Below are 55,941 nucleotides of genomic sequence, written 5' to 3'. Positions count from 1 at the left end.
GATCGACGATGACGAGGCCCGCATCCTTCTCGCTGAGGACATGGCCGATCTCCTCGATCTTGCCGCTACCGAGCAAGGTGCCGGGCTTCGGCTGCGCCACGGGTACGATCGTGCCGTGAACAACATCGAGGTCGATGGCGAGCGCAAGGCCTGTCGCCTCTTCCAACCGGCTTTCATCGGAACGGGTCGTCGACGGTGTTTCCCCCGCGCCCTTTCCCGACTTCTTCAGGACAGGAACGATGACAACCGCGCGCGTGTCGTCGCGGAGCCGTTCCAACTCCGGGATAATCGACGAAGATTTTGACTCACGCTTGGTAATGTTCCTCACGTCCCGTCAGGATGCGGCTTCCTCATTCTCGAACATCTGCAGCGGTTGACCCGGCATGATTGTCGAGATCGCATGCTTATAAACGAGTTGAGAATGGCCGTCACGGCGCAAGAGGACACAGAAATTGTCAAAAGAGGTTACAACGCCCGTCAGCTTCACGCCATTGATAAGGAAAATCGTCAACGAAATCTTTTGCTTGCGGACCGTATTAAGAAAGAGATCCTGCAAATTCTGAGAACGTTCCGCCATCGCGCCGCTTCTTTCTTATTTGCCGGCTCGGCGCCGGTGCATTTTTGTCGAATTCTGCAATTCGAGGCATCACAGTAGTCTTCCCCGACACCTCTGCAAGTTTGGTATCAAATCAACGTCTTTTCCGCAACGTCGAAAAAGGCCTCACGTATATTCTGTGCTATGCTTCCCGGGTGGCCGTTGCCAATGACCTTTCCGTCGATTGAAACGACCGGGAAGCAAATGCTGGTGGCAGCGGTGACGAAAACCTCTCGGGCCGCGAGCATTTCTGCGACGGAGAACGCCCTCTCCTCGACCTTCAAGCCCAGCGACCGTGCGACGTCCATCAAAGTCGTCCGGGTGATGCCCCGCAAAATTCCGTGTTCCGCCGGCCGCGTACGCAATACTCCGTCCTCATCGACGATCCAGACATTCGTCGCTGCGCCCTCTTTGACGATGCCTTGCGCATCGATGAAGATCGCCTCCTGGGCGCCCTCCTCCTTCGCCTTCTGCCGGGCGAGCACGTTCGGAAGAAGGCCGATGGTCTTGATGTCGACGCGGTCCCAGCGGTTTTCAGGAACGGTTATCGCGGAAATGCCTTCAGCATTCTTCCGGGAGATAGCGGTCGCATCGGTGCGCTTGGCGGTGACGACGATGGACGGCGGGGTGTCGCCCGCGGGGAAAACATGGTCCCGGCGTGCAACGCCTCGCGTCACCTGGAGATAAAAGAGCCCATTCTTCACCCGGTTACGGCGCAGCACCTCGCGGATGACCTGCATCATTGCCGCGCGGCTCATCGGCCAGCCTATCCTGAGCTCGCGCAGGGAGCGATCCAGGCGGTCCAGATGACGGCCGAGATCGACGATGTAGCCGTGACGCACCTCGCAGACCTCGTAGACGCCGTCGGCAAATTGGTATCCGCGATCCTCCACATGGACCGCAGCTTCAAAATGGCGCACGTAGGCACCGTTTACATAGGCGATTCTCGGCATTTGCGACTACTCAGAAGTACTGGATGCTCACACGGAAAAGTTGCTCGACGTCGCGCACCGCGCTTGCGGCGGCAAGCAGGACAACCCGGTCCTTAGCCTTGATGCGGGTGCTTCCGTCCGGGAGGATGAAAGTCTTGTCGCGGTATAGCCCGCCGATGCGGATGCCCTCGGGCAGGTTAAGTTCGCGCAGCGCCCGCCCGACCAGCGGCGAGGTCTCGAGCGCCTCCGCCTCGATCACTTCCGCCATACCGTTCTGCACGGCATAAACGGAGCGGATGCGGCCTTTCCTGACGTGCTGCAGGACACGGGAAATCGTCACTGCGCGCGGATTGATATGCGCGTCGACGCCGGCGGTGCTGGCAAATCCCTGATAGGCGGGCTCGTTGATCAGCACGAGCGTCGACTTCGCCCCGAGCCGCTTGGCCATCATGCTTCCGAGAATATTGATCTGATCGCTGTTGGTCAGCGCCACCACCAGGTCGGCATCCTGGACATCGGCCTGCATCAGGATGCGCTGATCCATCGCCGAACCCTGCAGGACGACCGTATTGTTCAGCTTGTCGGAAATGAACACGGCTCGATTGCGATCGCTCTCGATAAGCTTGACCCGCATGCGCGGCTGCTGCTTCTCGATCATGCGGGCGACGAAGTGGCCGATATTGCCGCCGCCGAAGATGATGATGCGCCGCGCCTCCTGCTCTTCGTGTCCGAATAGCGCAAGAGTTCGGCGGGTATGGTCGCGATCGCAAACGACATAGGCGAGGTCGCCCGTCTGCAACTGATCGGTCGAATGCGGGACGATCAATCGGCCCTTGCGGAAGATGCCGGTGACGGTGGCCCTGAGATCGGGGAAAAGCTGGCTCAGTTGGTGCAATGGCGTGTCGACGACCGGGCAATCCTCCATGCACTCGATCGCAATCATCGTGATGCGATCCTCGGCAAAGCGAACCACATCCGTGGCACCGGGAAAGGAGATGCGGCGAAGCACAAGTTGACCGACCTCGATTTCAGGCGAAATCGTCACGTCGATCGGCACGTTCTCGCGCGAAAAGAGATCCGAATATTCTGGCGCCAGATAGCTCTGGGCGCGAATGCGGGCGACCTTCGTCGGCACATTGAAGATCGCATGCGCCACCTCGCAGGCAACGATATTGACCTCGTCGTGGAGCGTGACGGCGATGATCATGTCGGCCTGGTCGGCCCCGGCCCTCGCCAGCACGTCCGGATGTGAGCCATGTCCGACATAGCCGCGCACGTCCAGGGTCTCGGTGATATGGGCGATGAGGTCAGGCGCCGTATCGATTACCGAGACGTCGTTATCCTCTTGCGACAGCCGCTCAGCGATACCGAAGCCGACCTGCCCCGCTCCGCATATGAGTACTTTCATGCTTTTTCCTTCGTCCGAGCGCTACTGCATGTCTTTGTCCTTATACCGACTTCGATTTAAGGAAAAAGACATGGAACAACCAAAGTGCTACCGCCACCATTGCGCGTTCGATAAGGACGCGCGGCTCTGTCGAGCCGGCGGCAGATCGCGTCCCGCAAGACGCGCTCCGGAATACCGCTTCGTCCACCCTTAGATCACGATGATTTCAGGCCAAATCATAAATACAACCGGTTGAGGTTGGCGCGACGCGGTCGGAGCGCCGCGCAGATTTTTCCTCATCCGGCTAATCAGACCCCCAATGATTTCAGCTTGCGATGAAGCGCCGAGCGCTCCATGCCGACAAACTCGGCGGTGCGTGAGATGTTTCCGCCGAATCGGTTGATTTGGGCCATCAGATAGTCGCGCTCGAACATTTCCCGTGCCTCACGCAACGGCAAGGTCATGATGTGCTGATCGCCCTTGGCGGCAATCTTCGGAAGCGTGTCGCCCACCTCGTTCGGCAGCATGTCCGCCGAGATCGGCGTATCGGGGCCATCGCTGCGGGCGAGAATCATCAAGCGTTCGATGTTGTTGCGCAATTGCCGGATGTTGCCCGGCCAGCCATGCGCCTGCAGCACGGCAAGCGCATCCTCCCCGATCTTGCGCGGGCGAATGCCGGCATGCTCGCTGACCTGGCGCATGAACATGTCGACGAGGAAGGGAATGTCTTCGCGCCGCTCGGCCAGAGCCGGAACGCGCACTGGAATGACGGCGAGCCGATGATAAAGGTCCTCGCGGAAGAGGCCTTCGGAGATCATGTTCTCGAGATTGTAGGCGGTGGACGAGATGATGCGGACATCCACCTTGACGCGCTTCGAGCCGCCGACCCGCTCGAACTGCTGGTCAACCAGGACGCGCAGGATCTTGTTCTGCGTCTCCCGCGGCATTTCGCCGACCTCGTCCAGATAAAGAATGCCGCCATGCGCTTCCTCGAGCGCACCGGTCCGGCGTGGCTGGCCGGCGGTGCCTTCGGTTCCGAAAAGGGCGACCTCCATTCGTTCGGGCGTGATCGCAGCGGCGTTCAACGCGACGAAAGGGCCGGCGGCACGCGTGGACTTTCGATGGATCATCCGCGCCACCAGTTCCTTGCCGGAGCCGGAGGGGCCGAGAATCATAATGCGGCTGTTGGTCGGCGCCACCTTGTCGATCGTCTGGCGCAGTTGCGACACCGCGACCGAGGTGCCGATGAGTTCCACGGGATCGCCGGACCGTTTCTTCAGTTCCGTGACTTCGCGCTTGAGCTTGGAATTCTCGAGCGCGCGCTCGGCAATCAGGATCAGCCGATCCGCCTTGAAGGGCTTTTCGATAAAGTCATAGGCACCGCGCTTGATGGCAGAAACCGCGGTCTCGATATTGCCGTGGCCGGAAATCATGATCACCGGAAGATCCGGATGGCGGCTCTTGATTTCGTCGAGAAGCGCCAACCCGTCGAGCCGGCTGCCCTGCATCCAGATGTCCAGGAAGACGAGCCGCGGCACCCGATCGTTGATCGCCGCGAGCGCACTGTCGCTGTCGAAGGCCGTCCTCGTCTCATGGCCCTCGTCCGACAGAATGCCAGAGACGATCTCACGGATGTCTTCCTCATCGTCCACAACCAGAATATCAGCCGCCATTAGTATTGCCCTTGTCCTTAGAAGTATCGCCGCCCCCGGTTTCACCGACAGGTGGCAGGATCACGCGGATCATTGCCCCGACGCCCGCGTCGAAATCGGGAGGTGCGTCGTGCAACTCCAGTTGTCCGCCATGGTCCTCGATGATTTTCTTGACGATCGCGAGGCCTAGCCCCGTACCTTTCTCGCGCATCGTCATATACGGTTCCAGAATTCGGTGCCGGTTTTCGGTCGGAAGCCCTTTGCCATTGTCGATGACATCGACTACGTAGCGGCCGCTCGCATCGTCCCGGCGTGAGCGGATCATGATCTTCGGCGCACCGCGGACCACCTCGGCCGGCACCGCCTCGATCGCCTCGACGGCGTTCTTGACGATATTGCCGAAAGCCTGGCCGAGCATGCGGCCATCGAACTGGCCCTCGAGCGCTTCGTCTCCGAAATCGCGGACGAAGGTGATGTGGCTGTTGCCCATCTCGCGTAGGAATACGGCGTCCTTCAGAATGGCGCGGAGATCCGAGTACTCCTTGGTCGGCTTCGGCATCCGCGCAAAGGCCGAAAACTCGTCGACCATCCGCCCGATGTCCTCCACCTGGCGCACGATCGTATCGGTGCACTGGTCGAAAACCGCCTTGTCTTCCTGATCGATCTGCTTGCCATAGCGGCGCTTCAGGCGCTCGGCCGAGAGCTGGATCGGCGTCAACGGGTTCTTGATCTCATGGGCAATACGCCGCGCGACATCCGCCCAGGCGGTCGAGCGCTGCGCGATCACCAGGTCCGTGATGTCGTCGATGGTGATGACATAGGAACCGTGCGACCCGTCTCCCTCCTCGCGCGTCACCTGGACGTTCAGCGTGCGCTCGGTGCCGCCACGCATGATGTTGATCTGCTTGCGATAGTCGTTGCGATAGCGGCTCTCTGCATCGATGAGCACGGCCTCGATTTCCGGCGCCACATCGCTGAGGCTTGCACCGACGAGGCCCGAAGCGGCGTTCCTCAAGATACCTTCCGATGAGGGATTGACGATGGTGATGCGGTGATCCTTGCCGACGCCGATCACCGCTGCGGTGACGCCCGAAAGTACGGCCTCGATAAAGCGGCGGCGCTGGTCCACCTCGTCCTTCGCCTCCAGGATCTGCTCCTGTTGCGTGCGGATCTCGCTCACCATCTTGTTGAAGGTGCGCGAGAGATTGCCGACGTCGCCGTCGACGGCGCGCACGGGCACGACCACGTCGAGGTTGCCGGAGGCGACGCTGTCGGCTGCACCGATCAGCTGCCGGATCGGCCGGACGATACGGTCGGCGACGGCAATCGCGGTCCAAATAGCCGCGAGCAGCACGATCAAGGCGAAACCGATGTAGAGAACGCCGAAGGCGATCTGCAGCGAGGTCCGACCCGCCTCCAGCGCCTTGTACTCGGCAGTATTCTCCTCCATCAGCCGCATGGACCGCATGACTTCCGGGTCGACGTTTCGGACAGTGTAGAGATAGGTGCCGGGTATATTGTCGAGCGGCATCACGGCGCCGACGAGGTTGGTCACACCCGGCGGAATGAGCGTCGGCTGGCCTTCGACCGAGCTTTTCAGAGCGTCCTGCGGAATGGCCGGCAACGGCCGGTCGGTCGCGATGTTGGCCTGGAGGATCGGGCTGCCATCGGCACGGACCAGGAATGCGCCGAGCATGCCGCGCCCCCTTGCCTGCCGCGTCATCAACTCGATGAAGCCGGTGCGATCGAGGCTGTAGAGCTGGCGATTGCGCTCGAGGTCATTGGCCATCGAGACTGTCTGCCCCTGGAGGTAACTGGCGTTCTCCAGAACATAGGCCTGCGCGACATTGAGCGAGGAGCGGACGATCGCCTGCGTCCGCAGCGAGAACCAGCGGTCGAGCCCGACCTCGAGGGTGATGCTGGCGAATATTGCGACGAGGATAGCGGGGGTGATGGCAACTATCGAGAACAAGGCGACGATCCGCACGTGCAGCCGCGCCGCCGCCCTTCCCTTGCTGCGCGCCCTGAGCAGCCTCAATATCTCGCGGGCGATGAGATAGATCAGTCCAACGACGAAAACGCCGTTGATGCCGGCGCAGGCGATGACGATGTTGCGCTCCGGGCGGACCGGGGTCAGCCCGAGAAGGACGAGCAGGGACAAGGTGGCGCAGACCAGCGCACCAGTGGCAAGCATCAACCCCGGAAATGCGAAGGAGGCCCGCCTATCCTGGGCAGCCGCGACACCGTCCTCCGTGCCCAATGGCAAGGCCATTCCATCCACCATGAAAAAGCATCCCCCAAACCGGCGCCCGACGACACCGGCACACGCCCTTGTACTGGCCAAAGATTGCGTCCTCGGGCCGGTACGGCGCTAATGAGTCGTTTCAGCGGCAAAGACGCCGGCGAATCGACGCGCGGCGAAGTTTCAAACGACGCATTGTGGCGAAAATGCAACGGTGTTGCATCTCAGTCAAGCGCTGCGCGTGCTGCGGTAGACCGAAACGCCGAGCTCGCGGATTTTCTTGCGCAGCGTATTGCGGTTGAGCCCAAGCAGGTCGGCGGCCTTGATCTGGTTGCCGCGCGTCGCCGTCAGAGCCGCAAGGATCAAGGGATATTCCATTTCCGCCAACACGCGGTCGTAGAGCCCCGTGGGCGGCAGGCCGTCTCCGAAGCTCGCAAAATACTGCCGCATGTTTTCCTCGACCGCCTGCGAGATCGACATCGAGCCATTGCGCGTTACAGCCTTCTCGATCGGGCTGTCAGGCACTTCCGAACGCAGCTCGTTTTCGATGATCTCCCGCGTGATCACATCCTGTGGATAAAGTGCGGTCAGACGCCGCACGAGGTTCTCGAGCTCGCGCACGTTACCTGGCCAGGGATGCGCCTTCATCAGTTCCAGCGCTTCCTGGTCGAAGCGCTTGGCATCGAGCCCTTCCTTTTCCGCCTGCTGCACGAAATGGCGCACGAGGTCGGGAATGTCCTCGGCGCGATCCCTGAGCGGCGGCAGGCGCAGGGGCACGACGTTCAGGCGATAATAGAGATCTTCGCGAAAGAGCCCCTGATTGATCGATTGCTTCAGGTCCTTGTTGGTGGCCGCGACAATGCGGACGTCCGAACGGATCGGCGTGCGCCCGCCGACCGTCGTGTATTCGCCCTGCTGCAGTACTCGAAGGAGCCGCGTCTGCGCGTCCATCGGCATGTCGCCGATCTCGTCGAGGAAGAGCGTTCCGCCTTCGGCCTGCTCGAAGCGGCCGGTGGAGCGCGTCTGCGCACCGGTGAAGGCGCCCTTTTCATGACCGAACAATTCCGACTCGATCAAATCGCGCGGGATCGCCGCCATGTTGATGGCCACGAACGGGCCGTTCCGGCGCTTGCCGTAATCGTGCAGCGCGCGGGCGACCAGTTCCTTGCCGGTCCCCGATTCGCCGGTGATCATCAGCGTCAGGTCGGTCAGCATCAGCCGCGCGAGCACGCGGTAGATTTCCTGCATCGCGGCGGAGCGGCCGACGAGCGGCATGCCGTCCTGGGAATCGTCTTCGAGTTTCGAAGGGCGCCGTTTCGGTTCGGCCAGCGCCCGACCGATAATGCCGATCAGTTCGGTCAGGTCGAATGGCTTTGGAAGGTAGTCATAGGCGCCCTTTTCCGAAGCTTTGATGGCCGTCATGAAGGTGTTCTGCGCGCTCATTACCAGGACGGGGAGATCGGGCCGCGCCTTCTTGATCCGCGGAAGGAGATCGAAGGCGTTCTCATCCGGCATGACCACGTCGGTCACCACCAGGTCGCCGTCGCCGGCGGCGATCCAGCGCCAGAGCGTCGCCGCATTCGAAGTGATGCGCACGTCGTATCCGGCACGACTCAGCGCCTGGTTGAGCACTGTGCGAATGGCAGCGTCGTCATCCGCGACGAGGATCGTTGCGCCGGTCATGCATGGGTTCCTTTTGTCATCGGAGTTACTTCATCCGTCGCCTGCCCCTTGGACGCCGGCATCAGGACACGGAACGTCGTGCGGCTGTGCTGGCTGTCGCATTCGACGATGCCGCCGTGCCCGCCGATGATCTTGGCGACAAGCGCCAGCCCGAGGCCGGACCCGTTCGTCTTGGTCGTGATGAACGGGTCGAAGAGATGCGGCAAAAGGTCCGGCGGCACGCCCGGCCCGTTGTCATGCACGCAGAATTCGAGCGGCAGCGAAATCTTCTCGCGCGTTCCGGCAACGGAGAGGCGGATGCCCGGACGATAGGCCGTTGTCAGGAGAATCTCGCCGTCCGGGCGATCCCCGATCGCTTCGGCGGCGTTCTTCACCAGATTGAGGAACACCTGAACGAGCTGGTCGCGATTGGCGTAGACCGGCGGCAGCGACGGGTCGTAGTTCTCGGAGATCTTGATGCCCCGAGCGAAACCCGCTTTGGCGATTGCCTTCACACGGTCCAGAACGGAATGGATATTGATCGCCATCCGATCGACCGGCCGCTCGTCGGAAAACACTTCCATGCGGTCGACGAGCGAGACGATACGATCGGTCTCGTCGCAGATCAGCCGCGTCAAGGCCCGGTCTTCGTCGGTGACCGACATTTCCAGGAGCTGTGCAGCACCCCTGATGCCCGAGAGCGGGTTCTTGATCTCGTGGGCGAGCATCGAGGCAAGGCCGGTCACCGATCGCGCGGCGGCGCGATGGGTCAGCTGGCGGTCGATCTTGTCGGCCATCGACCGCTCCTGCAAGACGATCACCACGGAACCCGGCTGCGACAGCACCGGCGCGACGTAAAGGTCCACGAGCTTGTCCGCGCCAAGACGCGGCGAGCTCAAATCGACGCGATACTCGTTGACCGGCGCGCGCCGCTCGCGCACCTGCTCGATCAGGGTGAGGAGCGGACTGCCGAACGGTATGAATGCATCGATCGTGTGGCGGGCGAGATGATTGGCGCTCGCGCCGAAAAACGACTCCGCCTCCCAGTTCGCGAAAGCGACGTGACTGTTCTCGTCGACGAGGATCACCGGGTTCTGGATGGCGTTCAACACGGCCATGGAGAGGTCGTTCGAGCCTTCCGCCGGCTCCGGCACCCTTACCTTTTCGGTCATGCCGCGATTTCCTCCCTGACCGTGTCCCTGCCGGAGCAAGCGATGGCGGACGCCACGCATTCGCTCACCAGTTTCGTGTCCCTCGACGTCAGGATCGCCGCCTTTTCCGCCGGAGCGAGATCGGGTGCGAAACGGAGATACCAGCCGACATGCTTGCGGGCGGCGCGAAGCCCCACTTCCACCCCGTAGAATTCCAGCATCATCGTGTAGTGCTCTTCGAATATCGCTGCGATCTCCGCCGCATCCGGATGGGTGGCGGCACCGGCCAGCACGCCCGGATGCCAAGGCCTTCCCTGGGACGATCGTCCGACCATTACCGCGTCGGCGCCCGAGCGGCGCAGGATCTCATCAGCATCGGCCAAGGTGTCGACGTCGCCATTGGCAATCAGCGGCACCGAAACAACCTCGCGAACCGCGCGGATAGCATCCCAATCGGCCTTGCCGTTGTAAAACTGCATGCGCGTCCGGCCGTGAATGGTGATCGCCTGCACGCCCGCCTGCTCGGCGCGCCGGGCGATCAGCGGCGCATTGATCGAGTTCTCGTCCCAGCCGAGGCGCATCTTCAGCGTGACCGGAACGGCGACCGCCTTCACCGTCGCCTCGATGAGCGACAGGGCGTGATCGGGATCACGCATCAGTGCCGAACCGGAGTAGCCGCCGGTCACCTTCTTGGCGGGGCAGCCCATATTGATGTCGATGACGTCCGCCCCGTTCGCCTCGACGATTCGCGCCGCCTCGGCCATCCAGTGAGCCTCGCGTCCGGCGAGCTGGACGATGTGGGGATCGATCCCGGAGTTCCTGAGGCGCGCCCAGGATTCCGCCGCATTGCCGACCAGCTCGCGACTCGCCACCATCTCCGTCACGACGAAGCCGGCGCCGAATCGCCAGGCGAGCATGCGAAAGGGCAGATCCGTCACTCCGGACATCGGCGCGAGCGCCACCCGATTGCGAATTTCAACCTTCCCGATCCGCAGCGACGATGAAAGAGCCGATGGAGGCAAATGCATATCTTTCAGGCACATTCAATTCTTGCACTATTTTTAGACATTGTTCGTCGGCTTGCCAAGTGATTTCCACGCCCCCGCCAAAATTCCCTCGACGCATGGGTTCGGACTGTAAAAGCGAGGACGTTCGCGGTACATGACGGCGAAGAATGACGGAGCGGGACCCATACAGAAGATGCAATCGGAAGAACAGTTCTCCTGTGGCGTCGTAATCGTCGCAGCCGGGCGCGGCGAGCGCGCCGGCCAATCGGCCGAGGGCCCGAAGCAATATCGAACCATCGGCGATCGTCCCGTTATCGCCCATACGCTTGACAGTTTCGCGACATGGCTCCCGGCCGGCCCGATCGTCGTCGTCATTCATCCCGATGACGAGGACCTGTTCGCCGCCGCGCGGCTGCGACTGTCGAGCCAAGCCGAGGTCTCGGTCGTCCATGGCGGGCCCACCCGGCAACTCTCCGTACTTGCCGGCCTGGAGGCTCTGGAAGCATCGGGTGTTCAATACGTAATGATTCACGACGGCGTGCGGCCGTTTGTCGGCCACGACCTGCTCGAGCGCTGCCGTGCAGCGCTCGAGCACGGCGCCGAAGCGGTTCTTCCTGCCATTGCGGTTGCCGACACGCTGAAACGAGCAGCGGACGGCCGCACCGTCGAGGAGACGATCCCGCGCAACGGCCTTTATGCTGCGCAGACGCCGCAGTGCTTTCGCATGCAGGCAATCCTTTCCGCCCATCGCGCCGCAAACGCCAGCGGCCGGAGCAATTTCACCGACGATGCGTCCATCGCCGAATGGGCGGGCATGCCGGTCGTTCTCGTGGAAGGCGCGGCGGACAACGTGAAACTCACATTGCGGAGCGATATCTCGATGGCCGACGAAAGGCTTGCGCGCCATGCCCTTCCCGACGTGCGCACCGGCAACGGATATGACGTGCATCAGCTCGTGGAGGGCGACGGCGTCACGTTGTGCGGCGTTTTCATTCCGCATGATCGCAAGCTTTCCGGCCATTCCGACGCGGATGTCGCCTTGCATGCGCTGACCGATGCGCTGCTTGCCACCTGTGGCGCTGGCGATATCGGCGACCACTTCCCGCCCTCCGACCCGAAGTGGAAGGGTGCCCCTTCCCGCATCTTCCTCGAGCACGCGGCAAAGATCGTGCGCGAGCGCGGCGGCACGATCACCAATGCCGACATATCGCTGATCGCCGAAGCGCCGAGGGTCGGGCCGCATCGTCAACAGATGCGCGAAAATCTCGCCGCGATGCTCGGCATCGAGCTCGACCGCTGCTCGATCAAGGCGACCACCAACGAAAAGCTCGGCTTCGTTGGCCGGCGGGAGGGCATTGCGGCGATCGCCACCGCGACGGTCGTCTACAAGCCACCGGGGAAAAGCTGATGTGGCCAGCCGATATCGAGGAGAAGGCGCAGTCGATCATTGCCGACCTCACCGCCCGCGGCCAGAGGCTGGCGACGGCGGAGTCCTGTACAGGCGGTCTGATCGCCGCGGTGCTGACGGAGATTGCCGGCTCCTCCGCGGTCATGGACCGCGGCTTCGTTACCTATTCCAACGAGGCCAAGATCGATATGCTCGGCGTTAAGGCGGCCACGCTTGCCGCACGAGGCGCTGTCTCGCGCAAGACGGCGCTCGAGATGGCGCAGGGCGCCCTCTCCCACTCCAAAGCCGATTTTGCGGTCGCGGTGACGGGCATCGCCGGGCCGGGCGGCGGCTCGGCGGAAAAGCCGGTCGGCCTCGTGCACCTTGCCGCAGCGGGACGGCAAGGCCGGATGCGGCATCGCGAAATGCACTATGGTGATATCGGCCGTAACGCCGTGCGGCTGGCAACGGTTATGACAGCGCTCGAGCTCATAGAAGAGATATACCAACGGCAGTAGGCTCTGACCGATCTGATGGGACGAATCTACTGCCGTTGGTATCAGCTCAGGAACCGTAGATCACGTCAGCCCGCTTCTCGAAGGCTTCCGAAAACATGCCGAAGGCCCGATCGAACATCGAGCCCATCAGCGCACCCAAGAGGCGGCTCTTGAATTCGTAGTCGATGCAGAAATGAACGATCGACTGGCTGTCACTCACCGGCTCGAAGCGCCAGAGATTGTCGAGATATTTGAACGGCCCTTCGATGTAGTTGACGTCGATCATCAGCTCTGCCTTCTTGAGCAGCACCTGCGTGGTGAAGGTCTCGCGGATCGCCTTGTAGCCGACCGTCATGTCCGCCAGCAGCAGCACCTTGCCATCGCGCTCCCTTTGCGAGCGCACGCTCAAGCCCTCGCAGAGCGGCAGGAACTCCGGATAGCGTTCGACATCGGCGACGAGGTCGAACATTTGTTCGGCCGTATGTTTGACGACATGGTTGGTTTCGAAATGCGGCATGAATTGCAGTTAAGGGCATGCGCAAGGAAGATCAAGGAGCGCGCCAAGTTGTGTGCCGCGCTTCTTGTTCCATCCGGCCGTGGGCGATGCACCAAAAAGATATATCGAGGTCATCCTGTGCGCTAGGACACCGCCAGACCGCCGAAGACAAGCAGAACTCCGAGAAACACGACCGCAAAGACAGCGGAGATATAGAAGCCGGGCTCGCGGAAAACGCGCAGATCCTTTCGGAGGCTCATTCGTCTCCTCCTTTGCTGCTGAAACGCGCTTTGTGAAGCCGGGTTCCAGGCCCGCGGTCTCGCAGGAACAATTCACCGTCTCGGCGGTTTCCCGCGGGCTGCACCTGTATCGGGCACAAACATGCGTTTATCACTTTGCCGATGCTGCTATTTGGCAGCGGTTCTCGCTCTTTCGTCTTCGAGTTCCTTCAGCCAGCAGCAAGACGCTCGGCCGGCTGTGACCGCTCCTCCCTTTGCCATCGCGCCGGATGACGCGAATTGGACGATGCCGACCAAGGACACGGCTGCCACTCGCTACAGCGGCCTTTCAGAGATAACGACCGATAACGTGAAGGACCTCAGGGTTGCTTTCACTTTCTCGACTGGGGTCAACAAGGGTCACGAGGGCGCACCGCTTGTCGTCGGCGGGTCGATGTTCATCATCTCGCCCTACCCAAATATCGTTTATGCGCTGGATCTCACGCGGCCCGGCGCGCCCCTGAAATGGCAGTATAATCCCAAGCCCGATGCCTCGTCCCAAGGCGTTGCCTGCTGCGACGTCGTCAACCGCGGGCCGACTTATTCCGATGGCAGGCTTTTCTTCACCACGCTCGATGCTCACGTCGTCGCCCTCGACGCGGAGACCGGTCGGGAGGCCTGGAACGTCAAGCTCGGGGAAATCAACCGCGGCGAGACGATGACGATGGCGCCGCTGGTCGTAAAGGACAAGGTGATCGTCGGCATATCCGGCGGCGAATATGGCGTGCGAGGTTGGATCCAGGCGCTCGATGCTGCGGACGGCAAGTCCCTGTGGAAGGCCTACAGCACCGGGCCGGATCGTGACGTGAAGATCGGAGCGGAATTCAAGCCGTTCTACGAACAGGACCGCGGGCAGGACCTCGGGGTCGCGACATGGCCGCCCAATGCCTGGGAGATTGGCGGCGGCACCGTCTGGGGATTCACCACCTACGACCCTGAACTAGACCTCATCTTCCATGGTACGGCCAACCCCGGACCGTGGAACCCAAACCAGCGACCGGGCGATAACAAGTGGACCAACACCGTCTTCGCGCGCGATCCCGACACCGGCGAAGCGCGCTGGGCTTATCAATGGAACCCGCACGATCTACACGACTGGGATGGCATAAATGAAAACATTCTCGTCGACGTGGAGTGGCAGGGAAAGACGCGCAAGGCTTTGGTGCACCCCGACCGGAACGGACTGGTTTACCTGCTGGACCGGACCACCGGCGAAGTGCTCTCCGCCAACTTCTACCACCCCGTCAACACGCATCAGGGCGTTGACCTGAAGACCGGCCGGATCAAGATCAACGCGGGAAAATATCCGCATGAGAACGAGGTGATCCGCGACGTCTGCCCAACGGCGCCTGGAGCAAAGGACTGGAGTCCGTCCTCGTTTTCCCACCAGACCGGACTCCTCTATATTCCGCACAATAATCTCTGCATGGATTGGGAGAGCACCGAGGCGAATTACATCGCCGGCACGCCATATGTGGGCGCGGAAGTGCGGATGCATGCGGGCCCGGGCGGCCATCGCGGCGAACTCTCCGCCTGGGATGTCGTCGCCGGCAAGGAAGTCTGGACCATCAAGGAGCGTTTCCCCGTCTGGGGCGGCACGCTGGCCACTGCGGGCGGCCTCATCTTCTACGGCAACATGGAAGGCTGGTTCAAAGCGGCAGACGCGAGGACGGGCGAAGTGCTCTGGCAGTTCAAGACCTCCTCCGGCATCATCGGTCAGCCGACGACCTATCGCGGGCCTGACGGTAAGCAGTATGTCGCCATATTGTCAGGCGTCGGCGGCTGGGCGGGTTCGATCGTCTCCGGCGACCTCGACCCGCGCGATGGCACCGCGGCCCTCGGATTCGTCAACGCCATGGCCGACCTCAAGGACGTCACCACCAAGGGAGGCACGCTCTATGCCTTCGCGTTGCCTTAGGACTGCAGGGGCCATGCTGTTCTGCCTCTTCGCGTCGGCGGCGGCGGCACGCGAACTGAGGGTCTGCGCCGACCCCAATAACCTGCCATTCTCCAGCAGCAGCACAAAGGGCTTCGAAAACCGAATAGCCGAACTGCTTGCGGGCGAACTCGGCGCCAGGCTCGCCTACACCTGGCGGGCGCAGCGCCGCGGCTTCTTGCGCGAGACGCTCAATGCAGGACGCTGCGATCTGGTCCTTGGCGTTCCTACGGAACTGGAAGGCGTGAGAACCACACGTCCTTACTACCGCTCGGCCTACGTCTTTGTCGCGCGCGATGGAACTCCGCCGGTCACATCCTTCGACGACCCGGCCCTGCGGCACCAGCTGATCGGCGTTCAGCTCATCGGGGACGACGGCTGGAACACACCGCCCGCGCATGCGCTGACCCGCAGGGGCATCATCGACAATGTCCGAGGCTACATGCTCTACGGCGACTACAGCGAGGCCGCTCCTGCGGCAAAAATCATCTCCGCGGTCGCGCTCGGCGAGATCGACATCGCGCTCGCCTGGGGCCCGCTCGGCGGCTACTTCGCCGCACGCGAAAGGCCGCCGTTGAGCGTGAAACTTGTCAGCCCCTTAGACGAGTCGGACCTGCCGATGGCCTGGGATATTTCCATGGCGGTGCGCAAAGGTGACACCGCCCTGCTTTCCGAGATTGACGCGGCGTTGACGAAGCTCGCACCGCGGATCGATGCGATCCTCTCCGAATACGACGTCCCGCGCCTTCCGCGCTCACCCCCGTTGCTGGGCAGCGAACCATGAAGCGCCTCCCGCCGATCGCTGCCGCTCTTGTCTTTCTCAGCGCCTGCGAGCGCGAGGACCGCGAGTTTCGCCCATCTCCAGTGGCAGGCGAAGGGGACGCCGCGATAGCCCTGTCCAGCATAGCCCCGGGTCCCGGCGGAACCGAAATGCGGGCCGACACAGGGAAAGCCTATGAAGAGAACGCCTACCATCTGAGCGAAGGCAAGCGGCTCTTCACCTGGTTCAACTGCAAAGGCTGCCACGCTAACGGCGGCGGCGGCTCCGGCCCGGCACTCATGGACGACCGATGGATCTACGGAGGCGAGTTCCAGAATATCGTGCAAAGCATTGGGGAGGGCCGCCCGAACGGCATGCCCAGCTTCCGCGGGAAAATTCCCGATGAGCTGATCATGCAGATTGCGGGATATGTCCGCTCCATGGGTCGCCACGTCCCGATGGACGCTGCGCCGGGCCGGAACGACGACCTGATGCCGAGGCCGTCCGAGCATCGCTTGCCCTCCTCGCCAGCTGTCACTGGCGGAACGGTACCGCCATCCGGCCAGGCGCCCCAGTGAGGCTGAGATGCGCTGCTGCCGCCCGGCCCTGCTCACACCTCCGCTCCTCCTCCTCACCGCTTGCTCGGGCTGGCAATCCTCGCTCGATCCCCAGGGGCCGCAGGCGGATCTCCTCGCAGGCTTGTTCTGGGTGTTCACCGCGGTGCTCTCGGCGGTCTGGCTCCTCACAATGACGGCGCTGGTCGTCGCGCTTCTCCGCCGGCACCCTGCGCGAACGGAGCCTCTCGAGCTCAACACGCGACCCGAGCGAGGCATGGCGCGAACAGTCGGTGCCGCAGCCGCGCTCACCCTTGTCGTCGTCGTCGCGCTGACGGTGGTGAGCTACGGGGCGCAGCGCGCGCTGTTTTCGGGTGGCGAGGCCCCTCTGACCCTGAAGGTAAAGGGCCATCAATGGTGGTGGGAGGTGACCTACGAGGATCCCGGGCCTTCGCGGCAGTTTACCACCGCCAACGAAATCCATGTTCCCGTCGGCCAGCCGGTGCACGTCAAGCTGGAGTCCGCAGACGTCATCCACTCGTTCTGGGTACCGAACCTCGCAGGCAAGATGGATGCCATACCCGGTCGCGAGAACCGGCTCGTCATCCAGGCGTCGAAGGAAGGCGTGTTCCGTGGTCAATGCACAGAATTTTGCGGCTGGCAGCACGCGCATATGGCCATCACGGTCGTCGCGCATAGTCTCGAGGACTTCGAACGCTGGCGCGAGAGCCAGATCAGTGCGGCCGAACCACCCGATGATCCTGTCCGTAAACGCGGAATGCAGATCTTCCTGAGCAGACCCTGCGTGATGTGTCACCAGATCCGCGGCACGCCGGCCGCGGGGAAGGTCGCGCCCGACCTGACCCACATCGGCAGCCGTCTCCACATCGCCGCCGGCACCCTGCCCAACGGCCGCGGCAACCTCGCTGCCTGGATCGTCGACCCGCAGGGCATCAAGCCCGGCGCGCACATGCCTCTCATCAAACTGAACGCCGAGGAAGTCGAGCCGCTGGCGCGCTATCTGGAGGGCCTGAAGTGAGCGAGACGGCGCTCCGACCACACGAGAACAAGGAAACGCTCGATACCGATGTCACCGACGGCGAGCTGCCGGCGCGGCTTGCCGCCACGTGGGGTACGGCCGGCGGACTCATAGGAGCTCTGTCCACCGTTGATCACAAGCTCATCGGCCGGCGTTACATCGTCACTGGTTTCTTCTTTCTTGTTCTCGGCGGGCTCGCGGCGGTCGCGATGCGTCTGCAGCTGGCGCGGCCTGAGAATTCGCTGATCGGGCCGGATCTCTACAATCAGATCTTCACCATGCACGGGACGACGATGATGTTCCTCTTCGGCGTGCCGATCGGAGAGGCAATCGCCGTCTATCTCGTGCCGCTGATGGTTGGTACGCGCAACATCGCCTTCCCGAGGCTCAACGCCTTCTCCTACTACGTCTATCTCTTCGGCGGACTGATGATCTGGATCGCTTTCGCACTCAATGTCGGTGCGGATAATGGCTGGTTCTCTTACGTCCCGCTTGCCGGCCCGGAGTTTTCCCCCGGCAAGAGAGCCGACTTCTGGGCGCAGATGGTCACCTTTACCGAGGTCGCGGCGCTCGCCGTCGCCGTCGAGATCGTCGTCACGGTGCTGAAGCTCAGGGCGCCGGGCATGACGCTCGACCGTATCCCGCTTTTTGTCTGGGCGATGTTCGTCAATGCGTTCCTTATCATTTTCGCAATGCCCGCAGTGATGCTGGCCTCGTCCCTGCTCATTCTCGATCGCCTGCTGGATACCCATTTCTTCAATCAGGCCGAAGGAGGCGATCCGCTGCTCTGGCAACACCTCTTCTGGTTTTTCGGCCACCCGGAGGTTTATATCATCTTCCTCCCGGGCACCGCATTCGTCTCCGCCATCATCGCGACCTTCGCCCGCCGTCCGGTGTTCGGCTATCCCGCGATCGTGCTCTCGCTGATCGCCACCGGCTTCCTCTCCTTCGGGCTGTGGGTGCATCACATGTTCACCACCGGCCTGCCGCAGCTCGGTGCAACTTTCTTCACCGCTTCGAGCATGATGATTGCGATCCCAACCGGCATTCAGATCTTCTGCTGGATCGCAACGCTATGGGATGGCCGGCCGGTCTATCGCACCCCGCTCCTATTCGTGCTCGGATTCTTCTTCATCTTCGTCGCGGGTGGGCTATCCGGTATCATGCTTGCCTCCGTACCGATCGACACCCAAGTCCACGATACATATTTCGTGGTCGCCCACTTTCACTATGTGCTGATCGGCGGCGCGGTTTTCCCGCTGCTGGGCGCGATCTACTACTGGTTTCCCAAGTTCACCGGCCGGATGATGAGCGAACGGCTCGGTCGCTGGCATTTCTGGTTGGCGATCATCGGCTTCAACGTCGCCTTCTTCCCGATGCACCTGGCCGGCCTCAGGGGCATGCCCCGCCGGGTCTACACCTATCCCGCCGAGATGGGCTGGGACGGTCTCAACCTTGTCTCTACCCTTGGCGCGACGCTGTTCGTCGCAAGCTTTCTCCTCTTCCTTTTCAACGTCGCCGCCAGTCTGCGCGACGGCGAAATTGCCGGCGACAATCCATGGGACGCCTCAAGCCTCGAGTGGGCCACCGCTTCGCCGCCACCACCGCACAACTTCGATCGCATTCCGTTTGTAACCAGCCGCGAACCGCTCTGGGCAGAACGCCAGGCGCTGCCCGTGGTCAGCGGGCTTGCCGTCGACAAGCGGGAAGTGGTCATCACCACCGCCACGCGGGCACTGCCCGATCTCAAGGAGAGTTCCCCCGATCCGACGATCTGGCCGTTCGTCTCCGCGATCGCCGTTGGAGCGGTCTTCATCGGCAGCATCTTCACACCATGGGCGGTCGCCTGGGGCGCCCCCCTCGCTGCTTTTGTCATCATCGCCTGGTTCTGGCCGAAGAGCATAGAGGAGGACAAGTAGATGGACCACCGCGTCGTCCGCGATCTCTCGGACCTGCCGAACTACGCATTCGGTCCGCGCATGACGATGTGGTGGGGCACGCTCGCCTTCTGCGTGCTGGAAGGCACGGGCTTCGCCCTCGCGCTCGGCGGGTATCTATATCTTGCTTTCCTCAATCGGGACTGGCCTCTCGGACCGCCTCCACCCCTGTTCTGGTCGGGCCTTTTCACACTCGTGTCACTGGCGAGCCTCGTACCCAATTACCTGGTGGAGGCTGCTGCGCGCGAAGAGAACCTGTTCAAGGTCCGCATCCTTCTCGTCATAATGAGCGGCATCGGCGTGCTGCTCGCGGGCCTGCGCTTCATGGAGTTCGCCGTGCTCCCCGTGCGCTGGGACTTCAATGCCTATGGCTCGCTGCTCTGGACCATTCTCGGCCTTCACGCGGTCCATCTCGTCACCGATGTCGTCGACACCGTCGTGGTGACGGTGCTGATGTTCACCCGACACGGCTTCGGCAGGCGCTTCAGCGATGTCGAGGACAATGCCTTCTACTGGTATTTCGTCGTCATCTCCTGGTTGCCGACCTATGTCGTCCTTTATTGGGTGTCACAGCTATGATCGCAAGATTCATCGATCATGGACTTCCCTCCGCCGGTCTTTACGTCAGCCCAGCCGCCTGGCTGCTCAGCACTCAACTCAACTACATGCTGCCGGGGCTCACCTGCAGCACCGGCCTGCCCCTGGTGCTGATAGCCGGACTTCTGCTGGCACTCGTCAGCGCCCTCTCCGGAGCGCTGTCCTGGCGGGCCTGGTCGGCGCGTGGCCGGCCGGAGCTGTTCGGGCAAGTCGAAAACCGACCGCACGGCTTCCTGGCGCTGATCGGGAGCGCGACTTCGGCGCTCTTCACGACCGCGATCCTGCTGCATGCGACAGCCAATCTCTTCCTCACCGGGTGCGAGCGATGAGGATCACCCTCACCGCCGTGTTCACGATCGTCGCCTACGACGCTGAGGCGCACGACCCGGCCCTAGGGTCCGAGGTCTCCTGGGCCTTCTTCTTTGCGGCGCTGCCACTAGCCCTGGCGGCCCTGGCCTATGGCCTTGGTATGTCTCGACTCTGGGCGGCATCCGGACTGGGTCGAACCATCCATCTGGGACGGGCCGCGTGCTTTGCTGCCGGTTGGCTTTCCTTGGCGGTCGCAATGGTCTCGCCGCTGGAAAGGCTCGCGACGGAACTGTTCATCGCCCACATGATCGAACACCAAATCCTAATCGTGGTCGCTGCGCCGCTCCTCGTCCTGTCGCGACCGCTCGCACCCCTCCTATGGGCGCTGCCCCACAGGGCTCGGCTGACCGCCGGCAAGGCGCTAAGGAGCAGCATCGTTCTGACGCCCTTCCGCAAGGCTGCCAGCCCGTTTTCCGCGACTGTGCTCCATGCAATAGCCCTGTGGCTCTGGCACGCGCCGGGCTTGTACGAGGCTGCATTGCTCGAGCAACCGGTGCATTGGTTACAGCACCTCAGCTTCCTTTTTACCGCGCTCCTGTTCTGGTGGGCACTGCTCTTCGGGGTCGGACGGGAGGCCTACGGCGTGTCCATCTTCTGTCTTTTTGCGACCACGCTTCATTCCGGCTTCCTCGGCATCCTGCTTTCCCTCTCGCGCACGCCGCTCTATCCCGCGCAGGGCCATGCCGCGGCAGAATGGGGCCTGTCGCCGCTTGAGGATCAACAACTTGCCGGCCTGATCATGTGGGTGCCGGGCGGCATGATCTATCTTGTGGCAGCCCTTGCCCTTGCCGCCCTCTGGATCGGTGGATCCAGCGCCTCCCTCGACGAGAAAGATCGCCATGGCTTCCCTACCCGCTGATGGCCGCACACGCAGGCTGCTATTCGTGTCGCGACAGCGATACTGGCAAGTCTCATCTATGGCGGCTACCGCTGGAAGGCTGTTTTGGAACGCCGATCAGCGGCGATTGCTCTCACCGGCGGCGATCCGGCGCAGGCCCCTCCACTGCTGACGCGTTACGGCTGCCGTGGCTGCCATATCGTTCCCGGCGTACCAGGGGCCGACAGGCGCGTCGGCCCTCCGCTCGGCGGTATCGGCGATCGCGTCTACATCGCTGGCGTTCTCCCCAACTCACCCGAAAACCTCATCCGCTGGATAGAGCACCCACACGATGTCGATCCGCAAACGGCTATGCCGGAGACCGGCATTTCCGCAGCCGAAGCCCGCCACGTCGCCGCTTACCTCTATTCGTTAGAGTGAACTTTGAGCCACCGCTGCCGGTAACTCGACCATCAAGGTACCGGCCTTCGCAAGCGAACGTGGAGAAACATCGGCACCACACGCGTGTCTGCCACCGCAGGATGGCGTCGAGCCGTCTCCGGCGATGCCATCGGCTCGCGGAGTTCCTCTATTTGGAAATCGGTGCCAATGATCATCGACATCCAGGTGCTGAGCGTCCGATGAAACCGCGGGACGCGAAACGGAGCGACATTCTCTCGCTCGTCGGCCGGTATCGACGAAAACAGCCATGTCTCGACGCGCCCATCGGTCTCGTCGAAATAATTCGCGACTTCAACGGCCCGGCAATCCCCTTTCTCGTCCCGAATGGTCTTGCGGTGCGGCGGCACGAAACAAGGGTGGAGAATGGAGAACTGAAAGAAACCGCCTTCGCGGAGCACACGGCGCACCCCCTTTAGGACACGATCCTGGTCGGGCATGTCCATCAATGACATGAAAGCGGTCACGAAATCGAACTCACCGTCATCGAATGGCAAATCTCCTCCATCGCCAAGCAGATAATCGATCCCACGAGGATCATTCGCCTCCTGTTCCCGAGCATGGCGGATGAAGGTCGGCGCGATATCAATAGCGCTCATCCGCGCCCCGAGGTCGGCCAGACGACGGGTGTTGGTCCCTTCGCCGCAGCCGAGATCGAGCCCGCGCAAGCCGCTGATCGGCGGAAGCATATCGAGAAAAGCGGGGGTATTCAGCGCGTCGCGATAGATGTCGTAGCCAGCGCGCGAGAACCTCGTCCAATTCTCGGCATTCGCTTCCCAGCAGGCACCAACCTCGGCAGGTTGCATCGAAGCCTCCCTCGAGTGATCACATCCGAAGGTTGCGGTTTACAATCTTATACTTGATGCAGCAAGCGACCAGCCGTCGTAGCCGCCAAATTACTCCGCCGCCGCCAGCCTCTTCTCCCGCGCCTCTTTCAGCCGGGCGAAATCCTCGCCGGCGTGGTGCGACGAGCGGGTGAGCGGGCTCGACGAGACCATCAGGAAGCCCTTGGTATAGGCAACGGTCTCGTAGGACTTGAACTCGTCCGGGGTGACGAATTTCTCGACCTTATGGTGCTTGCGGGTCGGCTGGAGGTATTGGCCGATCGTGAGGAAATCGACGTCGGCGGTGCGCAGATCATCCATCAGTTGCAAGACCTCGTTCCGCTCCTCGCCGAGGCCGACCATGATCCCGGATTTGGTGAACATCGACGGGTCGAGTTCCTTCACCCGCTGCAGGAGCCGGATCGAATGGAAGTAGCGCGCACCCGGCCGTACGGTCAGATAGTTGGAGGCGACGGTTTCGAGATTGTGGTTGAAGACATCCGGCTTGGCGGCAACGACCCGCTCCAACGCGCCAGGCTTTCTCAGGAAGTCGGGCGTCAGGATTTCGATCGTCGTCGTGGGCGACGCCTCGCGGATTGCGAAGATCACCTTCTCGAAATGCTCGGCGCCACCGTCATCGAGATCGTCGCGATCGACCGAGGTGATGACGACATGGCTCAGGCCCATCTGCTTGACCGCTTTTCCGACATTGGCCGGTTCATCCGGATCGAGCGCGTTCGGCTTGCCGGTCGCGACATTGCAGAAGGCGCAGGCGCGCGTACAGATCTCGCCCATGATCATGAAGGTGGCGTGCTTCTTGTCCCAGCATTCGCCGATGTTCGGGCAGCCGGCTTCTTCGCAGACGGTGACGAGCTTGTTGCCCTTCACGATCGAACGCGTCTCCATATAGCCCTTCGAGGTCGGCGCTTTGACGCGGATCCAGTCCGGTTTGCGGAGCACCTCCGTGTCCGGCCTGTGCGCCTTTTCCGGATGCCGAACCCGCTCAGCCCGATCCGAGACCGCATCGAAAACCGTTACCATCTGTCTTCCTTTATCGTGTCCCGCAAGCGCCTGGCCGTTCGCACGTGGCCGCCTTTATAGCGAGCTGAACGTAAAAAGTCAGGCCACCATTTGCATGGCAGCCTGACCGCAAGTGAATGGCGACTGACTTGCTAACCTCTGACGGCGCGCCCCGCCGCGATCAACAAGCAGGCGCCGATGAAGCCGATGATCAAATAGGCAACCCATCCGGTATAGGCCATACCGAAGGCGGCCAGGATGAAGTTCAGCACCAGGGCGCCGATGATGCCGAGGACGATATTCGCGATCAGCCCCATCCGGCTGTGCATGAATTGCTCGGCCAGCCAGCCGGCAAGTCCGCCGATGATGATTGCGGCCAGAAGGCCCACTCCGTTCAGGCTCATGACGACCTCCACGCATTGGCGATGTCTCGCAAGCAATGCGTGAGGAGATGGAAAGTTCCGGCCGCGGGCTCGACATCAGGCGTTCAACACCTTGCCATAGGCGTCGAGCACGCTCTCCTTCATCATTTCGGAAAGCGTCGGATGCGGGAACACCGTGTGCATCAGTTCCTCTTCCGTCGTCTCCAGATTCATGGCGACCACGAAGCCCTGGATGAGCTCGGTTACTTCCGCGCCGACCATATGGGCGCCCAGGAGCTCGCCGGTCTTCTTGTCGAAGATGGTCTTGATCAGGCCCTGGTCCTCGCCCAGCGCGATCGCCTTGCCATTTGCGCCGAAGCTGTAGCGGCCGACGCGGATGTCGCGGCCGAGTTCCTTGGCCTTCGCCTCGGTGAGACCGACGGAGGCGACCTGCGGGTCGCAATAGGTGCAGCCCGGGATCTTGCCCTTGTCGAGCGCATGGACGCCCGGAACACCGGCGATCTTCTCGACGCAGATGACGCCCTCGTGCTCGGCCTTGTGCGCCAGCATCGGCGGTCCGGCGACATCGCCGATCGCATAGATGCCGGCGACAGTGGTCTTGCCGTAGCCATCGGTGACGATGCAGCCGCGGCTGGTCTCGACCCCCAGCGCCTCGAGCCCGAGGTTTTCGATATTGCCCTGGACGCCGATGGCGGAAATCAGGCGGTCCGCCTTGATCTCAGTCACCTTGCCGTCCTTCGTCTCAACATGGGCGGTGACGTCGTTGGCACCCTTTTCGACCTTAGTGACCTTGGCGTCGGTAAAGATCTTCAGCCCACGCTTCTCGAGCTGCTTGCGGGCAAGGGCGGAGATCTCCGCGTCCTCGACCGGCATGATCTGCGGCAGGAGCTCGATGACGGTAACGTCGACGCCCATCGAACGGTAGAAGCTTGCAAACTCGATGCCGATCGCGCCGGAGCCCATGACGACCATCGTCTTCGGCATTTCTTCCGGCTTCATCGCCTCGAAATAGGTCCAGATCAGCTTGCCATCCGGCTCGATGCCGGGCAGCGCCCGCGGCCGGGCGCCGGTCGCGATGATAATGTGCTTGGCCGTGTAGGTGCCCTCGCCCTTGACGCCCTTCGGAACCGGGTTCTGTGGCTGAACCGCCGGTTTCGACGGCGCTGCGACGACGACTTCGCCGGGCTTTGAAAGCTTTGCCTCGCCCCAGATAACGTCGATCTTGTTCTTCTTCATGAGGAAGGCAACGCCGCCATTCAGCCGGGCGGATACCGCTCGCGAGCGGGCGACAACGTCCTTGACATTGGCGGTTATCCTGCCCTCGAGCGTCAGCCCGTAATTCTTGGCGTGGTTGGCATGGTCGAGAATTTCGGCCGAGCGCAGCAACGCCTTGGTCGGGATACAGCCCCAGTTGAGGCAGATGCCGCCGAGGTGCTCGCGCTCGACGATCGCCGTCTTCAAGCCCAGTTGCGCCGAGCGGATGGCGGTGACGTAGCCCCCCGGGCCCGAACCGATAACGATGACGTCGTAATTCTCAGCCATGTGTTTCCTACCTTTGTTTCAAGCGACCTTACGGGTGAACAGCACCCAGTCATGTTTTCTCATGTCCTCGAAAAGCGGAACGGCTTCTGCACGCGCCACCTCCTCGAAGCCATTCATCCTGTAGAGTGCCTGGGCCTTGTCATTATGGCTTTCGGTAATCAGGCTGACCGGCGCCGAGCCGGCGCGACCAAATTCATGTTCCAACAAAGCGCGACCGATCCCCTTGCCGCGATGGGGCCTGTAGACGCCGAGGCTGTCGATGTACCAGTGACCGACAAGCTCCCTCTGCAGCAAAAGCAAGGGCACGAGCACTGGATGCTTCGCTTCCAGATCGCGGATCGATGCATCGAGCCGGTACGACACCGAAACGCCGACGATCTCGCCCTCGACGACGGCGACCACCGAGTCTCGCCACGTCCCCAGTCCGGTATCCTGCCGCAATCGATCGCGGCCGTGCTCGAAGGCGGTTTCCGCCGACTTGCTCAACACACCTCCGTACCAGAGCCAGGAGGCAAAACCATGCGAAGCGATATCGATCAGGATCGCAAGCTCCGCCGCCTCGCTTTTCGCCGCAGGTCTCAGGATCGCTGGAGCCGCCATCTTCAGAGCCCGAGCATCATCCGCACGACCGGCTCCAGCCCACGGCCGATCGCCCGGGTGTTGTCGGCGTCGAGATGGACGCCGTCGAGCGGCGTCGTCCGGGCGACGGAACCCGCGTCGAAGAAACCGCAATCGAGCTCGTCGGCAAGGTCGCGATATAGCGAAGCCAGCATCGCCGATTCCTCGACGCCGCCGGCAAACATCGCGGCAAAGTCGCTGTCGGCCGTTTCGCAAAGCGGCGGCGGCGAGACGATCAGGATTTCCGGTCCCTCTTCCGTCTCCGTCGGCCAATCGTGATGCCGGACGAGTTTGACCAGACGCTCGATGCCTTTTGCGGCACCGAAAGCTGTACCGTGGATCACCGGCTTCATGTCGTTCGAGCCGAGCATGAAGACAACAAGATCGAGCGGTGCGTGGCTGTGGAGAACGGTCGGGAGCACGCGGGCGCCGTTACGGTCGCAATCCGCAAGATGATCGTCATAGGCGGTTGTGCGGCCGTTCAACCCTTCCGCGATAACGTTGACGTCCGGACCGAGGGCTTGCTGCAGCACGCTCGGCCAGCGATTTTCGAGCGCGTGTCGGCCGGCATCGGCTGCGTCATAGCCCCAGGTCAGACTGTCACCATAGCAAAGGACTGTCTTCATCTGCCTACTCGCTTGTCAGGGGAGAAGGACCGGCTGGACGCCGGTCCGGATCGCGTCAGACCAGCATGCCCATCGGATTTTCGATGTAGCGCTTGAAGGCGGCGAGCAGTTCGGCGCCGAGCGCGCCATCGACGCAGCGATGGTCGGTGGAAAGCGTCACGGTCATCATGTTGGCGATGACCATCTCCTTGTTCCTGACGACGACGCGCTCCTCGCCGGCGCCGACGGCGAGAATCGTCGCGTGCGGCGGGTTGACGACGGCGGCGAAGTTCTTGACGCCCATCATGCCCATGTTGGAAACCGCCGTGGTACCGCCCTGGTACTCTTCCGGCTTCAGCTTGCGCTCCTTGGCGCGCTTGCCGAAATCCTTCATCTCGTTGGAGATGGCAGACAGGCTCTTCAACTCCGCCCTGCGGATGATCGGCGTGATCAGGCCGCCCGGGATCGAAACGGCAACGCCGACATCGGCATGCTTGTGCTTGACCATGTTCGCATCGGTCCAGGAGACGTTCGCGTCCGGAACGTCTCGAAGCGCCAGCGCCAGGGCCTTGATCACCATGTCGTTGACCGAGAGCTTGTAGACGGGCTTGCCGTCCTTCTCAGGGGCAGCGGCATTGAGCTGAGCGCGAAGTGCCAGCAATGCATCCAGCTCGCAATCGACCGAAACATAAAAATGCGGGATCGTCTGCTTCGATTCCTGCAGGCGCTTGGCGATCGTCTTGCGCATGCCGTCATGCGGAACGAGCTCGTAGGAGCCCGGTTCGAAGAGCTTGAGGACGGCGTCCTCCGACATGCCCTTGGCAAGCGCCGGGGCCGGTGCCGCGGCTGGAGCAGGGGCAGCAGGCTTTGCGACACCTCCGGCAGCGGCAGCCTCGACGTCCTTCTTGACGACGCGGCCGTAGGGGCCGGATCCGGCGATCGCAGTGAGATCGATGCCTGCTTCCCTTGCGAGACGGCGGGCGAGCGGCGAGGAGAAGATGCGCTTCCCATCAGTGGCCGCCGTCCGTGCCGGTGCTGCGGCCGGCGCCGGTGCAGCCGCCTTGGACGCAGGTGCTGCTGCAGGCGCGGGCGCATTGGCGCTCGTGGCGGGAGCCGCTTCCGCCTTGGCGGCGGATGCCGGGGCGGCGGCACCGTTGCCGCCCTTGGCGGCGGTGGAGACATCCTCGCCCTCTTCTGCGAGGACGGCGATCAGCGCGTTGACCTTGACGCCCTCGGTACCGGCCGGAACGACGATCTTGGCAACCGTGCCCTCATCGACGGCTTCGACTTCCATCGTCGCCTTATCGGTCTCGATCTCGGCGATGACGTCGCCGGACTTGACCTTGTCGCCTTCCTTGACCAGCCACTTGGCGAGATTGCCTTCTTCCATCGTTGGAGACAGGGCCGGCATGGTGATGTTGATTGGCATCGAACGACCCCCTCTTATTTGTAGCAGACGGCTTTCACCGCCTCGACGATTTCGGCGACGTTCGGCAAGGCGAGCTTCTCGAGATTGGCCGCATAGGGCATCGGCACATCCTTTCCGGCGATCGTCAGCACCGGCGCATCGAGATAGTCGAAGGCCTGCTGCATGACGCGGGTGGCGATCTCGGTACCGACGGAAGACTGCGGATAGCCTTCCTCGACCGTAACCAGTCGGCCGGTTTTCTTGACGGATTCGATGACCGTCGGAAGGTCCATCGGACGGATGGTGCGAAGGTCGATGAGTTCGACGTCGATGCCCTGTGCCTCGAGCTCGGCGGCCGCCTTCACCGCATAGGTCATGCCGATCCCGAAGGAGACGATGGTCGCATCCTTGCCGACGCGGTGGATGCGGGCCTTGCCAATCGGCAACACGAAATCGTCGAGCTTCGGCACTTCGAAGGACTGGCCGTAGAGGATCTCGTTCTCGAGGAAGATCACCGGGTTCGGGTCGCGGATGGCTGCCTTGAGGAGGCCCTTGGCGTCGGCCGCCGTATAGGGCATGACCACCTTTAGGCCCGGAATTTGGCTGTACCAGGCGGCATAGCACTGCGAGTGTTGCGCGGCGACGCGCGCGGCGGCGCCGTTCGGGCCGCGGAAGACGATCGGCGCGCCCATCTGGCCGCCGGACATATAGAGCGTCTTGGCGGCGGAGTTGATGATCTGGTCGATCGCCTGCATGGCGAAGTTGAAGGTCATGAACTCGACGATCGGGCGCAGCCCGGTCATCGCCGCACCCACGCCGACGCCGGCGAAACCATGCTCGGTGATCGGCGTATCGACGACGCGGCGCGGTCCGAATTCCTGCAGCAGGCCCTGCGTGACCTTGTAGGCGCCCTGGTATTCGGCAACTTCCTCGCCCATGACGAAGACGTCGTCATTGGCGCGCATTTCTTCAGCCATCGCGTCGCGAAGCGCCTCGCGCACGGTCTGAGTGACCATTTCGGTTCCGGCAGGAATTGCCGGATCGGCGGGAATTTCCGCCTTCGGCTGCGCCGCGACGGGCGTCGGCGCCGCAGGCGTTTCGGCAGGAGCGGGCTTCGGCGCTTCCGCTTTCGGCGCCTCGGCCTTGGCCGTAGCAATGTCACCGGCACCCTCGCCGTCCTGCAGCAGCACGGCGATCGGTGTATTGACCTTGACGCCCTCCGTACCGGCGGCAATCAGCAGCTTACCGATCGTGCCTTCATCGACCGCTTCGACTTCCATCGTCGCCTTGTCGGTCTCAATCTCGGCGATGACGTCGCCGGAGGACACCTTGTCCCCCTCGTTCTTCAGCCATTTCGAGAGCGTGCCTTCCTCCATGGTCGGGGAAAGCGCGGGCATAAGGATTTCTACTGGCATATTGGTCCCTCCCCGGATCAAAGCAGGATGTCGGTGTAAAGCTCGGACGGATCCGGCTCCGGATCAGACTGGGCAAAATCGGCACTGTCGGCCACGATATCGCGGACCTCCTTGTCGATCTGCTTCAGCTCATCTTCGTTCGCCCAGCCCTTCTCCATCAGGCGGGCCCTCACCTGCTCGATCGGATCATGCTCCGAACGCATCTTCTGCACTTCGTCCTTCGAGCGATACTTCGCCGGATCGGACATGGAGTGCCCGCGGTAACGATAGGTCAACATTTCGAGAATGATCGGCCCCTTGCCGGAGCGGCCATGTTCAACAGCCTCATCCGCCGCCGCCTTGACGGCACGCACGTCCATGCCGTCGACCTGATAGCCGGGAATGCCGAAAGAAGCGCCGCGCTGGGAGAAATCCGTCTGGGCCGAGGCACGCGACACGGATGTTCCCATCGCATAGCGATTGTTCTCGACGATGTAGATCACCGGCAGCTTCCAGAGCGCGGCCATGTTGAAGCTTTCGTAGACCTGGCCCTGGTTGGCGGCGCCATCGCCGAAGTAGGTGAGACTTACATTATCGTTAGCGCGGTACCTGTTGGCAAAGGCGAGTCCCGTGCCGAGAGAAACCTGGGCACCGACGATGCCGTGGCCGCCGTAAAAATGCTTCTCCTTGGAGAACATGTGCATCGAGCCGCCCTTCCCCTTGGAAAGGCCGCCACGACGCCCGGTGAGTTCCGCCATCACGCCGCGGGCGCTCATGCCGCAGGCGAGCATGTGGCCATGATCGCGGTAACCGGTAATGACCTGGTCGCCCTCTTTCAGCGCCATCTGCATGCCGACGACGACGGCCTCCTGGCCGATATAGAGGTGACAGAAGCCGCCGATGAAGCCCATGCCGTAGAGCTGGCCGGCCTTTTCCTCGAAACGCCGGATCAGCAGCATTTCGCGGTAGGCCTTTAGATCGTCTTCCTTGGAGAATTCGGCGATGGTGCCGCCGGTGAAGTCCTTCCTGGACGGCTTGCCGACGGTCTTGCGGCTGGAAACGGACGCGGATTTTCGCGGTGCCATTCGTTCCTCCCAATGGTTAGCCTTTGGCGGCTACCATAGGCAAAGAAGCGCGACACAGCAATGCCATATTTGCATGGCTCGCATTCAGCGGAAGCTGTTGATTTTATTTAGCAAATTTTAATTAACCAGTTTTAGGTTAATTGCTCGGATGATGAAAAATGACAATCTCATCGCTTCGCGACATGTTGAGCGCGAGCCGAGCCTTCTCATCCAGCATGTCCCTTTCCAGCGACCCGTCACTCATCAGTTCGACCTCCTTTTCCAGGATTTGTCGCATCCGAGTGAGCGCATCGAGCCGCTGCTGCCGTTCGGCGATCTGGCGATCAAACTCCTCCGCCGCCTTCAGACCGTAACCGCCATGGATGGAATGATATCCGAAGTAGGAAAGAAAGGCGACCGCCATCAGCGGCACTACCAGCCGCCCCAGCCTGCGCTTCTTGTGATGCCGTGTCCACATCGCTTCATGTCCTGCTACGCAATACGAAAGCAGAGAGTAACGGTGATTGATTAACCGACCGTTGACCATGAATGGCAGGAAAAAAGGGAAACCCGCCGGCCGGGAGGCAGGCGGGTTGGGAATATGGCGACAGTAATCGGCCGAGATATCTTTGATTTGCCCCTCACCCTCCGCAGCCGCTGCGGAGGACAGGCAGGCGGATGAGGGGCAGCACAGAAGCCAACTCCTCTACTCAACCCCGCAGGATCGAGCGGCCCGCATATGTTGCCTGAAGGCCGAGCTGCTCCTCGATGCGGATCAGCTGGTTGTACTTGGCGAGCCTGTCGGAGCGTGCCAGCGAGCCGGTCTTGATCTGCCCGCAATTTGTGGCAACCGCCAGATCCGCGATCGTCGCGTCCTCGGTCTCGCCGGAACGGTGCGACATCACGGCGGTGTAGCGCGCCTTGTGCGCCGTCTCCACCGCGTCGAGCGTTTCGGAAAGCGAACCGATCTGATTTACCTTGACGAGGATCGAGTTGGCGACGCCCATCTTGATGCCGTCGCGCAGGCGGGCGGAATTGGTGACGAAGAGATCGTCGCCGACGAGCTGGCACTTGTTGCCGATGAGGTCGGTCAGCGCCTTCCACCCGTCCCAATCGTCCTCGGCCATGCCGTCCTCGATCGAGATGATCGGATACTTGGCAGCAAGCTCGGCGAGATACTCCGCCATCGCGCCCGGCTCCAACGTGCGGCCTTCGCCTTCGAGCACGTATTTGCCGTCCTTGAAGAACTCCGTCGAGGCGCAGTCGAGCGCGACATACATGTCCTCGCCCGGCTTGTAGCCGGCCTTCTCGATCGACTTCATGATGAAGTCGAGAGCCGCGGGAGCAGAGGCGAGACCCGGCGCGAAGCCGCCCTCGTCGCCGACATTGGTATTGTGGCCTTCGGCAGCCAGCTGCTTCTTCAGCGTGTGGAAGACTTCCGAGCCCATACGGACCGCGTCGCGAAGCGTCTCGGCGCCGACCGGCATGATCATGAATTCCTGGAAATCGATCGGGTTGTCGGCGTGAGCGCCGCCATTGATGATGTTCATCATCGGCACCGGCAGGAGGTGCGCATTCGGGCCGCCGACATAGCGATAGAGCGGCAGGCCGGCAGATTCGGCGGCGGCCTTGGCGACGGCGAGCGAGACGCCGAGAATGGCGTTGGCGCCGAGACGCGACTTGTTCGCCGTGCCGTCGAGCTCGATCATGGTCCTGTCGATCTGGATCTGGTTCTCCGCATCGAGACCGCCGATCGCCTCGAAGATTTCGCCATTGACGGCTTCGACGGCGCGCTCGACGCCCTTGCCGAGATAGCGGGTGCCGCCGTCACGCAGTTCGACCGCTTCATGCGCCCCGGTTGAGGCACCGGAGGGAACGGCCGCCCGGCCAAAGCTGCCATCCTCGAGATGGACATCGACCTCAACGGTCGGGTTGCCGCGGCTGTCGAGAATTTCTCGGCCGATGATGTCGATGATAGCAGTCATGATCTCTTCCCTGCTTGTGGACGATGATGATAGTCGGCCTGTCTTAATCCATGGCCTCGAATTTACAATGGCGCTCAGGTCGAAGTCCGGGGCGCCGTCGCGCGTCATGAAAATTTCACGCGAACGACAGGACCTGCTCAGGCCTTGGCGATCGCGTCGAAGGCGAGCAGCTTTTCGAGAAGCCGCGGCATCTCCGCAAGGGGCACCATGTTCGGTCCGTCGGATGGCGCATTGTCCGGATCCTCATGCGTCTCGATGAAGACGCCGGCGACACCAACGGCGACGGCCGCCCGCGCCAACGTCTCGACGAATTCGCGCTGACCGCCAGAGGAGCCGCCCTGGCCGCCCGGCTGCTGCACCGAATGCGTGGCATCGAAGACGACCGGCGCGCCCAGGCCCGCCATGATCGGCAACGAGCGCATGTCCGAGACGAGCGTATTATACCCGAAAGACGCGCCGCGCTCGCATAGAAGGACGTTCGGGTTGCCGCTCATCGTGAATTTGGCAAGCACGTTCTTCATGTCCCAAGGGGCGAGGAACTGGCCCTTCTTGACGTTGATCGCACGCCCGGTCTTCGCTGCCGCAACGAGCAGGTCGGTCTGGCGGCACAGGAAGGCGGGGATCTGCAGGATGTCGACGGTCTCAGCGACCACCGCGCACTGCTCTTCCGTATGGATGTCGGTCAAGACCGGAAAACCGAATTCCTGCTTGAGATCGGCGAAGACTTCCATCGCCTTATCGAGGCCAATGCCGCGCCTGCCGGAAAGCGAGGTGCGGTTCGCCTTGTCGAAGGAGGACTTGTAGACGAGGCCGATACCGAGAGACTTGCAGATCTCGACAAGCCTGCCGGCGATCATGAAGGCGTGCTCGCGGCTTTCCATCTGACAGGGGCCGGCAATCAGTGTCAGCCGCTCCATCTGCGAAAACACCACCCGGCCGGCATCCTCGCCGACGACCACCCTTGCATTGGTTTCCATTATCATGCTCCAAACGCGAATATCACCCCCTGCCCCGGCGCTTCCGGGACAATGAGGCGTCCGCCCATTTCTGCAAATTCAATGTCGTTTTGCGCGAAAAGCGCACGTGTCGCTTCAAGGTCGCCAACACGGAACACCACCGCACGGCCGCGCAAGCCGCGCTCGGCACTGTTGATGGAGCGGCCGAAGAAGGCCGCCATGCCGGCCGGGTTGAGGACGTTGAGCTTGGCGTTTCCGGCCTGGATGTCCATGCCGAAGGAGTGGGCCGAGACCTCGCGCTCGTCGAGGCATTCCTGCAACAAATATTGGAAGTCCGTGGGATTCGGCTCCGACAGGATGACTTCGGCAATGCCGAGCACACCGTTCTCGTGACGGTGAAGCGTCGCACTGTCAACTGGAAGCGCGCGGATGCGCTGACAGGAGAAGAGGAAGAAATCCGGCGACCTCAGGTCCGCGGCAAAGGCAAGGCGGAAGGAGCCCAAGCCTTCGCGGCCGTCGGGCAGGCGCATCGGGCGGGAAAATTCAAGCATGTCGCCGCCGGAGATGCCGTGTGCCCGAAAGCGGATGTGGTCTTCGGCGGCATCCGGCGTGGCAAGCACGACCGCCGAAAGCCCCTCGGGGCCCTGGCGGAAGCGGAAGGCCTGGTCGCGCGCGACAAAGACATTGCCGTCCAGCGCCGCGGCCTCGCATTCCTCGCGCGATGCAACGCCCAGAGGCTCCAAATAGGTATCGTCGGAAAAGAAGACGCAAGCGTTCTCTGTGCCGAAGGGATGGCGCGCGTTTTCAGCGACGGTGAAGCCGAGATCAGTCAGGCGACGCCTGGCACGTCCAAGATCCGCGACCGGCAGCACGAGATGATCGAGCGGGCGGGCGGTTCGCTTGGATAGGCTCATGGCGGATTCCCTGATGACCGGTTAGCCGCTGTTTGCAACTTTTGCCGGATGATTGCAAGCGCAGGAATCGCCGCAGCCAAGTTCAAACGTCGGTGGTCGGTCCATGGGACCGGCCACCCGCAATCGTCGCAAGATCCAGGCGCGCGCTATACCAGCCGCGACTGTACCAGCGCCGCTTCGATGAAGCTCGCAAACAGCGGATGCGGTTCGAGCGGACGCGACTTCAACTCGGGGTGATACTGTACGCCGATGAACCACGGATGGTCCGGATACTCGATGGTTTCCGGCAGCAGGCCGTCCGGCGACATGCCGGAGAAGAGGAGACCGCAGGATTCCAGCCGCTCCTTGTAATCGACATTGACCTCGTAGCGATGGCGATGGCGCTCGGAAATGTCGGTCGATCCGTAAATCTCGGCGATCTTCGTTCCCGCTTTGAGCGCGGCGCGATAGGCGCCGAGACGCATCGTGCCGCCGAGGTCGCCGGAAGCCGAGCGCTTCTCGAGTTCGTTGCCCTTGAGCCATTCGGTCATAAGGCCGACGACCGGCTCCTTGGTCGGGCCGAATTCCGTCGAAGACGCCTTCTCGATGCCTGCGAGATTGCGCGCTGCCTCGACTACCGCCATCTGCATGCCGAAGCAGATGCCGAAATAGGGCACCTTGCGTTCACGAGCGAAGCGCGCGGCATTCATCTTCCCCTCCGAGCCGCGCTCGCCGAAGCCGCCGGGCACGAGGATGCCATGCACCTTTTCGAGATAGGGCGCCGGATCTTCCTTCTCGAAGATCTCCGATTCGATCCATTCGAGCTTGACCCTGACGCGGTTGGCGATGCCGCCGTGATACAGCGCCTCGATCAGCGACTTATAGGCATCCTTGAGGCCGGTATATTTTCCGACGATCGCGATCGTAACTTCGCCCTCGGGCGTGCGGATCCGATGGGCCACATTTTCCCAGGCGTCCATGCGCGGCTTCGGCGCCGGCTCGATGCCGAAGGCAGCGAGCACTTCATTGTCGAGGCCTTCCTTGTGATAGGCGATCGGCACGTCGTAGATCGAGGCCACATCGAGCGCCTGGATGACGGCGGACTGGCGGACATTGCAGAAGAGCGACAGCTTCCGGCGCTCCGCTTCCGGGATTTCGCGGTCGGCGCGCACGAGCAGAATGTCGGGATGAATGCCGAGGGCCTGCAATTCCTTGACCGAATGCTGGGTCGGCTTGGTCTTCAACTCGCCTGCTGCCGGGATATAGGGCATCAGGGTCAGATGGACGTAGACGGCAGTGCCGCGCGGCAGGTCGTTGCCGAGCTGGCGGATCGCTTCCATGAAGGGCATCGCCTCGATGTCGCCGACGGTGCCGCCGATTTCGCAAATGACGAAGTCGTAGTCGTCATTGCCGTCAGTGATGAAGTTCTTGATCTCGTTGGTGACGTGGGGGATCACCTGAACCGTCGCGCCGAGATAGTCGCCGCGCCGTTCCTTGTCGATGATGTTCTTATAGATCCGGCCCGTGGTGATGTTGTCGGTCTTAGTCGCCGAGCGTCCGGTGAAGCGCTCGTAATGGCCGAGATCGAGGTCGGTTTCCGCGCCGTCGTCGGTGACGAACACCTCGCCATGCTGCGTCGGGCTCATGGTGCCCGGATCGACATTGAGGTAGGGGTCGAGTTTGCGCAGCCTCACCCGGTAACCACGCGCCTGCAGCAGCGCTCCGAGAGCGGCCGCAGCAATGCCTTTTCCGAGGGAGGAAACCACGCCGCCAGTGATGAATACATATCGCGCCATGGGAGTCACCGGATACCTTTTCATAAACGATTCCGCCACCGAAAAAATTCGTCTTCCCGAATTTTTCCGTTCTTTTGTCGCGGCTGATTTCACACAAAACAAAACCGGCGGATGAAGCATCCGCCGGCGGCTTATTTCGACCTACGGCCTTATTGGCCGCTCGGAACCTGCGATCCCGTATTGCCGTTGGTGCCGGCCGCAGGTGCCGCAGGTGCTTGGGGAGCAGGAGCGGCACCGGCCGGAGCCTGCGCAGGCGCGGCCGCGCCGTCAGCGGGAACGCCGTTACCGGTCGCCGGAGCTTGGGCGCCGTCAGGAGCCGGAGCTTGGGTGCCGGCAGCAGGTGCCGTCTGACCGCCGCCAAGCGAATCGAGCACGCCACCGCTGGTTCCCGTTCCCGGAATACGCTCGAGAATGTCCGTCTCGCTGGGTTCGTAACGCGCGAGAATGCCCATCGCCAGAGCCAGGGCGAAGAAAAGGAAAGCAAGTATGGCGGTGGTGCGCGTCAAAGCGTTGGCCGTGCCGCGTGCCGACATGAAGCCGGACCCGCCGCCGATGCCGAGACCGCCACCTTCGGAACGCTGAATGAGGACGACGCCGATCAGGGCGACGACGACCATGAGATAGATGACGAGTAATACGGTCTGCATCAGCTTCCAGTCCTGCCCTCTCCGGGGCATCGAATCGAATGATCGCGGCCACGAGCGGCCGCGCGCAAATTTTGGCGCCTCTTTATACCAAGCCGCCAGCCATTCCAAGCCCCCGGGCCGACCCTACAGCGCCGCGCGTCTTATCAGACGCGCAAAGGTCGCTGTAGCACTCTGAATTGCTGCATGTCTTTGTCCTTAAACCGAGGTCGATTCAAGGAGACATGCAGTTGGGCCTTCAGGCGGTTATTCTTCATAGGCCCTGTAGATGGCGAGGAAATCCTCCGCCTTCAAGCTCGCGCCGCCGATCAGCGCCCCGTCGACATTGGCGACAGCCATCAGTTCCTTGGCGTTGGACGGCTTGACGGAGCCGCCGTAGAGGATGCGCATCTTATCTCCCTCGCTGCCAAAACGCGCGGCCAGTTCCCGGCGCATGAAAGCGTGCGCGTCTTCGACGTCGGCTGCGGTCGGGGTCAGCCCCGTGCCGATCGCCCAGACCGGCTCGTAGGCAATCACGGTATTAGCAGCGCCCGCCGCGTCCGGCAGGCTCTCGGCAAGCTGGCGCTTCAGGACATCGAGCGTCTTGCCGCTCTTCCTTTCCTCTTCCGTCTCGCCGATGCAGACGATGGCGACGAGGTCGGCAGCGTGGGCCGCTTCCGTCTTCGCCCGGACCAGCGCATCGTTCTCGGCATGATCGGTGCGCCGCTCGGAGTGGCCGACGATGACATGGGTGCCGAAGCAATCGGCGATCATCTCGGCGGAGATATCGCCCGTGTGGGCGCCCGACTGCTTCGGGTGGCAGTCCTGGGCGCCGATCTGAAGCGGGCTGTCGTCACAGAGCGCTGTCGCGACGTAAAGGAGTGTCGCCGGCGGGCAGATCAGCGTCTCCACCTTCGCCGCGAGTTCACCCTTGACCCCCTCCGCGATAGCCTTGATCTGGTCGAGCGAGGCACGCGTACCATTCATCTTCCAGTTTCCGGCAACGAGCGGGCGGATATCGGGCGTCATGAATTTTTCTCCCAAAAAAAGTGCTTCCTCTCGGGCAAGCGGCCTAGCAAATCGGTTGGACAAATGAAAGGACCCCTATTCAATAATCTGGCCGGGGTGGATACTCACTGGGGAGTCTCGTCTCCGCCTGAATATCGCAGCGAATAAAGCCGAAGCCTCGGGCGTCTCACGTCGACAGGAAGCGGCCGCGCCGCCGGCGGAATCGAGATTAAAGCGAGCGGGGCAACCCGGAATGCTGCGCAACAGCGATCATGGATTTGGAGCGATAACCATCGCCCTGCATTGGACGATTGCGGCGCTGATCCTCGGCCTCATGCTGATCGGCTTCGTCATGCGGCGCATGGAGATCGATCCGGTGCTGCAGTTCTCACTCTATCAATGGCACAAGTCCTTCGGCTTCACTGCCTTGGGGCTGGCCTTCCTTCGAACGGGATGGTGGCTCGTCGAACGCAGCCCGCAGTCGCTTCCTAGCCTCAGTGCGGTCGAGGACGATGCCGCCCGATTCACACATCTGATGCTGATCGCACTTAGCACCTTGGTGCCGCTTGCCGGCTGGGCGGTCGCATCCGCCTCGACGCTCGACATTCCGAGCTTCTATTTCAACCTCGTCGTCATCCCGCATCTGCCGTTGCCGAAGTCCGAGGTCTCGGAGGCATTCTGGGCCTTCGCTCACGCGATGCTCGCCTATGTCATGCTTGCCATCGTGGCCATCCATACGGCTGCGGCGCTTTACCACCACATTGTAAGGCGCGACTCCGCACTCAGGCGGATGCTTCGTTCCAAGGCCGGCGCGGGCGGTGCGGATATCGTTGCAAAAGGAAAATGATCCATGATCGCCGTACGCCAACTCGCTTTGAAGGTACTCCTGCCGCTCGCCCTTGCCGCAACGGCAGCACCGGCGGCTGCAAGGGCGCCAGCCCTTGCCGATGCTGCCGGCAACTACAGGATCGCCAGGTCTTCCGTCATCCGTTTCAATGTCCCGCAAGTCGGCGGCGGCGGCGGGATTGCCGGCCAGTTCACGAGATTTACCGGTGCGTTCCGGATCGATGGGCGCAATGTGCAGCGATCATCCGTTGAGTTCACGCTCTATCCAGACAGCGTGAGGGCGCGCGAGCGGCGGGTCGAAGATTTCCTGCGCTCCAGCGCCGTCTTCGATACAGCAAGCTTCCAGACGGTGACCTTCCGTTCCACTCGCGTGACGCAAACCGGACCGGATACGGCGACGATCGAAGGCGCGCTGACGGCGCGCGGCAAGACGCGCCGGGAGCGCTTCAGCGTCGCGCTCACGGATTGGAACAGGCGCACGATTTCCTTCACCATCCGCGGCAATATTCGCCGCGCACCCTATGGAATGGATGTCGGAACGCCCATTTATTCCAACGTCGTCTCATTCGACATGAACATAAGCGGGGTCAGGCGCTGACGGCTTCATACCAACGGCAGTAGATCCTGACCGATCTGATGGGACAGAATCTACTGCCGTTAGCATTACGGTTTAGCGCCAAGGGCCGTGCGCCGCCAGAAATCCGAAATCATCGCCGGATCGCGTAGCGCCTCGAGTTCCCTCCAGTTGGGGAAAGAAGCGGCGAAGATCTCCGGGCTCATGCGGAAATCCTTGGCCGGATCGACCGCCCCACCGGCCTCGACGGCGATACGGTCAAGCTCCCCCAACAGTCTTGCCGTCGCTTCGCCTTGGTTGGCAAAATCCAGCGTCAGGCTGAAGCCGGGGCGTGCAAACGAAAGAAGCCCACGGGGACCAGGTTCGCGGAAGCGTCGCAGTTTTGTCAATAACGACGCATGCCCGGCGTGGCGTGCGGCCTCCATCAGCCGCAGGGTCGTCTCGCGGGCATTCTCCGCGGGATAGACACTCTGATGCTGGCAGGGACCGCGGCTGCCGTAGAAACGGTGCCATGCAGTGATCCGATCGATCGGATGGAAATAGGATGTCCACTTTACCGTCGAGATCGTTTCGCCGGGGCTTTCCCTGCGAAAACGATACGCATTGAGCGGTCTCAAGGCGGTGGTGCTCAACACGTTGAACGAAGGAGAAAAAGGCACGGAGACCTTGATACGCTTCGGGATGTCCGGAAACTCGCTAGATGCGTCCGCGTGATCGGCCGCCCGGAGCACGCCCCTGCCCATGTGCCGTCCGCCTGAGAGTTGATCGAGCCAAGCGACGGCATATTCATGTTCGTCGCAGGCACGCTCGATGAGCTGAAGCCCCTGATCGAGATCATCGAAGCGCCACGTATGCTGCTGCACATGCGGCGACGGCACCTTCATCAGCTTGAGCTCGACCTCGAGGATCAACCCGGTCAAGCCGAGGCCGCCGATGGTGGCAGCGAAGAGTTCCGGATTTTCCTTGGCGGAGCATGTCAGGCGGCCATCCGCTCGCAGCAGCGTCAGGCGCCTGACGTGATCTCCGAAGGTTCCGCGGGCATGCTGGTTTCCGCCGTGAATGTCGGCCGCGACGGCACCGCCGACGGTCACGAGACCTGTATCCGGGGTGACCGGCAGAAAGAAACGATGCGGGATCGCCCTGACGAGGATATCGCGCAAAGCCACGCCGGCCTCGCAGACGATCACTCCCGTCCCCGGATCGAAGGAAAGGATGCGATTTTGCCGGGCACCGTCTATGAGGGTGCCGAGTTCGTTGCGGCAGATGTCGCCATAGCTCGAACGATAGCCGACCGGCAGGCATGCTTGCGGTTCGAGCGTGCCGAGACGTTCTTCGTATTCGTCGGGCGAAATCATCCGGCCAGTCCGCCGATCAGGCCAGTGCCACCTTTCAAAGACTTCCCCGCTCATCCCGCCAAAGGCTCCAGCATCGCCCGCACCTTCAGCGCTCCAACATCCAGTTCAGCGCCTCGCGCCAGTCGGTCATGCGCACCGGCGTCCCGTGCGAACCGGTCTCGAACAGCACGAAACGCGTCGGATAACCATTGGCTCTGAGTGAACGATAGAAGGCGACCTGCGCCTCCGCCGCATAGACGCTATCGCGGCTGCCGTGGCTGAAGTAGATCGGTAGCTTCGCACGATAGGCCGCGCTCTTTCTGAAATCGGGATCGACGGCCCCGCCCATGATCACCATGCCGGCGAGTGCGGATGTTGCAGAGGGATCGCGCGCAACCCCCCAGCAGATGAAACTGCCCATCGAGGCGCAGGAAAGCACCACCGGCCGCCCACCGGAGCGCATGGCGGCGAAGCGGATCAGGGCCGAAACATCGGCGACACCCGCTTTATCGAAGGACCTTACGCTCGGCGCGTAGTAGTTGCCGCCATTGGCAACCGCGAGATTCTTGAGCCGGTTGAAGTTGCCGCCAAAGGAGAAGTCGTTCGCGCCGAGCCGTCGATCGCCGCCACGCCCATGGATGAAGACGACTGTGAAGGCCACTCCCCCGTCGGGGCCGACGCGCGTGACCTCGAGCTTGCGATCGCCGAGATCGAAAGTCTCGTTCACCTGCGCCTTCGCAACGCCCAGGGACACATAGGCGCCCTTGGCGCGCCGCTCGGGTATCTGGTCGCGGCCGTTTATGTCCCTCAGTTCCTGGTAGTCGATGACGCGGAAGGCGCCGCCATCGTTCTCCTGAAGCACCGCTCCATAAGCAAACAGTTCATCCTTGAACGGCTGCAGTGGTTCCGCCGCGGCAGTGGCCGTGACGCTGAAGAACAGCGCGGCGACAACTCGGCGCAAGGAGAAGACAATTGTGGACATGGCGACCGGACGGGCTCCCTTGATGACCTCATGCCTTGCCATCCGTGCCGTCGCGACGCAACACTGGCGCCGGCAATTCGAGGCGTTTGGGGCCGTTCGTCTTGCAAAAGCATCGGAATTCGCCTTTTGTTCGCGCCTGGCGCTAGACTCAGGCAGAATTCGGGTGATTCGCGCGGTGAGGGATGGCGGCAGCGCCAAGCTCTTGCTATGGCCTTTCCGAAACGACGACAGGAGCGATCTGAACGGATCCATGGACGACAGCAGCGATCTCTTCTCCGCAATGCCCCAGCAGCCGAAGCCGTCGGACACTGCGCCGCGCAAGCCGACTGCGCCCGCCGCAGGCAATGATGCTCCGCGGCCTGCGCCGAAGCACAGCGACGGTAGCGATTACGATGCCTCGGCGATCGAAGTACTCGAAGGGCTGGAGCCGGTTCGTCGTCGGCCGGGCATGTATATCGGCGGGACCGACGAGAAGGCGCTGCATCACCTGTTCGCCGAGGTGATCGACAACTCGATGGACGAAGCCGTCGCCGGCCACGCAAATTTCATCGAGGTGAGCCTCGACGCCGACGGCTTCCTCACGGTCACCGACAACGGCCGAGGCATCCCGGTCGAGAACCACCCCAAGTTCCCGAACAAGTCGACGCTCGAAGTGGTGATGACGGTCCTGCATGCCGGCGGCAAGTTCGACGGCAAGGCCTATGAAACCTCCGGCGGCCTGCACGGCGTCGGCGTTTCCGTCGTCAACGCGCTGTCGGACTCGCTCGAGGTCGAGGTCGCGCGCAATCGCAAGCTCTATCGCCAGCGCTTTTCCCGCGGCATTCCGCAGGGCGGGCTCGAGGAGCTCGGCGACGTCCACAACAGGCGCGGCACGAAGGTCCGTTTCCACCCCGATCCGCAGATCTTCGGACCGCATGCCCGCTTCGAACCGGGGCGCCTCTTCCGCATGGCCCGCTCCAAGGCCTATCTCTTCGGCGGCGTCGAAATCCGCTGGTGCTGCGATCCCTCGCTCCTGCCGGAAGGCTCGGAGATCCCGGACAGGGCGGTGTTCCATTTCCCCGGAGGGCTCAAGGACTACCTTGCCGCAACCCTCGGCAAGGAGTTCACCGTCACCCGCGAGATCTTCGCCGGCAAATCGGAACGGCCTGGCGGACACGGTTCGCTCGAATGGGCGGTGACCTGGTACGGTGGCGACCAGCAGATCCATTCCTACTGCAACACGATCCCGACGCCCGAAGGCGGTACGCACGAGGCGGGGCTGCGCATCGCGCTCACCAAGGGGCTCAAGAATTACGCGGAACTCACGCAGAATAAGCGCGCGGCGATCATCACCACCGACGACGTGATGATCTCGGCGGCCGGCATGCTCTCCGTCTTCATCCGCGAACCGGAATTCGTGGGCCAGACAAAAGACAAGCTCGCGACCGTCGAGGCGCAGCGCATCGTCGAAAACGCGCTTCGCGATCCCTTCGATCATTACCTCGCCGACAACCCGGCGGAAGCGGCCAAGCTTCTCGATTGGGTCATCGAGCGCGCCGAGGAGCGCGTGCGCCGGCGCAAGGAAAAGGAAGTCAGCCGCAAGACGGCGGTTCGCAAGCTGCGCCTGCCCGGCAAGCTCGCCGATTGCGCACAAAATACCGCGGAAGGCGCCGAACTCTTCATCGTCGAAGGGGATTCGGCCGGCGGCTCCGCAAAGCAGGCGCGCAACCGCGCCAACCAGGCTATCCTGCCTCTGCGCGGCAAGATCCTCAACGTCGCCAGCGCCGGGCGCGAGAAGCTCGGGGCGAACCAGCAGATCTCCGACCTCGTCCAGGCGCTCGGCTGCGGCACAAGGTCCAAATATCGTGAGGAGGATCTGCGTTACGAGCGCGTCATCATCATGACCGACGCTGACGTCGACGGCGCCCACATCGCTTCGCTGCTGATCACCTTCTTCTATCAGGAGATGCCCGAACTCATTCGCAGCGGTCATCTCTATCTAGCCGTGCCGCCGCTTTACCGGATCAGCCAGGGATCGAAGACACTCTATGCCCGGGACGACGCGCATCGCGAGGAGCTGATGCGGACGGAATTCAACGGTCGGGGCAAGGTGGAAATCGGCCGCTTCAAGGGCCTCGGCGAAATGCTGCCGGCACAGCTCAAGGAAACGACGATGGACCCGGCGAACCGCACACTGCTCAAGGTCGAGATCGACGACGTCGATTTCGAGGGCACGCGCGAGGCCGTCGACAGTCTGATGGGCACGAAGGCCGACGCCCGCTTCCGGTTCATCCAGGAGCGAGCAGCCTTCGCCGATAATCTCGACATTTAAGCGGCCGGTTCAGCTTGCCCCGGGGACGACCGCTTCATACATCGCGCCCCACCCGCTTCTCCATGAACAAACTCAACGGGTCGTCCAAATAATCCCCGAAGGGCTCGCGTTCCACATAACCGGCCGCCTGATAGAGTCCGATCGCCTCCGGTTGGTAGATGCCGGTTTCGAGGCGGATCACCTGCAATCTCAATTCCTCGGCCTTCTCCTCGATTGCCGAAAGCAAGCGCTTGGCGATCTTCAATCCCCTCGCCTTCGGATCGACGAACATGCGCTTGATCTCCGCCGTTCCGTCGCCCGCGTCGACGAGCGCACAACAACCGACGACCTCGCCGTTCAGCCGCGCGACGAAGAAGGAGACCGTCGGCTTCTCCAAGGTTGAGAGATCGACGAGATGGTTGCTTTCCGCGGGGTAGAGAGAGGCGACATAGGCATCGGACAGTTCGAGCAGGCGGACGATGGCCGGCTGGCGCGGCCGCTCTTCGGCGATCGTGATTGCGTTCATCCTGTTCTCGATTGCTTCATCAGTGGTTGGCTACCGTAGCGACGAGGACGGGAGTCTCCAATACGACGAATGGCGCAGGAACGGCCGCTGCAATCTAACCGGGTGACGGTTGGAATCAATTTTTGGGCTGTAGAGGACTGATCGGGTTCACGCCGCCTGCCGTGCGGCCAGCGAGGCGTATTCTCGCGCAAGCCGCCGCTTTTCGGCAAAGGCCAAATTCTCGACGAGTTCAGCAAGAGCGCCCGCATTGCTCGATGGCGAAGACCGGCGGCGGAGGCGGTCATGGAGGCTGGCGACAATCGACGCGAATGCCCCCGCAGTCTCCCTCGCTTCCCTTTGCCAAAGCAGCACCGCTTCGGCAAAGGCTGCGCTCAAGTCGGGCCCGAGGCCTGCACTCTCGAAGAGCGCCCGGATGGGATGAACGCGTCCGCCGGAAAGGATCGCACGGACTCGCCTCTGCGTGACGCCGGAAAGTTCCACCATGGCAGCTATAAAGAACTCCGCCGCGCCACCGCAGAGCGCCTTCATGAGAAAGGCGGGGGTGAGGCGCCCCGACTCTCGCAAATGGGCGACCATCAGAGGCAGCTCTTCCGGTGGCGTGACGGCGGCCGCAGCAAGGGCGGCAGCATCGCACGCCTCCCCTCTCACGCGTTCGGCCCTGACTGCGCCGATCGTCGCCTGAATGAGCCCGCAGCCAGCGAGTGCGGTGCCAACTCTTTCCGCAAGCAATTGCCGCGCATCACCCGGCAGATCATCGCGCAGGAGGAGTTGGTCACGTATCGCCGCGACATGGCCGAGGCGGCTGACGATCGTCGTCAGCGTGCGTCGCGACAGATGCGTCCGGTCGTTTTCGAGGAGGATCAGGACCTCCTCCTCGTCGCCGATTTCCGCGAGGGCCGCGGCAACCGAGCAGGAGACGCCTTTGCGGGCCGCAATCAAGGCCCGCGTCTCTGCGGTTCCTCTCGCTGCAATGTCGACGAGGTCAGCATCTGTAAGTACAGGCGAACGCGCAATTGCGACGAAAGCAATCTCCGGCTGGTCCTCCGCCAGCGACTTCATGATCGCCCGAGGCGCTGCAGGACAGTCCGCCAAGGCTTCGACCAGGGAAAGACGGACTTTTGGCGAGGGATCGTCGAGCAGAAAGGTCATCGCCATTTCGGCGGCGTGTCGGTCGATGCCGTTCATGTCCGCCGCGGCATAGGCTCTACCGAGGGCGCTCGCGGCGCGTGCACGATCGCTCGCTTTCGCCGTTTCCACCCAGCGAAGAAATGCTTGTATGATCACCTGCGCCCCACTAGACACCGCTCAGCCCCGATGGGGGAATATTAGCGGTCAAAGGTTTAAGATTGGTTCACCATGCCCATTAACGTTCAGGCAACCATGAGACCGCTGCTTTACCTTAAGTCAGGCGAACCACTGCCGGCGCCGGAGAGTCTCGACGCCGTCCAGGCCGTGGTGGTCGACGCAACAGAAGCCGCCGCCGCGAGCCAGCTGCTTTCCGCTGCAGCCGGCAGGCCGCGCGGGACTTGTGGCTTGCTTGCGCGGATCGGACCGGATGGCGCACCAAGCGAAGCCGATCTTGGCCTGCTGCTTGCCAGCGGGATAGATGGCATCGTTCTGGCCGGATGCCGTGGGCCAGCCGACATACAAAGAACCGACGTCATATTGAAGGTTGCCGAGGCTGCGGCGCGAATAGAGCCGGGCAAGACAGCGATGCTCGTGGAATATGCCACCCGGCCGGAGAGCGTACTTTCCCCCCACGCGCTCGCCAGTGCCTCGCCGCGCCTTTCGGCATTGATATTCGATGCCTCGGCGCTCGCACAAGCATGTGGCTTGGGACGCGTCACGGAGGCGGGCGATGTCCCTGCCGTCATCAGGCTCGGACGTGCGACAGCAATTCTCCGCGCGCGGGAGGCCGGTATCGTGGCCTACGAGATGTTGCCCGACGAAGCGCTCGACGAGTGGGCCATGCGGCGCCTTTGGGCGAACAGCATGGAGAATGGCTTTTCGGCCGCGGCACTTCGTTCGGTGCAACAGATCGACCTGCTGGCGGCCGCCACCGCATCTCTCGTTGACTGACCTTGATTTGAGGACATAGACATGCAGCGATCAAAGCGCCACCGCGCTCCTTGCCGCTTCCGCTTACGACGCGCGGCGCTGCAGGCCGTCGCCCGCTTCGGGGGGACTATCGCGTCGGCCGCATCATCTCGAAGACGTCGCCACCGTCACAATAATCCATATAGCCGAGGCGCGCGAGCGGTCTGACCGTTGCCACGTCGAATCGGCCGTCCCGAATAGCTTCATCGCGAATGTGGATGCCGACGACCGCGCCGATGACGACGTAACTGTCAGAGACGTTGCCGTCGAGACCCTTGGGACGAAAGATTTCCGTCATCCGGCACTCGAGCGCGGCGAATGCCTCGCCGACGAACGGCGCCTTGACGAGGGTTCCCTCGACCGGTGTCAGACCCGCGATCGCGAACTCGCTATCTCCATGCGGCGCCGCGAGCGAGGTGAGATTGACGGCCTCGCTCAGATTGCGGCTGGCGAAGCTTGCGGTGAACTCTCCGGTCTGTTCAATGTTGCGCACCGTGTCCTTGTACCCGCTCGAGGAAAACATCACGAGCTTCGGCCGGTCGCTGATCGCGTTGAAGAAGGAATAGGGCGCGAGGTTCTGCGAGCCGTCCGCGCCCTGCGTTCCGATCCAGCCGATCGGCCTTGGGGACACGATCGCCTTGAAGGGATCGTGCGGAAGGCCGTGCTGGTTCGACGCGGTGTCATAGAACATCAGGCATCTTCCCCGACCCAGGTGACGATCTCGGCGAGTTCCGGCCGCGGGCGTTCGGTCGGGGGCACCATCGCCGTACCGATATGGATGAAGCCGGCGATCCTTTCGCCGGGGGCGACGCCCAAAAGCGGGTAGGCATTCTCGTCGAAGGCAAACCACTCGGTCAGCCAGTTGGAAGCATAGCCGAGCGCATTCGCCGCCATCAGCAGATTGAGACACACGGCGCCCGCGGACATCAGCTGCTCCCATTCGGGGATCTTGAAATGCGGTGCGGCCTTGCTGACCACTGCAACGACCACCGGGGCACGAGTAAGCCGCGTCTCCTCCACCCTAATCAATTCCTCGGAGAGATCCGGCTTAGCCGCGACAGCCATCTTCTTCAACTCGGCGCTGATCCGAGCCCGTTCTTCGCCGCGATAGACGATAAAGCGCCACGGCGCCAGCTTGCCATGGTCGGGCACACGGGAGGCGAGCCGCAGCATCTCCTCCACCTCGACCCTGCCTGGCCCGGGCTCCCCCATCTGAAAGGCCGGGATGGACCGGCGGGAAGCGAGATAATCCACAAGTTTTATTTCAGTTTTCATATCGGGCGAATTCCACTACCTTGCCGCCGGACCGACAGCCACGAAAATGCCATACCGGCGTCTCAAGTGGAGTCGAAAAGTCAGGAAGTCAACTGCTCTCATGCGCATCCGCCTTCGTATTCTTCTCGGGACAGCCTTGGCGATCACATTCGCCGGCGCCGGTGCGGAGCGGACATTCGCCGAAGACGCAACCGACGCGTTCAAGAGCTTCCCGTCCATTTCCGGCACACGGAAAATGCCGAAGCTCACGAGCTTCAATACGCTGATCACCGACCCGACGCAGGGCGGCGAACTGAAGGACGTGAAACTCGAAGCATTGCTGACGGAAAACGGCCCGTCGGTCGAGTCCGGCCTGACGTGGCGTGTCTTCAGCCCCATTCCTGATAATGACGGAAAACTTCCGCTGCTTGCCACCTCTGAAGGAGGCTCCACCGGCTTCAATCTCGTGCCAGGCGAATATTTCGTCAATGTCGCCTTTGGCCGCGCCGGCGCGACCCGCAAGATCCGCGTGCCGGAAGACGGCACGCTCGACAAGCAGGTTCTGGTGCTCGACGCCGGCGGCGTCATGCTGAATGCCGTCTCCGGCAGCGACGTGCGCATTCCGCCGAATGAACTCAGCTTCTCGATCTATTCATCCGACGTGAAGGAAGACGGCGAACGCGCGCTGATCGTCGCCGACGTCAAGCCGAAGACGGTCGTGCGTCTCAGCGCCGGTACCTATCACATCGTTTCGGACTACGGCTCGGTCAATGCGGTGATCCGCGCCGACATCCAGGTGGAGGCTGGCAAGCTGACCGAAGCGACGATTCAACACCGCGCGGCCAAGCTCACCTTGAAACTCGTCGCGGAGCCAGGCGGCGAGGCGATCGCCGATACGGCCTGGTCGATCCTGACCTCATCGGGCGACGTCGTCAGTGAGAGCGTCGGCGCCTTTCCCACCCTTGTCCTCGCCGAAGGCAGCTATAGCGCCGTCGCACGCAACAAGGACAAGATTTACCAACGCGACTTTACCGTGAGGGCCGGCGTCAACACCGACGTGGAGGTGCTGCTGCACGGCAATGAAGCGAGCAACGAGACCGCAAACGCGGAAGCCCAGGACTGATTGGGAAAATTGAGCGCAATGCGGGGTATCCATTGCTCTCAGCGTGAAAAGACGCGCGGCGCCGTAATACCCGCAACGATATGCCGTAACGTAACGTCAGCCATGCACGTTACGTTAATCAAGCGGCCGGCGCATCGATCGCCGACCGCTTCGTGAAACAAAATTCTTGAAAACGCCCGGCCCTCAGCCCCGTGCGTTCCTCTCCGCCCTGCGCTTCAAATCCGGCGCCATCGCTTCGGCCGAGAGCGAAGCGACCGCATCTTTCAGCGACATCGCCGTCTGCGCCTGGGAGCCAAGGCGCCGGATGTTGACCGAACGCTCTTCCGCCTCGCGCTTGCCGCAGACGACGATGACCGGAACCTTCGTCACGGAGTGCTCGCGGACCTTGTAATTGATCTTCTCGTTGCGGAAATCGGTCTCGACCGTAAGCCCAGCCTCACGCAGGCGCGCCGCCACTTCGCGGCCGTATTCGTCCGCTTCCGAGGTGATGGTGGCGACGACGACCTGTAGGGGAGATATCCAGAGCGGCATGTGGCCGGCAAAGTTCTCGAGCAGGATGCCGAGGAAACGCTCCATCGAACCGCAGATAGCACGGTGGATCATGACCGGCTGGCGTTTCTCCGATTCGCTGTCGATGTAGAAGGCGCCGAAGCGTTCCGGCAGGTTGAAGTCGACCTGCGTCGTTCCGCACTGCCATTCGCGGCCGATCGCATCCTTCAACGTGTATTCGAACTTCGGCCCGTAGAACGCCCCCTCGCCCGGCAGGATGCCCGTCTTGATGCGGCCTTCCGACTGCGCCTCGATCGTCTTCAAGACATCGGTCATCACCGCCTCGGCGCGGTCCCAGAGCGCGTCGGAGCCGACGCGCTTTTCCGGTCGGGTCGAAAGCTTGACGACGATCTCCTTGAAGCCGAAGTCCTCGTAGACCGAGAGGATCAGGTCGTTGATCTTAAGGCATTCGGCCGCCATCTGTTCGTCGGTGCAGAAGATGTGCGCATCATCCTGGGTGAAGCCGCGCACGCGCATCAGCCCATGCAGCGCACCGGACGGCTCGTAGCGATGCACGGCGCCGAATTCCGCAAGACGCACGGGAAGCTCGCGATAGGACTTCAGCCCGTGCTTGAAGATCTGGATATGGCCGGGGCAGTTCATCGGCTTCAGCGCGAAAACCCGGTCGTCATCGGTTTCGTCCCCGGCAACGGTCACCTTGAACATGTTGTCGCGGTACCAGCCCCAGTGACCAGATGTCTCCCAGAGCGATTTGTCGAGCACCTGCGGCGCGTTGACCTCCTGGTAGTCGCCCTCGAGCCGGCGGCGCATGTAGGCGACGAGGCTCTGGAATATGCGCCAACCCTTGCCATGCCAGAAGACGACGCCAGGTCCCTCCTCCTGGAAATGGAAGAGGTCCATCTCGCGTCCGAGGCGGCGGTGATCGCGCTTCTCGGCTTCGGCGAGCACATGCAGATACTGGTCCAGTTCCTCCTGCGTATGCCAGGCGGTGCCGTAGATACGGGTCAGCATCGGATTTTTGCTATCGCCGCGCCAATAGGCCCCGGCGACCTTCATCAGCTTGAAGGCCGTGCCGATCTGACCGGTGGAGGCCATGTGCGGGCCGCGGCAGAGGTCGAACCAGTCGCCCTGATAATAGATCTTCAGGTCCTGGTCTTCGGGGATCGCGTCGACGAGCTCGACCTTGTAGGTCTCGCCCTTGGCGGCGAAGACCTCCTTCGCCTTGTCGCGCGACCAGACCTCCTTGGTGAAAGCCTTGTTGCGCGCGATGATCTCCCTCATCTTCTTCTCGATAACCGGCAGGTCGTCGGGCGTAAAAGGTTCGTTCTTCGCGAAGTCGTAGTAAAAGCCGTTTTCGATCACCGGACCGATGGTCACCTGCGTTCCCGGCCACAACTCCTGAACGGCCTCCGCCATCACGTGCGCCGCATCGTGACGAATGAGTTCCAGCGCGCGCTTGTCCTCGCGGGTGACAATCTCGATCCTGCCTTCTTCTACCGGATCGGAGAGATCCCGCAACTCGCCGTCGAGTGCGATCGCGACGGCCTTCTTGGCAAGCGACTTCGAGATCGACTCGGCGACGTCACGGCCGGTCGTTCCGGCGGCGAATTCACGTACGGAGCCATCTGGAAATGTGAGGGAAACGGACATCGTGATCTCCTATCCAGTCCCGCCAACGAATGCGGGTGGTGTGGTTGCCGGTCGAACCGGTGAAATGACGCGGGCCTGATAAAGGTTTTTGCTCGTTGAGTAAAGGCGCGTAGGGCGGTCAACCCGCCAGCATCGCGCGCAGCCTGGTGACAGTGTTCCAGTTGCGCAACGTTCCAATGCCCAGGCGCTTCGTCGTCAAGACCTGGCTCAGCTTCGACTCGCTTGCGCGGCCGCAGAAATCCGCCCAAAGATCGCCATCGACGATTTTCACGCGTTCCCCATTCGAGCAATATCGCCGGAGCCTGTCGAGTGCATCCTGGGAGAGCGGCGCACGCATGACCCGGACGTGAACCTGCGTCGGATCCTCTTCGCTTGTGGTCGCGAACGGGTTGCCGGCGGCCAGCTTAAACCAATCGTCGGCGGAGCGAACGATGATATCGACATGCCTGCCGAAGGCCGCCGCGAAGGCTCGCTCAAGCTCCTGCTCGATTTCCCCGAGCGGCTTCTTCGGCGCGTCGAAAACCAGATTGCCGGTGGCAACGAGTGTCCGCGGCGCTCGGTACCCTAGCCGTTCCGCCATCGCACGCAAATCGGCCATCACGACGCGACGGCCTTCGCCAAGAACAATGCTGTGGAGCAAGGCGACGTAGCTTCTCATCCCTGCCCTTCTCCTAATCACGCGCGCCAGAAAGTCGACCGCGCCCTGCGGCAGCCGTGCCAGCACGCGGTCGAGCGTTGCTACGTCCACGTTCCGGCGGAGCGCGGCGGCAACGTCGGAAATCGCCGTGTCGGGAGATACGTTGTGATCCCCGCGGAGGGCCTGCACCTCGCGGGTCATGGCGAGACGACCGGCGAACGGCACCGTCGGCTCTTCGAGGTCCCAGTCGTCGACGAAAATCGCCCGCAGGACCGGCGGCAGCGCATTGGCGAACAGCAACGCGTCGGAAATCTCCAGCCGCCGTCGAAAGGTCTGAAGCACCGCCTGGACCATCGCGTACGCCTGATTGGTCGTCTGAAGCCCGGCGATATCGCGCGCGTCCAGGATAAAGCGGTCGAAATCGGCCGAGGCCTGCCGGTACTCGATCGGGATCGTCACAGCGTCACGCCTCCTTGCGATGCCGCTGCCAATAGCACCACGGCTTATACCAGCGCTGGCGCGGCGCGAGCGCTTCCGGCACGGGATCGAAACCATGCGTCCCGCCCGGACCGCAGCGCACAACGCGGAACAGCGTCAACCAGCCACCTGCCCACAGGCCATGCCGGGCGATCGCCTCATAGCCATATTCCGAACAGGTCGGCAGATGCCGGCAGGAGTTGCCGATGAAGCTCGACAGGGTCAGCTGGTAAACCCGGATCAGCCCCATGCCCACCAGGCGCCCTGGCGTCTTGCGGAACGGCCCGGACCAGTTCCGGCTCCTTCCGACGGCGCCGCCGCCGCTTGCACCAGGAATCTGCTCATGGCCGGAGTGCGCGCACATCGCTCAAACTGCGGCCGCGAGCCGCTTCGCTTCAATCTGGCCGATCGCGTCGACGACCGCGTCGAAGGTCAGCATCGTCGAGGCATGGCGGGCCTTGTAATCGCGGACCGGCATCAGAAAACGCATGTCCTCGAAACGGCCAGAAGGCCCCTCGCCCTCCGCCTTCAGCATTGCGAGCATGTCTTCACGGGCCTGGCGGACTTCGCCGGCATGCGCGCCGACGACGTAACGCGCCATGATCGAGGACGAGGCTTGCCCTAATGCACATGCCTTCACGTCGTGAGCGAAGTCCGTGATCACGTCGCCGTCCATTTTCAGCCACACCCTCACCTTGGAACCGCAAAGCTTCGAATGCGCGGCGGCCTCGGCGTCGGCATCGGTGAGCATTCCAATGCGCGGAATATTGCCGGCGAATTCGAGAATCCGGCTGTTGTAAATGTCATCGATCATTTGACGCGATCCGACTGATTTTTCGCGGTTTTGAGTGATCGGCGCATGATTTTCTCCGGTAGAGGGGAAAAAAGCACGGCGTGGTACGCCCGGCCTCTTTCATCCATGTGGCACCATACTATATGCTATGTCGTGTTGGGGCGACAGTTCCGCAAGGAGTGTCGCCTGTTGTTTGGGAAACCGTGCCGTACGGTCCAGTGCACTGCTAAGCCAGGACCGGAAAGCCCCGGAGCCCGCCAACGGAACCCAAGCCTGCAGGGTTAGGCGAATGGCCAGTGGCGAGTTGTCCGAAAGGTAAAACGTCAGCAATCCCGCATTGCCTATTAAATAGGGGCCATATGGACGCCATAGTAAAGAATTTCCCTGTGCTCGACGACGCAAGCGGTCGCCCGACACAGAAAGAAGCCGAGGAAGCCGTTCGCGTTCTCCTGCGCTGGGCGGGAGAAGATCCCACCCGGGAGGGCCTGAGGGACACGCCGGCACGCGTCGTCAAGTCCTACCGCGAGATTTTCGGAGGCTATGACCTCGACGCCGAGGATGTGCTCGGCCGAACCTTCGAGGAAGTCTCGGGGTACGACGACATCGTGCTCGAGAAGGACATTCCGTTCTATTCGCATTGCGAACACCACATGGTGCCGATCATCGGCAAGGCGCACGTCGCCTATCTGCCAAACGGGCGTGTACTCGGGCTTTCCAAGATCGCCCGCGTGGTCGACATCTATGCCCGCCGCCTGCAGACGCAGGAAGCGATGACCGCACAAATCGCCAGAGCCATCGACGAAACCCTCGCACCGCTCGGTGTAGCGGTGATGGTCGAGGCCGAGCATCTCTGCATGGCGATGCGCGGCGTCAAGAAACAGGGCGCGACGACGCTGACGACCACTTTTACCGGCGCATTCAAGACTGAGTCGGCCGAACAGGCGCGCTTCATGGCGATGCTTCGCGGGTTCAAGTAAGGCACCACGGCTGCAAGACATAAAATCCAAGTGCTGCAGCGCCGAACGTACGGTGCTGCAGAGGGACCTTTCCGATGCCGCTCTCTTTCGCGCCCCCCTCCAAAGACAAAGCCGAACTCGAAACAGGCCCCGCTTTCACGCCACGTTTCGACGAGAAGGGGCTGGTCACGGCTGTGGTGACCGACGCGCGCGACGGCGAACTGCTGATGGTCGCGCACATGAACGCCGAGGCGTTGGCGCTGACGATCGAAACGGGAGTCGCGCATTACTACAGCCGCTCGCGCAATCGTCTCTGGAAGAAGGGCGAGAGCTCGGGCAACGTGCAAACGGTCGCGGAAATCCGGACCGATTGCGACCAGGACGCGGTATGGCTGAAGGTCACGGTCGCCGGCCGCGACGCCACATGTCACACCGGGCGCCGGTCCTGCTTCTATCGCACGATCGGCGTGGAGGACGGCAGGGCAACCGTTGCGATTACTGACGATCACAGGCATTTCGATCCCGCGGACGTCTACGGCGAAAAATAGGCCTGTTGCAGACAACTGCATTTTCTAGCTTCACGTCCGTGCTATATTCACTTTTTGGCAACCAAACGGGCGCCTAATTCATTATTGATGCAAGTGGTTCCCGCAGTAACTGTCGCGGACCTAGGTGTATTGCAGGCTGTATCCAATGTTTACTGGGTCCGCCGTATGGGCGACGGGTTCGGTGTTATAAATCTCTTACGATGCCAGTCTTTCAGCGATGAATTCAGACGAGACCGGCATCGGCGCCGGCTTGGCAGGTGTCCCTAACAAGACGCGCGATTCAGGTGGTCTGTTCGGCGGTGCTGGAGGTGCCGGATGTTGAATTGGACATTTACGCGCAGCAATCAGATTGCCGACCTCTCCGGCCCGCATGGATCATCGCTGACGACAACTCCCCCCGAACCCTCGCCGCAACCCACGAAACCGAAGATTGCCATTGCGCTCGGCGGCGGCGCCGCCCGCGGTTGGGCGCATATTGGCGTGCTGAGGGCGCTTGACGAGGAAGGAATCGAGGTCGGCATGATTGCCGGGACATCGATCGGCGCCCTGGTCGGGGGCTGCTATCTTGCCGGGAAGCTCGACGAACTGGAAAACTTCGCCCGCTCGCTCACCGTGCGCCGCATTGCCGGACTGCTCGATTTCGCCATCGGAGGCGGCGGCCTGTTCGGCGGATTGCGGCTCACCAAGCGTATGCAGGAGCACCTGGAGGATTTCAGCATCGAGGACCTCGACAGGCCCTTCATCGCCGTCGCGACCGAAGTCAACAGCGGCCATGAAGTCTGGCTCGAAAAAGGTTCGCTGATCACCGCCATTCGCGCGTCCTACGCACTGCCGGGTATTTTCGAGCCGATCAACGCCAATGGTCGAACCCTGATCGACGGCGCACTGGTCAATCCCGTGCCAGTCTCGGTTTGCCGCGCCTACGAGCAGCAATTGGTCGTTGCCGTCAACCTGAACTACGACCTCTACGGTCGTTCGGCCGTCGTCAAGCACAGTGCCGGCACGGAAACCCCGGATGAGTCGGCCAAGATGAACGGTCGCTCGGCTCGCCTCGGCATGACCAGCGTCATGGTCCAGGCGTTCAATATCATCCAGGACCGCATCTCGCGCGCACGGCTCGCCGGCGATCCGCCGGACCTCGCACTCCACCCGAAGCTGAATGATATCGGGCTCTCGGAGTTTCATCGTGCGGGCGAGGCGATCGAGCGCGGCTATTTGGAAGCGAGAGCCAAGCTCGGCGAAATCATGCGCATGCAGGAAGCGCTGATCCGCTAGAACCTTTCCGGGTTAAATGGAGACATTCTGCCGGAGGTTTTCGTCAGGGCAGAGGCGTTGCCGCAGGTCGTACCCGGAGCTACGGCCGAGGCGATCGCCTTTGATCCTGGCGGAAAGATGCCCGGCCACTGCACGTCTCCTTGAAGCGATCTCGCTTCAAGGATAAAGACATGCAGCAATTCAAAGTGCTACAGCG

At 62.3% G+C, this 55,941-nt stretch carries 55 protein-coding genes and 1 pseudogene (1 of these 56 only partly in view); 19 read left to right on the top strand and 37 right to left on the bottom strand.

What is annotated here, in order from left to right:
• The 9 genes from hflX to dusB all read right to left on the bottom strand — a co-directional run.
• Positions 1-277, bottom strand: the 5' end (the start) of a protein-coding gene (gene hflX, locus J2Z31_RS21855) for a GTPase HflX (RefSeq protein ID WP_234939582.1). The gene continues 1,064 nt to the left of window position 1, outside the view; only the first 277 of its 1,341 coding nucleotides appear in the window; the start codon lies at positions 275-277; its stop codon lies beyond the left edge, outside the window.
• A gap of 57 nt (positions 278-334) precedes the next feature.
• Positions 335-577 (bottom strand): RNA chaperone Hfq, encoded by a 243-nt coding sequence (gene hfq / locus J2Z31_RS21850; protein WP_003535434.1) that lies wholly within the window; start codon positions 575-577, stop codon positions 335-337.
• Positions 578-684: 107 nt separating this feature from the next.
• Complete coding sequence (locus J2Z31_RS21845) at positions 685-1,548, bottom strand: D-amino-acid transaminase (protein ID WP_209604584.1); 864 nt, start codon at positions 1,546-1,548, stop codon at positions 685-687.
• A 10-nt stretch (positions 1,549-1,558) separates the two neighbouring features.
• Positions 1,559-2,935, bottom strand: coding sequence for a Trk system potassium transporter TrkA (gene trkA / locus J2Z31_RS21840; protein WP_209604582.1), 1,377 nt, complete (start codon positions 2,933-2,935; stop codon positions 1,559-1,561).
• A gap of 287 nt (positions 2,936-3,222) precedes the next feature.
• On the bottom strand, positions 3,223-4,587 hold the full coding sequence (ntrX, locus tag J2Z31_RS21835) for a two-component system response regulator NtrX (protein WP_209604580.1): 1,365 nt from the start codon (positions 4,585-4,587) through the stop codon (positions 3,223-3,225).
• Positions 4,577-6,850, bottom strand: coding sequence for a sensor histidine kinase NtrY-like (locus J2Z31_RS21830; RefSeq protein ID WP_209604578.1), 2,274 nt, complete (start codon positions 6,848-6,850; stop codon positions 4,577-4,579). Before J2Z31_RS21830 ends, ntrX begins: the two co-directional genes overlap by 11 nt.
• Positions 6,851-7,036: 186 nt before the next feature.
• Positions 7,037-8,491, bottom strand: coding sequence for a nitrogen regulation protein NR(I) (ntrC, locus tag J2Z31_RS21825; protein ID WP_209604576.1), 1,455 nt, complete (start codon positions 8,489-8,491; stop codon positions 7,037-7,039).
• Complete coding sequence (locus tag J2Z31_RS21820) at positions 8,488-9,642, bottom strand: two-component system sensor histidine kinase NtrB (protein WP_209604574.1); 1,155 nt, start codon at positions 9,640-9,642, stop codon at positions 8,488-8,490. The genes ntrC and J2Z31_RS21820 overlap by 4 nt, the downstream gene beginning before the upstream one ends.
• Entirely contained in the window at positions 9,639-10,664 is a 1,026-nt protein-coding gene (gene dusB / locus J2Z31_RS21815) for a tRNA dihydrouridine synthase DusB (RefSeq protein WP_209604572.1), read from the bottom strand. Before dusB ends, J2Z31_RS21820 begins: the two co-directional genes overlap by 4 nt.
• A gap of 157 nt (positions 10,665-10,821) precedes the next feature.
• Here dusB and J2Z31_RS21810 point away from each other — a divergent pair, with 157 nt between their 5' ends.
• Positions 10,822-12,036: a bifunctional 2-C-methyl-D-erythritol 4-phosphate cytidylyltransferase/2-C-methyl-D-erythritol 2,4-cyclodiphosphate synthase gene (locus J2Z31_RS21810; protein WP_209605140.1), complete on the top strand. Its 1,215-nt coding sequence runs from the start codon at positions 10,822-10,824 to the stop codon at positions 12,034-12,036.
• Positions 12,036-12,533 (top strand): CinA family protein, encoded by a 498-nt coding sequence (locus tag J2Z31_RS21805; RefSeq protein WP_209604571.1) that lies wholly within the window; start codon positions 12,036-12,038, stop codon positions 12,531-12,533. The genes J2Z31_RS21810 and J2Z31_RS21805 overlap by 1 nt, the downstream gene beginning before the upstream one ends.
• A gap of 46 nt (positions 12,534-12,579) precedes the next feature.
• Here the strand turns inward: J2Z31_RS21805 and J2Z31_RS21800 are convergent, their stop codons facing one another.
• On the bottom strand, positions 12,580-13,029 hold the full coding sequence (locus J2Z31_RS21800; RefSeq protein ID WP_209604569.1) for a type II toxin-antitoxin system RatA family toxin: 450 nt from the start codon (positions 13,027-13,029) through the stop codon (positions 12,580-12,582).
• Between the two features lie 360 nt (positions 13,030-13,389).
• Between J2Z31_RS21800 and J2Z31_RS21795 the strand changes: the two genes are divergently transcribed.
• The 9 genes from J2Z31_RS21795 to J2Z31_RS21755 all read left to right on the top strand — a co-directional run bounded on the left by J2Z31_RS21795 (position 13,390) and on the right by J2Z31_RS21755 (position 21,736).
• Positions 13,390-15,204 (top strand): methanol/ethanol family PQQ-dependent dehydrogenase, encoded by a 1,815-nt coding sequence (locus J2Z31_RS21795; RefSeq protein WP_209604567.1) that lies wholly within the window; start codon positions 13,390-13,392, stop codon positions 15,202-15,204.
• Positions 15,185-16,006 carry a substrate-binding domain-containing protein gene (locus tag J2Z31_RS21790; RefSeq protein ID WP_209604565.1) on the top strand — a complete coding sequence of 274 codons (822 nt, stop codon included), beginning with the start codon at positions 15,185-15,187 and terminating at the stop codon, positions 16,004-16,006. The genes J2Z31_RS21795 and J2Z31_RS21790 overlap by 20 nt, the downstream gene beginning before the upstream one ends.
• Positions 16,003-16,560: a c-type cytochrome gene (locus J2Z31_RS21785; RefSeq protein WP_209604563.1), complete on the top strand. Its 558-nt coding sequence runs from the start codon at positions 16,003-16,005 to the stop codon at positions 16,558-16,560. The genes J2Z31_RS21790 and J2Z31_RS21785 overlap by 4 nt, the downstream gene beginning before the upstream one ends.
• A gap of 7 nt (positions 16,561-16,567) precedes the next feature.
• Positions 16,568-17,575, top strand: coding sequence for a cytochrome c oxidase subunit II (coxB, locus tag J2Z31_RS21780; protein WP_209604561.1), 1,008 nt, complete (start codon positions 16,568-16,570; stop codon positions 17,573-17,575).
• Positions 17,572-19,494, top strand: a complete 1,923-nt coding sequence (gene ctaD / locus J2Z31_RS21775; protein WP_209604559.1) for a cytochrome c oxidase subunit I — start codon at positions 17,572-17,574, stop codon at positions 19,492-19,494. Before coxB ends, ctaD begins: the two co-directional genes overlap by 4 nt.
• Positions 19,495-20,091, top strand: coding sequence for a cytochrome c oxidase subunit 3 (locus J2Z31_RS21770; RefSeq protein ID WP_209604557.1), 597 nt, complete (start codon positions 19,495-19,497; stop codon positions 20,089-20,091).
• Entirely contained in the window at positions 20,088-20,438 is a 351-nt protein-coding gene (locus J2Z31_RS21765) for a hypothetical protein (RefSeq protein ID WP_209604555.1), read from the top strand. The genes J2Z31_RS21770 and J2Z31_RS21765 overlap by 4 nt, the downstream gene beginning before the upstream one ends.
• Positions 20,435-21,337, top strand: a complete 903-nt coding sequence (locus tag J2Z31_RS21760; RefSeq protein ID WP_209604553.1) for a cytochrome c oxidase assembly protein — start codon at positions 20,435-20,437, stop codon at positions 21,335-21,337. Before J2Z31_RS21765 ends, J2Z31_RS21760 begins: the two co-directional genes overlap by 4 nt.
• An 84-nt stretch (positions 21,338-21,421) precedes the next feature.
• Positions 21,422-21,736, top strand: a complete 315-nt coding sequence (locus tag J2Z31_RS21755) for a c-type cytochrome (RefSeq protein ID WP_234939580.1) — start codon at positions 21,422-21,424, stop codon at positions 21,734-21,736.
• Positions 21,737-21,768: 32 nt separating this feature from the next.
• On the opposite strand, the gene J2Z31_RS21750 is transcribed toward J2Z31_RS21755, so the two are convergent.
• The 16 genes from J2Z31_RS21750 to tpiA form a co-directional block, all read right to left on the bottom strand.
• On the bottom strand, positions 21,769-22,560 hold the full coding sequence (locus J2Z31_RS21750) for a class I SAM-dependent methyltransferase (protein ID WP_209604551.1): 792 nt from the start codon (positions 22,558-22,560) through the stop codon (positions 21,769-21,771).
• Between the two features lie 90 nt (positions 22,561-22,650).
• Complete coding sequence (gene lipA / locus J2Z31_RS21745) at positions 22,651-23,619, bottom strand: lipoyl synthase (protein WP_209604549.1); 969 nt, start codon at positions 23,617-23,619, stop codon at positions 22,651-22,653.
• Positions 23,620-23,750: 131 nt separating this feature from the next.
• A complete protein-coding gene (locus J2Z31_RS21740; protein WP_209604547.1) occupies positions 23,751-24,002 on the bottom strand; it encodes a GlsB/YeaQ/YmgE family stress response membrane protein in 252 nt (83 codons plus the stop codon).
• 75 nt (positions 24,003-24,077) lie between these two features.
• Positions 24,078-25,523: a dihydrolipoyl dehydrogenase gene (gene lpdA, locus J2Z31_RS21735; protein ID WP_209604545.1), complete on the bottom strand. Its 1,446-nt coding sequence runs from the start codon at positions 25,521-25,523 to the stop codon at positions 24,078-24,080.
• Positions 25,524-25,541: 18 nt separating this feature from the next.
• On the bottom strand, positions 25,542-26,123 hold the full coding sequence (locus tag J2Z31_RS21730) for a GNAT family N-acetyltransferase (RefSeq protein ID WP_209604543.1): 582 nt from the start codon (positions 26,121-26,123) through the stop codon (positions 25,542-25,544).
• Positions 26,124-26,125: 2 nt separating this feature from the next.
• A complete protein-coding gene (locus tag J2Z31_RS21725; protein ID WP_209604541.1) occupies positions 26,126-26,767 on the bottom strand; it encodes an SGNH/GDSL hydrolase family protein in 642 nt (213 codons plus the stop codon).
• Positions 26,768-26,822: 55 nt separating this feature from the next.
• The gene (locus J2Z31_RS21720; RefSeq protein WP_209604539.1) at positions 26,823-28,175 is read right to left on the bottom strand and encodes a pyruvate dehydrogenase complex dihydrolipoamide acetyltransferase; all 1,353 of its coding nucleotides are present in this window, start codon (positions 28,173-28,175) and stop codon (positions 26,823-26,825) included.
• Positions 28,176-28,189: 14 nt separating this feature from the next.
• Positions 28,190-29,569 (bottom strand): pyruvate dehydrogenase complex E1 component subunit beta, encoded by a 1,380-nt coding sequence (locus tag J2Z31_RS21715; RefSeq protein WP_209604537.1) that lies wholly within the window; start codon positions 29,567-29,569, stop codon positions 28,190-28,192.
• A 17-nt stretch (positions 29,570-29,586) separates the two neighbouring features.
• Positions 29,587-30,633: a pyruvate dehydrogenase (acetyl-transferring) E1 component subunit alpha gene (gene pdhA, locus J2Z31_RS21710; RefSeq protein WP_209604535.1), complete on the bottom strand. Its 1,047-nt coding sequence runs from the start codon at positions 30,631-30,633 to the stop codon at positions 29,587-29,589.
• Positions 30,634-30,769: 136 nt separating this feature from the next.
• Positions 30,770-31,090 carry an FtsB family cell division protein gene (locus tag J2Z31_RS21705; RefSeq protein WP_209604533.1) on the bottom strand — a complete coding sequence of 107 codons (321 nt, stop codon included), beginning with the start codon at positions 31,088-31,090 and terminating at the stop codon, positions 30,770-30,772.
• Between the two features lie 232 nt (positions 31,091-31,322).
• Positions 31,323-32,597: a phosphopyruvate hydratase gene (gene eno, locus J2Z31_RS21700; RefSeq protein ID WP_209604531.1), complete on the bottom strand. Its 1,275-nt coding sequence runs from the start codon at positions 32,595-32,597 to the stop codon at positions 31,323-31,325.
• Between the two features lie 137 nt (positions 32,598-32,734).
• The gene (kdsA, locus tag J2Z31_RS21695) at positions 32,735-33,574 is read right to left on the bottom strand and encodes a 3-deoxy-8-phosphooctulonate synthase (protein WP_408022052.1); all 840 of its coding nucleotides are present in this window, start codon (positions 33,572-33,574) and stop codon (positions 32,735-32,737) included.
• A 2-nt stretch (positions 33,575-33,576) separates the two neighbouring features.
• Entirely contained in the window at positions 33,577-34,467 is an 891-nt protein-coding gene (locus J2Z31_RS21690) for a VOC family protein (protein ID WP_209604528.1), read from the bottom strand.
• A 146-nt stretch (positions 34,468-34,613) separates the two neighbouring features.
• Positions 34,614-36,251, bottom strand: coding sequence for a CTP synthase (locus J2Z31_RS21685; RefSeq protein ID WP_328243630.1), 1,638 nt, complete (start codon positions 36,249-36,251; stop codon positions 34,614-34,616).
• A 140-nt stretch (positions 36,252-36,391) separates the two neighbouring features.
• Positions 36,392-36,889, bottom strand: coding sequence for a preprotein translocase subunit SecG (secG, locus tag J2Z31_RS21680; RefSeq protein WP_209604524.1), 498 nt, complete (start codon positions 36,887-36,889; stop codon positions 36,392-36,394).
• 243 nt (positions 36,890-37,132) lie between these two features.
• Positions 37,133-37,894, bottom strand: a complete 762-nt coding sequence (tpiA, locus tag J2Z31_RS21675; RefSeq protein WP_209604522.1) for a triose-phosphate isomerase — start codon at positions 37,892-37,894, stop codon at positions 37,133-37,135.
• Between the two features lie 232 nt (positions 37,895-38,126).
• On the opposite strand from tpiA, the gene J2Z31_RS21670 reads away from it, so the two are divergent.
• Together J2Z31_RS21670 and J2Z31_RS21665 are read left to right on the top strand one after the other, a co-directional pair.
• The gene (locus J2Z31_RS21670; RefSeq protein ID WP_209604520.1) at positions 38,127-38,720 is read left to right on the top strand and encodes a cytochrome b; all 594 of its coding nucleotides are present in this window, start codon (positions 38,127-38,129) and stop codon (positions 38,718-38,720) included.
• A 3-nt stretch (positions 38,721-38,723) separates the two neighbouring features.
• The gene (locus J2Z31_RS21665; protein ID WP_209604518.1) at positions 38,724-39,317 is read left to right on the top strand and encodes a YceI family protein; all 594 of its coding nucleotides are present in this window, start codon (positions 38,724-38,726) and stop codon (positions 39,315-39,317) included.
• Between the two features lie 65 nt (positions 39,318-39,382).
• Here J2Z31_RS21665 and J2Z31_RS21660 read toward each other — a convergent pair whose 3' ends face one another.
• Both J2Z31_RS21660 and J2Z31_RS21655 read right to left on the bottom strand, forming a co-directional pair.
• The gene (locus J2Z31_RS21660; RefSeq protein WP_209604516.1) at positions 39,383-40,702 is read right to left on the bottom strand and encodes an FAD-binding oxidoreductase; all 1,320 of its coding nucleotides are present in this window, start codon (positions 40,700-40,702) and stop codon (positions 39,383-39,385) included.
• 31 nt (positions 40,703-40,733) lie between these two features.
• The gene (locus J2Z31_RS21655) at positions 40,734-41,651 is read right to left on the bottom strand and encodes an alpha/beta hydrolase (RefSeq protein WP_209604514.1); all 918 of its coding nucleotides are present in this window, start codon (positions 41,649-41,651) and stop codon (positions 40,734-40,736) included.
• 208 nt (positions 41,652-41,859) lie between these two features.
• Here J2Z31_RS21655 and parE point away from each other — a divergent pair, with 208 nt between their 5' ends.
• Positions 41,860-43,920 (top strand): DNA topoisomerase IV subunit B, encoded by a 2,061-nt coding sequence (gene parE, locus J2Z31_RS21650; RefSeq protein ID WP_209604512.1) that lies wholly within the window; start codon positions 41,860-41,862, stop codon positions 43,918-43,920.
• A 34-nt stretch (positions 43,921-43,954) separates the two neighbouring features.
• Here the strand turns inward: parE and J2Z31_RS21645 are convergent, their stop codons facing one another.
• Positions 43,955-44,425, bottom strand: a complete 471-nt coding sequence (locus tag J2Z31_RS21645) for a GNAT family N-acetyltransferase (protein WP_209604509.1) — start codon at positions 44,423-44,425, stop codon at positions 43,955-43,957.
• Between the two features lie 147 nt (positions 44,426-44,572).
• Entirely contained in the window at positions 44,573-45,709 is a 1,137-nt protein-coding gene (locus J2Z31_RS21640) for a DUF2336 domain-containing protein (RefSeq protein WP_209604506.1), read from the bottom strand.
• 72 nt (positions 45,710-45,781) lie between these two features.
• Between J2Z31_RS21640 and J2Z31_RS21635 the strand changes: the two genes are divergently transcribed.
• Complete coding sequence (locus J2Z31_RS21635; RefSeq protein WP_209604504.1) at positions 45,782-46,504, top strand: aldolase; 723 nt, start codon at positions 45,782-45,784, stop codon at positions 46,502-46,504.
• A gap of 106 nt (positions 46,505-46,610) precedes the next feature.
• Here the strand turns inward: J2Z31_RS21635 and J2Z31_RS21630 are convergent, their stop codons facing one another.
• On the bottom strand, positions 46,611-47,213 hold the full coding sequence (locus J2Z31_RS21630; protein WP_209604502.1) for a flavin reductase family protein: 603 nt from the start codon (positions 47,211-47,213) through the stop codon (positions 46,611-46,613).
• Complete coding sequence (locus J2Z31_RS21625; RefSeq protein ID WP_209604500.1) at positions 47,213-47,797, bottom strand: nitroreductase family protein; 585 nt, start codon at positions 47,795-47,797, stop codon at positions 47,213-47,215. Before J2Z31_RS21625 ends, J2Z31_RS21630 begins: the two co-directional genes overlap by 1 nt.
• Before the next feature lie 100 nt (positions 47,798-47,897).
• Here J2Z31_RS21625 and J2Z31_RS21620 point away from each other — a divergent pair, with 100 nt between their 5' ends.
• The gene (locus tag J2Z31_RS21620; RefSeq protein ID WP_209604498.1) at positions 47,898-48,899 is read left to right on the top strand and encodes a hypothetical protein; all 1,002 of its coding nucleotides are present in this window, start codon (positions 47,898-47,900) and stop codon (positions 48,897-48,899) included.
• A 183-nt stretch (positions 48,900-49,082) separates the two neighbouring features.
• Here the strand turns inward: J2Z31_RS21620 and thrS are convergent, their stop codons facing one another.
• The 5 genes and pseudogenes from thrS to J2Z31_RS21595 form a co-directional block, all read right to left on the bottom strand.
• Entirely contained in the window at positions 49,083-51,065 is a 1,983-nt protein-coding gene (gene thrS, locus J2Z31_RS21615; protein ID WP_209605137.1) for a threonine--tRNA ligase, read from the bottom strand.
• Positions 51,066-51,177: 112 nt separating this feature from the next.
• A complete protein-coding gene (locus J2Z31_RS21610; protein WP_209605135.1) occupies positions 51,178-51,717 on the bottom strand; it encodes a DUF1697 domain-containing protein in 540 nt (179 codons plus the stop codon).
• A 17-nt stretch (positions 51,718-51,734) separates the two neighbouring features.
• A pseudogene (locus J2Z31_RS21605) lies at positions 51,735-52,155 on the bottom strand (DUF2267 domain-containing protein).
• Positions 52,156-52,159: 4 nt separating this feature from the next.
• Complete coding sequence (gene yidD / locus J2Z31_RS21600) at positions 52,160-52,537, bottom strand: membrane protein insertion efficiency factor YidD (RefSeq protein WP_209604496.1); 378 nt, start codon at positions 52,535-52,537, stop codon at positions 52,160-52,162.
• A 3-nt stretch (positions 52,538-52,540) separates the two neighbouring features.
• Positions 52,541-52,987 (bottom strand): iron-sulfur cluster assembly scaffold protein, encoded by a 447-nt coding sequence (locus tag J2Z31_RS21595; RefSeq protein ID WP_209604494.1) that lies wholly within the window; start codon positions 52,985-52,987, stop codon positions 52,541-52,543.
• Positions 52,988-53,325: 338 nt separating this feature from the next.
• On the opposite strand from J2Z31_RS21595, the gene folE reads away from it, so the two are divergent.
• The 3 genes from folE (at position 53,326) to J2Z31_RS21580 (ending at position 55,745) form a co-directional block, all read left to right on the top strand.
• Positions 53,326-53,943, top strand: coding sequence for a GTP cyclohydrolase I FolE (gene folE / locus J2Z31_RS21590; RefSeq protein ID WP_209604492.1), 618 nt, complete (start codon positions 53,326-53,328; stop codon positions 53,941-53,943).
• 74 nt (positions 53,944-54,017) lie between these two features.
• Positions 54,018-54,470, top strand: a complete 453-nt coding sequence (hisI, locus tag J2Z31_RS21585) for a phosphoribosyl-AMP cyclohydrolase (protein ID WP_209604490.1) — start codon at positions 54,018-54,020, stop codon at positions 54,468-54,470.
• 315 nt (positions 54,471-54,785) lie between these two features.
• Positions 54,786-55,745 (top strand): patatin-like phospholipase family protein, encoded by a 960-nt coding sequence (locus J2Z31_RS21580; protein WP_209604488.1) that lies wholly within the window; start codon positions 54,786-54,788, stop codon positions 55,743-55,745.
• Positions 55,746-55,941: the final 196 nt, after the last annotated feature.

The organism is Sinorhizobium kostiense, assembly GCF_017874595.1.
GTDB lineage: Bacteria > Pseudomonadota > Alphaproteobacteria > Rhizobiales > Rhizobiaceae > Sinorhizobium > Sinorhizobium kostiense.
Note: the sequence above shows the minus strand (reverse complement) of the source record. Positions and strands in the feature narration are given on the sequence as shown.

Bases quoted from the DNA above. Each gene is read 5' to 3' on its own strand.
- hfq (WP_003535434.1), bottom strand. From the start codon at position 577: ATGGCGGAACGTTCTCAGAATTTGCAGGATCTCTTTCTTAATACGGTC.
- J2Z31_RS21845 (WP_209604584.1), bottom strand. From the start codon at position 1,548: ATGCCGAGAATCGCCTATGTAAACGGTGCCTACGTGCGCCATTTTGAA.
- trkA (WP_209604582.1), bottom strand. From the start codon at position 2,935: ATGAAAGTACTCATATGCGGAGCGGGGCAGGTCGGCTTCGGTATCGCT.
- ntrX (WP_209604580.1), bottom strand. From the start codon at position 4,587: ATGGCGGCTGATATTCTGGTTGTGGACGATGAGGAAGACATCCGTGAG.
- J2Z31_RS21830 (WP_209604578.1), bottom strand. From the start codon at position 6,850: ATGGTGGATGGAATGGCCTTGCCATTGGGCACGGAGGACGGTGTCGCG.
- ntrC (WP_209604576.1), bottom strand. From the start codon at position 8,491: ATGACCGGCGCAACGATCCTCGTCGCGGATGACGACGCTGCCATTCGC.
- J2Z31_RS21820 (WP_209604574.1), bottom strand. From the start codon at position 9,642: ATGACCGAAAAGGTAAGGGTGCCGGAGCCGGCGGAAGGCTCGAACGAC.
- dusB (WP_209604572.1), bottom strand. From the start codon at position 10,664: ATGTGCCTGAAAGATATGCATTTGCCTCCATCGGCTCTTTCATCGTCG.
- J2Z31_RS21810 (WP_209605140.1), top strand. From the start codon at position 10,822: ATGCAATCGGAAGAACAGTTCTCCTGTGGCGTCGTAATCGTCGCAGCC.
- J2Z31_RS21805 (WP_209604571.1), top strand. From the start codon at position 12,036: ATGTGGCCAGCCGATATCGAGGAGAAGGCGCAGTCGATCATTGCCGAC.
- J2Z31_RS21800 (WP_209604569.1), bottom strand. From the start codon at position 13,029: ATGCCGCATTTCGAAACCAACCATGTCGTCAAACATACGGCCGAACAA.
- J2Z31_RS21795 (WP_209604567.1), top strand. From the start codon at position 13,390: ATGCGTTTATCACTTTGCCGATGCTGCTATTTGGCAGCGGTTCTCGCT.
- J2Z31_RS21790 (WP_209604565.1), top strand. From the start codon at position 15,185: ATGCCTTCGCGTTGCCTTAGGACTGCAGGGGCCATGCTGTTCTGCCTC.
- J2Z31_RS21785 (WP_209604563.1), top strand. From the start codon at position 16,003: ATGAAGCGCCTCCCGCCGATCGCTGCCGCTCTTGTCTTTCTCAGCGCC.
- coxB (WP_209604561.1), top strand. From the start codon at position 16,568: ATGCGCTGCTGCCGCCCGGCCCTGCTCACACCTCCGCTCCTCCTCCTC.
- J2Z31_RS21770 (WP_209604557.1), top strand. From the start codon at position 19,495: ATGGACCACCGCGTCGTCCGCGATCTCTCGGACCTGCCGAACTACGCA.
- J2Z31_RS21765 (WP_209604555.1), top strand. From the start codon at position 20,088: ATGATCGCAAGATTCATCGATCATGGACTTCCCTCCGCCGGTCTTTAC.
- J2Z31_RS21760 (WP_209604553.1), top strand. From the start codon at position 20,435: ATGAGGATCACCCTCACCGCCGTGTTCACGATCGTCGCCTACGACGCT.
- J2Z31_RS21750 (WP_209604551.1), bottom strand. From the start codon at position 22,560: ATGCAACCTGCCGAGGTTGGTGCCTGCTGGGAAGCGAATGCCGAGAAT.
- lipA (WP_209604549.1), bottom strand. From the start codon at position 23,619: ATGGTAACGGTTTTCGATGCGGTCTCGGATCGGGCTGAGCGGGTTCGG.
- J2Z31_RS21740 (WP_209604547.1), bottom strand. From the start codon at position 24,002: ATGAGCCTGAACGGAGTGGGCCTTCTGGCCGCAATCATCATCGGCGGA.
- lpdA (WP_209604545.1), bottom strand. From the start codon at position 25,523: ATGGCTGAGAATTACGACGTCATCGTTATCGGTTCGGGCCCGGGGGGC.
- J2Z31_RS21730 (WP_209604543.1), bottom strand. From the start codon at position 26,123: ATGGCGGCTCCAGCGATCCTGAGACCTGCGGCGAAAAGCGAGGCGGCG.
- J2Z31_RS21725 (WP_209604541.1), bottom strand. From the start codon at position 26,767: ATGAAGACAGTCCTTTGCTATGGTGACAGTCTGACCTGGGGCTATGAC.
- J2Z31_RS21720 (WP_209604539.1), bottom strand. From the start codon at position 28,175: ATGCCAATCAACATCACCATGCCGGCCCTGTCTCCAACGATGGAAGAA.
- J2Z31_RS21715 (WP_209604537.1), bottom strand. From the start codon at position 29,569: ATGCCAGTAGAAATCCTTATGCCCGCGCTTTCCCCGACCATGGAGGAA.
- pdhA (WP_209604535.1), bottom strand. From the start codon at position 30,633: ATGGCACCGCGAAAATCCGCGTCCGTTTCCAGCCGCAAGACCGTCGGC.
- J2Z31_RS21705 (WP_209604533.1), bottom strand. From the start codon at position 31,090: ATGTGGACACGGCATCACAAGAAGCGCAGGCTGGGGCGGCTGGTAGTG.
- eno (WP_209604531.1), bottom strand. From the start codon at position 32,597: ATGACTGCTATCATCGACATCATCGGCCGAGAAATTCTCGACAGCCGC.
- kdsA (WP_408022052.1), bottom strand. From the start codon at position 33,574: ATGGAAACCAATGCAAGGGTGGTCGTCGGCGAGGATGCCGGCCGGGTG.
- J2Z31_RS21690 (WP_209604528.1), bottom strand. From the start codon at position 34,467: ATGAGCCTATCCAAGCGAACCGCCCGCCCGCTCGATCATCTCGTGCTG.
- secG (WP_209604524.1), bottom strand. From the start codon at position 36,889: ATGCAGACCGTATTACTCGTCATCTATCTCATGGTCGTCGTCGCCCTG.
- tpiA (WP_209604522.1), bottom strand. From the start codon at position 37,894: ATGACGCCCGATATCCGCCCGCTCGTTGCCGGAAACTGGAAGATGAAT.
- J2Z31_RS21670 (WP_209604520.1), top strand. From the start codon at position 38,127: ATGCTGCGCAACAGCGATCATGGATTTGGAGCGATAACCATCGCCCTG.
- J2Z31_RS21665 (WP_209604518.1), top strand. From the start codon at position 38,724: ATGATCGCCGTACGCCAACTCGCTTTGAAGGTACTCCTGCCGCTCGCC.
- J2Z31_RS21660 (WP_209604516.1), bottom strand. From the start codon at position 40,702: ATGAGCGGGGAAGTCTTTGAAAGGTGGCACTGGCCTGATCGGCGGACT.
- J2Z31_RS21655 (WP_209604514.1), bottom strand. From the start codon at position 41,651: ATGGCAAGGCATGAGGTCATCAAGGGAGCCCGTCCGGTCGCCATGTCC.
- parE (WP_209604512.1), top strand. From the start codon at position 41,860: ATGGACGACAGCAGCGATCTCTTCTCCGCAATGCCCCAGCAGCCGAAG.
- J2Z31_RS21645 (WP_209604509.1), bottom strand. From the start codon at position 44,425: ATGAACGCAATCACGATCGCCGAAGAGCGGCCGCGCCAGCCGGCCATC.
- J2Z31_RS21635 (WP_209604504.1), top strand. From the start codon at position 45,782: ATGCCCATTAACGTTCAGGCAACCATGAGACCGCTGCTTTACCTTAAG.
- J2Z31_RS21630 (WP_209604502.1), bottom strand. From the start codon at position 47,213: ATGTTCTATGACACCGCGTCGAACCAGCACGGCCTTCCGCACGATCCC.
- J2Z31_RS21625 (WP_209604500.1), bottom strand. From the start codon at position 47,797: ATGAAAACTGAAATAAAACTTGTGGATTATCTCGCTTCCCGCCGGTCC.
- J2Z31_RS21620 (WP_209604498.1), top strand. From the start codon at position 47,898: ATGCGCATCCGCCTTCGTATTCTTCTCGGGACAGCCTTGGCGATCACA.
- J2Z31_RS21610 (WP_209605135.1), bottom strand. From the start codon at position 51,717: ATGAGAAGCTACGTCGCCTTGCTCCACAGCATTGTTCTTGGCGAAGGC.
- yidD (WP_209604496.1), bottom strand. From the start codon at position 52,537: ATGTGCGCGCACTCCGGCCATGAGCAGATTCCTGGTGCAAGCGGCGGC.
- J2Z31_RS21595 (WP_209604494.1), bottom strand. From the start codon at position 52,987: ATGATCGATGACATTTACAACAGCCGGATTCTCGAATTCGCCGGCAAT.
- folE (WP_209604492.1), top strand. From the start codon at position 53,326: ATGGACGCCATAGTAAAGAATTTCCCTGTGCTCGACGACGCAAGCGGT.
- hisI (WP_209604490.1), top strand. From the start codon at position 54,018: ATGCCGCTCTCTTTCGCGCCCCCCTCCAAAGACAAAGCCGAACTCGAA.
- J2Z31_RS21580 (WP_209604488.1), top strand. From the start codon at position 54,786: ATGTTGAATTGGACATTTACGCGCAGCAATCAGATTGCCGACCTCTCC.